A 57671-nucleotide genomic window follows, 5' to 3' on the forward strand; every position below is an offset into this window, starting at 1 on the left:
GTTCAGCGGGCGGGTTCAGCGGGTGGGTTGCGTGGTCGCGGCGGTTCGGGGTTCGTTCTCCCGGGCCGGTTTGTACGCCCGCCCCGCGGCCTCGATGTGGGCTTTGGCCGCACTCCCGGCCGCCGCCGGATCCCCGGCGCGGATCCCGGCGACGATGGCCCGGTGTTGTTCGGTGATCGCGCCGGCCCAGTGCGGGTCGTCGAGGTTGGCCACGGTCGTGACCGCGATGCGGTCCCACACCCGGTGCAGGGTGTCCTCGAGGAACGGGTTGCCGGCCGCCGCCCCGATGGCGCGGTGCAGGGCCAGGTTGGCCTGGGCGGAGGCGTGGGCGTCGTGGGTCTGCACGGCCGCCTCGACCGCGTCGACGGCCCGGTCGAGCGCGTCGATGTCGGCGGGGGGCAGTTGTCCCCGCGCCTGCCGGGTGGCGGCCAGCTCGGCGGCCAGCGCTTCGAGTGTGGCGCGCAGGACGAACAGGTGCTTCGCCTCGGCGGCGGTCAGCGCCGCGACGGCGACGCCGCGGGCGGCCGGGATGACCAGCCCTTCGGCCAGTAACCTGCCGATGGCCTCGCGTACGGGAGTGCGGCTGACGCCCAGGTCGGCGGCCACGGCCGCCTCCGTCAGCCGCTGGCCGGGGGCGTATCGCCCCTCCGCGAACCGATGGCGCAGCGCCACGTAGACCGCATGGGCGCTGCCCGGCTGGGATTCGGAAGAGACCGCCATGCGGCGAGTATACATTGCATGCAATCGCCCTTCGAACACTCTTGACATGCATTGCATGCAATGAATACGTTGCCTCACACGTGAGCCGGAAGCCGGAGGGAGGACGACATGCTCGACCCGCTGCAGCTGCTCGTTCTCGCCGGTGCCGGCTTCCTGGCCGGCGCCGTGAACGGTGTCGCGGGGGGCGGTTCGCTGATCTCGTTCCCCGCGCTCATGGCGATGGGATATTCGCCCATCGCCGCCAACGTCACGAGCGCGCTGGCCACCCTGCCCGGCTACGTCGGCGGGCTGGCCGGCTACCGCGACGAGTTGCCCGCCGTGCGCCCGAGGGTCCCGCGGCTCGCCGTGGTCAGCGCCTGCGGCGCCGCGTGCGGGTCGGCGATCCTGCTCGCCGCGCCCCCCGACCAGTTCGAGTCGGTCGTCCCGTTCCTCGTCCTCGTCTCCGTCGTCGCCCTGGCCCTGCAGGAGAGCCTGGCACGGCGCATCGGCAGGGACACGGCGGCGGGCGGCGGTCACGCGCTGCTGGCCGGCCAGTTCGTGGTCGCGATGTACGGCGGCTACTTCGCCGCCGGGCTCGGTGTCATGATGCTCGCCGTCCTGGGCACGTTCCTGGCGGACGACCTGCACAGGCTCAACGCGCTCAAGAGCGCGCTGTCCCTGGTCGTCGGCCTGGTCTCGGCCCTGTGCTTCTCCGTCTTCGGCCCCGTCGAGTGGATCCCGGTCGCCGTCATGTCGCTCACCGGGCTGGCGGGCGGCCGGAGCGGAGTGGTGCTCGCCCGGCGCGTGCCGCCCCACGTCTTACGGTGGCTCATCGTCGGCTTCGGTCTCATCCTGTCCGTCGCGCTCTTCGTGAGGTGACCATGCGCGAACGACCCGACCTTCTCATCACCGGCACGCACCTGATCTCCATGGACCCCGCGGTCGGCGACGTCGCGGGCGCCGACGTCCTGGTGCGTGACGGGCGGATCGCCGAAATCGGCCCGCACGCCGGCGCGCGCGACGCCGCGGACGCGGAAGTGATCGACGGCACGGGCACGATCACGTTGCCCGGCTTCGTCGACACTCACTGGCACCTGTGGAACTCCCTGCTCCGCGGCACGGTCGGCGACCGTCCCGGCACCGGCTACTTCACCGTCAAGCGGGCTCTCGCACCCCACTTCGAGCTGGGCGACTTCTACTGGGCGGCCCGGTTCGGGCTGGCCGAGGCGATCAGCGGCGGCATCACGACGGTGCACAACTTCGACCACAACGTCCGCGGCCCCCAGGACGCCGACGCCAACATCCAGGCGCACCTGGACTCCGGCCTGCGCGGGCGCTTCTCGTACGGCCCGCCGGACTCGGCGCCGCCCGAGGCCACCAACGACCTCGACGACCTTCGCAAGTTGCGGGCGCGCTGGCCCGACGAGCAGCTCGACGGCAGGCTGGACTTCGGCGTCGCGCTGCGCGGGCCGTACCGGACGCCTCCCGAGGTGTACGAGCGCGAGTGGGCCGAGGCCCGCGCGCTCGGGCTGCCCATCACCATGCACTGCGACCGGTGCCTGCGCGAGGAGGGCTGCCGCGCCTGCGGCCTCGTCCGCCTGGAGGAGCTGGGCCTGCTGGGCGAGGACGTGCAGGTCGTCCACGCCGTGCACGCCGACGCCCGCGACGTCGAGGCGCTGGCCCGCACCGGCACCAGGGTGTCGCTGAGCCCGATGACCGAGCTGCGCACCATGGGCTTCCCGCTGCTCACGGAGCTGCTGGAGGCGGGCGTGCCGGTCTCGCTCTCCCTCGACACGCTCGCCATGCCGACCAGCGCCGACATCCTCGGCCACCTGCGCATGATCGTCTCAGTGGAGGCGGCGCGTACGGGGTCCGGCACGGTCACCCCGCGCCGGCTGCTCCAGCTGGCCACCATCGACGGGGCCAGGGATCTCGGCCTCCACGACACCATCGGTTCTGTCACCCCCGGCAAGCGCGCCGACCTCGTGATCCTGCGGGCGTCCGACATCAACCTGGTCCCCTCGGGCGACCCGGTCGAGGCGCTCGTCTACACCGGCCAGGTCGACAACATCGACACCGTCATCGCCGACGGCCGCGTACTGAAGCGGCAGGGCGGGCTCGTGCTGGACGAAGGCGAGCCGGACCCTGTCGCCATGGCAGCGGTCCGCCGGGACGCCCTGCTCGGCAGGGCCGCGGCGGCAGGCGACTGGCCCCCTTCATCGACCACGCCGTCAACCACCGCAGGCGAAAGGAGTCTGCAATGACCGCCCCCCACCCCACGGCCGCGCGGAGCGCACTCGCGCCCAGAGTCGCGGTCGCCATGTTCGGCCTGCTGCTGCTGGCCTACACCGTCAACGCGATGGACCGGATGGTCTTCCCCATCCTGCTCGTCGAGGTCCGCGCCGAGTACGGCTTCAGCCTGGAGTCGGCGGGCCTGCAGGCCACCGTGTTCGCCATCGGCATGGGCCTGGCCGGACTGCCCGCCGGATACCTCCAGCGCAGGCTCGGGCGCAAGCGCACGATCGTCGTCGGCACGCTGGTGTTCTCTCTCGCGACCGCGCTCACCGTGGTCTCGATCGGATTCTTCGACATGCTGGTGTGGCGCGTGCTGTCCGGCGTCGGCGAGGCACTGCAGCTAGCGATGATCATCGCGGTCGCGTCGAGCGCCTTCCCCGCCCGCCGCGGCGTGGCGATCGGCAGCGTCAACATGGCCTTCGCGGCCGGCTCGATCATCGGCCCCTCGCTCGGCAGCGTCCTGCTGGAGGGGTACGGCACGTGGCGGGCCCCGATGATCGCCTACGCCCTCATCGGCGTCGCGCTGGCGCTGGCCATCGTGTTCCTGGTCTCGCCGCGGCTGACCGAGATCGACCCGGCCGAGACCACGTCCAGGCACGTCGGCGGCGCGCGCCGGCTCCTGTCGCGCAACCCGCTCGTGCTGGCCGTCATCACGGCCCTGTTCGGGCTGGCCGACTTCGCCTTCATCGGCCTGTACGCCAGCTACCTGCGCGACCAGCTCGACTACAGCCCCGGCGGCGCCGGGTTCGTCATCGGCCTGTCCGGCCTGGCGGCCTTCGCCTCCCCGGTCGGCGGCCACCTCGCCGACCGGTTCAGCCCGAGGGTCGTGCTGACGGTGCTCAACCTCGGCGTGGCCGCCAGCGGCTGCGCCCTCTTCCTCGGGTCCGCCTCCACCCCCTGGCAGGCGACCTTCTCGTTCCTGTTCGGGCTGTTCGCCAGCGCCGGCATGTACGTGGCAGCGGCCAGCTACCTCGTCAAGTCGGCCGGCAGCGAGATCGTCAGCCGGGCCGCCGGGCTCTTCGTCACCTGCATCTACGTGGCGGCCGGCGTCGCGGGCCTGCTCTTCAGCACCCTGGTCGAGGCCGCCGGCTGGGTCGGCGCGGGCATGGTGCAGATCGTCGGCTTCTCGGTGCTGGGCGCCGCGCTGGCGCTCGCGCTGCGCCCCGACCTGTTCAGCAAGACCACCACTCCCGAGGTTCACTGATGCTCTGGCAAGCCACCCAGGTCACGCTGCCCGTGAGCGGCAGCCCCGACCGTTTCCCCGTACGCCGCGTCTACTGCGTCGGCCGCAACTACCTCGACCACATCAGGGAGATGAAGGAGGGCGACGAGCGCGACGACCCCTTCTTCTTCCAGAAGCCGGCCGACGCGGTCGTGACCGACGGCGGCGAGGTGCCCTACCCGCCGCAGACCGGGGACCTGCACTACGAGGGCGAGCTGGTCGTCGCCATCGGCGCCGAGGGCGCGGATGTCGGCGTGCGGGACGCGTACGGGCTCGTCTTCGGTCACGCCGCCGGCATCGACCTGACCCGGCGCGACCGCCAGCGGGACTGCCGCGAGCGGGCCCACCCGTGGGAGGCCGGCAAGTCGTTCGACCACTCGGCCCCCTGCGGCCCGATCCTGCCCGGCTCGGAGCCACTGTCCGGAGAGCTGCTGCTGACCGTCGACGGCGAGCGGCGCCAGCACACCGGGCTGGAGCTGATGATTTGGAACGTCCCCGAGATCATCAGCCACCTGTCGCGCTCGTTCCGGCTGATGCCGGGCGACCTGATCTACACCGGCACCCCGGCGGGCGTCGGCCCCGTGCTGCCCGGCGACCGCGTCCGCGTCGAGATCACCGGCCTGCCCTCCCTGACCGTCACCATCGTCGAAGGAGACACCCATGCGTCCCAGCGAACGGCTTGAGTACGACCCCATCGAGGGCCGCCCCGCGCTCCGCCTGCCCGCCGGCGAGCGCATGGCGGTCTGGGTCATCGTCAACGTGGAGACCTGGTCCGACACCGACCCGATGCCGAGGACGGTGCTCACCCCGCCGGCCGGCGGCATCCCCGCCCCCGACGTGCCCAACTGGGCGTGGCACGAGTACGGCAACCGCGTCGGCGTGTGGCGCATGATCGAGGCCATGGACCGGCAGGAGGTGACCGGCACGCTGGCGATCAACGGCCAGGCCGTCACCCACTACCCGCAGATCGCGAGGGCCGCCCAGGACCGCGGGTGGGAGTTCGTCGGCCACGGCTTCACCCAGAAGAACATGCAGAAGGTCGAGGACGAGCGGGCCGACATCCAGGCCACCACCAAGGCGATCGAGACGGCGACGGGCCGCCGCCCGCGCGGATGGCTCGGCCCGGGGCTGACCGAGACCTGGGAGACGCCCGACATCCTGGTCGAGGAGGGGTACGAGTACGTCTGCGACTGGGTGCTCGACGACCAGCCCGTGGAGCTGGCCACCAGGACGTCGCCCATCGTGAACCTCCCCTACACCCAGGAGTGCAACGACGTCGCGATGATGCTGATCCAGCACCATCCGGCCCGCGAGTACTTCCAGCGCGCCGTCGACCAGTTCGACCAGATCTACAAGGACTCCGCGGACTCGGCCAGGGTGATGGCGCTGGTCGTGCACCCGTACATCATGGGTGTCCCGCACCGGCTGCGGTATTTCGAGCAGGCCCTGCAGCACATCAGGGCCCACAGGGACGTCGCGTTCATGACCGGCGAGCAGATCCTCGACTGGTACCGGGACGTCCACCGTCCCTGACGGGGCGCGGCCCGTACCCCCTATCGTCTGGTCGATGACCGGAGCGGAGAGGTGGGCGTGAGATGACGTGGTGGTCGGCGGTCCGGTTCCTGCACGTGTTGTCGGCGGCGCTGTGGGTCGGCGGGCAGCTCACCGTGTCGCTGGTGCTCCTGCCCGTCGTCCGCCGGTCGATGGACGCGCAGCGGCGGCGCGAGGTGCTGAACGCGGTCGGCCGCCGGTTCGGCCTCTTCACCGCGGCGGTGCTCCTGCCCGTCCAGGTCGTCACCGGGGTGGCCATCGCCGGGCACAAGGGCGTCACCTGGGCCTCGCTCGCCGACCCCGGTTACGGCCGGATCCTGGCGGCCAAGCTGCTGCTGTTCTGCGCGGTGATGGCCGCCGCCGCGCTGCACGGCGTGGCCAGTGCCAAGGGCCGGCCGGCGCCGGCCAGGGCCATGGCGATGGCCTCGCTGGCCGGGTCGCTCGGCGTCATCCTGCTGGCCACGGCCCTGCCCGTGACCTAGCGGGAGGGTTCCCAGCCGCGCCGGGTGGCCGGCCGCGCCTCGTCCCTGCTGCGGTAGACGATGTACGGGCGGGTGAGGTAGCCCACGGGAGCGGTCAGCATGTGCACCAGCCGGGTGAACGGCCAGATCGTGAACAACACCAGCGCGCTGAGCGCGTGCAGCTGGAACAGCAGGGGAGCGCCGGCCATCAGCGCCGGTTCCGGCCGGAAGTAGAAGATCGACCGGAACCACGGCGAGACGGTGTTGCGGTAGTCGTAGCCGCCGCCGACGAGGTTGGCCATGACCGTCGCGGCCAGGCCGAGGGCGATCGTGAGGGCCAGCACGGCGTACATCAGCTTGTCGTTGCGGGTGGTCGCCATGAAGACCGGGCCGACGGTGCGCCGCCGGTAGATCAGGATCGCCATGCCGCCCACCGTCGCCACGCCCACGATCGTGCCGAGGACGACGGCGAGCAGGTGGTAGAGCCCTTTGACGGGCACGTTGGAGCCCCACACCAGCAGGTACGAGGCGTCCCACCAATCGGCCGACTCGGGCACGTCGGTCTGGTCGCCGAACACCTGGGGCGAGGCCACCGGCAGGTCGGCGTACCAGTCGTAGAACGACAACATCGCGCCGCCGATCAGCGAGACGAACCGGGCGCCGGCCGCGTGCGAGGCCATCGACATGGCGGGGATCGGGGAGAAACCCGCCACGCGGTCGGGGCCGTACTCCTTGATCGTGTGCACGTGGGCCGCGGCGACGATCTCGACGGCCTCGTCCCAGCCGATCCTGACCAGCCCGCCCTTCCCCCGCGCGGACTGGTACCGCTCCCGCCTGGCCGGATCCGTGGTGATCTCCGCCCACGCCTCGACCGGGTCGCCGAGCCTGGCCCTCGCCTCGCGGTACATCTCCACCAGTACGCCGCGCGCGTAGGGGTAGCGCACCCGGGTGGGCGAGTACGTGTACCAGGAGAAGGCGGCGCCGCGCGGGCAGCCACGCGGCTCGTACTCGGGGCGGTCGCCGCCGACGCTCGGGTAGTCGGTCTCCTGCGCCTCCCAGGTGATGATCCCGTCCTTGACGTAGACCTTCCACGAGCACGAGCCCGTGCAGTTCACGCCGTGGGTCGAGCGCACCACCTTGTCGTGGCTCCAGCGGTCGCGGTAGAACGCGTCGGCCTGGCGCCCGCCCACCTGGTGCAGGGTGCGCAGATCCGGCGAGACCGTCCCGGACCGGAGATGCCGCCCCATCTTCAGCAACGCGTCGCTGACAGGCCCGTCCATCGCCGTCATGTCACTCGTCTTCCTGCCGTCACGAAGCCGACATGCCCGGCACTGCTGTCGTAGCCCGAGAAGGCGTGAGGAAACACGAGACAGCCGGGAGGACGGCCATATGACGAAAACTTCAGGGAACCTTGGACGCGATCGTGCGCGACGTCAGGAGGGGAAACCGACGGAGTGGGTGTCCATGAACTCGCGGATCCCCTCGATGCCCATCTCCCGGCCCATGCCGCTGTGGTTGAAGCCGCCGAACGGCGCCCGCTCGTCCAGGCTCCCGGCCCCGTGCGCGTTGACGAACGTGTAGCCGGTCCGCAACCGCGCCGCCAGGGCCGCGGCACGGCCGGGATCGTCCGTCCACACCGAGGAGCACAGCCCCGACCAGGTGTCGTTCGCGCGGGCCACGGCGTCGTCCTCGTCGTCGAACGGCAGGATCGGCAGCGTCGGGCCGAACTGCTCCTCCGTCACCACCCGCGTGTCGTCGGCCGGGTCCAGCACCAGCGACGGCCGCAGGAAGTTGCCCCTGGAGAGGTCGGCGCCCTCGGCGGGCGCGCCGAACTCCCGCACCTCGGCCCCCGAAGAGCGGGCCTGGCCGAGCAGCTCCTGCACGTACGCCAGCTGCCGCCGGCTGTGCAGGGGGCCCATGGTCACCCGCTCGTCCAGGCCGTGGCCCAGCCGGGTCGCGGCGAGCAGCCCGGACAGGCCCTCCACCACCTCGTCGTAGCGGGACCGGTGCACGTAAAGGCGCTTGATCGCCATGCAGATCTGCCCGGTCGAGTCGAACGTGCCCGCGAACAGGCGGTGCATCGCGTCAGGGCCGAGATCGGCGTCGTCCAGCACGATCGCCGGGTCGTTGCCGCCCAGCTCCAGCGCCACCCGGGTCAGGGAGTCCGCGGCCATGGACATGATGCGCTTGCCGCCGGCCGGGCTGCCGGTGAAGCAGACCTTCCTGACCCGGTCGTCCTGGATCAGCGCCGCGCCGATCTGCGCGTCCGTCCCGGTGACGACGTTGAGCACGCCCGGCGGCAGCGCGCGCGCCACCAGCTCCACGGTGCGCACGGTCGCCAGCGGGGTCGTGGGCGGAGGCTTCACCACGACGGTGTTGCCGGCTATCAGCGCCTGCGGCAGCGAGGCGGCCAGGATCGCCAGCGGCCAGTTGAACGGCACGATGATCGTCACCACGCCCAGCGGCACGTGGGAGATCTCCGTGCGGTACGGCGGCGCCGGCAGGACGGTCAGCTGCCCGACCTCGCCGGCCAGCCCCGCGGCCAGCTGGAAACGGTGCTCGAAGACGACGGAGTCGATGTGGGACTCCAACCGGATCTTGCCGTTCTCGCGGGTGAGGATCTCGGCCGTCGCCGCCCGTTCCGCCTCCAGCGGCGCCAGCGCGGCGACCAGCGCCGCCGCGCGCTCCTCCGGCGTACGGGCCGACCAGGCGGGGAACGCCCGGTGGGCGGCGGCGACCGCCGACGTGGCCTGCTTGGCGTCGGCGGCCGCCGCGTAGCCGACGACTGACGTGCCGTCGGCCGGGTCGATCACCTGCAGCGAGTCGCCCGCGCCGTGGCTCTCGCCGTCGATGTACAGCTCGGTGCGGATCTCGGGTAGCTGGTCCAGCGGCGTCATCGACTGTCACCTCAGCGTCGTCCCAGGCCCCGTATCACCGGACCCGTCGTGTTTGGCGTCATGCTACAGCGGGTCCGCCGGGGGCTCTCGTGGTCATATGACCCGTTCCAACCGGTGCGATCCGGCCGGGTCGACCGCGACAGACGACGTAGACGGCGACCGCGTGCGCCCGGGCCGTCACGCGGCGTCTGCTAGGTCCGGCCGTTGAGGGTGTCGAGGAAACGCCGCTCGAAGGCGGCGGTGTCGGCGGTGACGCCGTACCTGAGCATGCGCCCCGAGGGCGACAGGACCGTACGGCCGGCGGACGGGCCGTCCGGCACCACGTCCACGCGTCCTCTGGTGAACTCGACGTGCCCGGGACGGACGGCGCTCATCGCCGCCAGCGGGTCCCACCAGTAGAGCAGGCCGTCGGCGATCAGCGGCTGGACCTCGGGATGGGTGACGATCTCCAGCACGGTGTCGGCGGCCGGAGTGCGGTGGTCGGCGCCGAGCCGGTCGAGGAACGCGGCGGTGATGGGCACCTCGTTGGCGGCGTCCAGCGACACCATGCGTACGTCGCCCCGGCTGCGGGTCAGCGCCGCGCGTGCGCCCGCGGGGTCGAGCCAGTAGTTGAACTCCTGGGTGCCGTCGAACTCCGGCGGGGTGCCGCAGCACAGGTTGCCCGGCACCTTGACGGCTCCGCCCATCGAGGTCAGCCGGGAGGCGGAGGAGGGCAGGGCGGCGGCCACGTTGCTGAGCGGGCCGGTGGCGATGATCTGGGTGGACGGGTCGGCGCGCAGCACTTTCGCGATCAGCTTCGGGGCGCGCAGCCGCGACGGCGTCTCGTCACCGGCGCATCCGGGTGTCGCCGCTTCGAGCACCCGGTCGAAGAGCAGGCGAAGGTCGGCGGGGAACGCGTTGGGCCCGGTCTCCGACCCGTCGGCGATCATGACGTCGCGCAGCCCGAGGCGCTCGGCCAGGCACCGCGCGTGCCGGATCGCCCGGCCGGGTAAGCCGGCGCCGTTGTTCGTCACGGTGATGGCGCGCAGGTCGATGCGGCCGGCCTGGTCTTCCTGGGCGAGGTAGGCGAGCGTGGCCGCGTCGTCGAAGTCCATGTCGGTGTCGAAGATGACCGCCGGTGGCCGGGCATGCGCCGGCGGCGGGACGACCAGGGCGGGGACGAGAGCCAGGGCGAGGGCGAGCAGGACTCTTCTCATACGTTGTCCTCGGGTTCGAGGCGATGGTCAGAGATCCAGTTAAACCCGGGAGCGGCGGCATGACGAGGTCTCCGGCATCCGTGATCGGCCTGCGCTGCCTCACTCCTTCCGTGTGGCGGCCTCGCCGTCGTCGCCGAGCAACCGCCAGGCGGCCTGCGCGCCGAGACTGGTGTCGATGTGCCGGCGCATGACGGCGGCGGCGCCCTCGGCGTCACCCGCGATCACCAGCTCGACCAGCGCCTCGTGCTCGGCGGTCTTGCGGTCGCGGGCGTCCTGGCCGCGTTCGGCCTCCAGCGCCAGCCGGCGGTAGCGGTCTGCCTTGTCCCACAGGCTGTCGAGCGTCTGGATGAGCAGGTCGTTGTGCGAGGCCGAGTAGAGGGCCCTGTGGAACGTGCGGTGGGCGACGAGGTGCTCGTAGGCGGGGTTGCCGGGCAGCGGCTCGAGCCCTTGCGCGGCGGCGCGCATCGCGGCGATGTCGGCCTTGGTGCGGCGCTCCGCGGCGAGCGCGACCGCGAGGGGGTCGAGGGAACGCCGCAGCTCCAGCAGGTCGCGCGCCTCTTCCGCGGCGAGCGGGGCGACGCGGGCGTCGCGGTGGGCGTCCAGCTCGACCAGCCCTTCGCTCTTGAGGCGGCGCAGGGCCTCGCGCAGGGGAGTGGTGCTGATGCCGATGTCGCGGGCCAGCCGTGCCTGCGCGATGACGGAGGCGGGCGGCAGCTCACCGGAGAGGATGAGCTCCTTGACCCGCAGGTAGGCGTGGTCGGCCTTGGTGGGGTGGGGCTCGGCAGCTGGTCCGGTCATCGTCGTCCTGTCTCGTCGATCCCTGTCATGACCAGAACAGCCGTACGTGCTTGCCGTCATCGCCTGCGCCGAGCTCCAGGGCAACCTTTCCCTTCGATACGCCATTGCGGTGGCTTGCGGCGGTGCATCCAGGAAAGAGGCTTGACGTCATAGGTTATAACGAACGAACGGCCCGCCGGCTTCACCGGACGTGCCGATCAGCGGGAGGCGGCGTCACGGAGCCGGGAGTGAGCAGGCCCGTCTCGTACGCCAGGACGACGAGCTGGGAACGGTCACGTGCGCCGAGCTTGGTCAGCAGCCGGCCCACGTGGGTGCGGGCGGTCGCCGCGCTGATGAACAGCCGCTCGCCGATCTCGGCATTGCTCCGGCCCGCGCCGACCTCCGCCAGCACCTCCCGCTCGCGTTCCGTCAGGCGGTCGAGCCGCTCCGGCGACGACGGGCGCGGACCCGCCGCGGCGGCCCGCATGACGCGCCGGGTGACGGCGGGCGACAGCAGCGCGTCACCACTTGCCACGATCCGCACCGCCTCCCGCATCCGCTCGGGGCTGGTGTCCTTGAGCAGGAACCCCGCGGCCCCGGCCCGGATCGCCTCCTGGATGTTCTCGTCGGTGTCGAAGGTGGTGAGCACGATCACGTGGACGTCGCGGAGCGCCGGATCGGCCATGATCCGGCGGGTGGCGTCCAGCCCGTCAGGGCCGGGCATGCGGATGTCCATGAGCACCACGTCAGGGCGAACCCTGGCCACCAGCTCGACACCCGCGTCGGCGCCGCCCGCGTCACCGGCCACGGCGATGTCGTCGGCGCGTTCGAGCAGCAGCCGCAGCCCCTCTCTGACGAGATGCTGGTCATCGACGATCACGACCCGGATCATGTGCGGTCCTCCAGCGGGACACTCGCCTCCACCACGAATCCTCCCTCAGCGGGCGACGACGTCCGCAGGTCGCCGCCGAGCAGCGCCAGCCGCTCGCGCATCCCGGTCAGCCCCCAACCCGGCGGCCCCGCGGCGCCGCCGGCCCCGCGGCCGTCGTCGCTCACGCGCAGCAGCAACGTGTCCGTGCCGTAGTCCAGGTCGATGCGGACCGTACGGGCGCCGGCGTGCCGCAGGACGTTGCTCAGCGACTCCTGCACCACCCGGTACGCCGTCGCGTCCGAGATCGCGGGCAGCCGCTCGGGCCGGCCCGAGGCCCGCACGTCGACGCCGAGCCCCGCCGCGGTGGCGGTCGCCACGAGCGCGTCCAGCAGGTCCAGCCCTGGTGCCGGCCCGTCGTCGGGGTCGCCCGCGCGCAACGCTCCCAGGGTCAGCCGTAGCTCGCGGCCCACGTCGCTGCACGCCGACCGGGCCGCGGCCAGCGAACGCTCGGCCACGTCGGGGGCGTCGCGCAGCGACTCGCGCGCCACGTCCGCGTGCAACGAGATCACCGACACCGTGTGCGCCATCAGATCGTGCAGGTCCCTGGCGATGCGCAGGCGCTCCTGCTCCACCCGCCGCGCCGCCTCCCGCTCGCGTTCCAGGCGGGCGGCGTGCTCCTGCCGGGCCAGTTCCGCGCGCCAGGCACGGCGGGCCCGCACGCCGTCGCCCAGCGCGATCGCGGCGGCCATGAGGCCCGCGGAGGTGGTGGTCTCGAAGCCGAGGAGGTAGGCCAGATCGTCGCCCTCCAGGATGCGCTGTGCGGTCGAGACGACGAGCAGGGCGACGGCCGTACCGATGGACCAGCGCGGCCTGCCCTGCTCCGCCGCGGAGTACAGGGCCGCGGCCAGCGGCGCGGCCAGCCCGATCGGCGGGTAGGACAGCATGTAGTAGACGATCAGGGCCGCTGCCGTGATCAGGAGCGTCGCCACCGGCCAGCGCCGGCGGGCGAACATCAGGACGGCGAACGACGCCCCGAACGTGTACGCGGCCAGGCCCGGCCCGGCCGACGCGCTGCCGACGTCGGCCGTGATGGCGGTGCCGACCACGACGAGCACCAGCATGGCCAGGCAGATGTCGGCCGCCGACTCGCGGCGGGCTGGTGATTCGCCCCGCACGCTTCCTCCGTCATCGTCGTGGGCGGGGCCGGAAACCCGGCACGATCCTGCTGATCAGCCAGGCCGCCGCGCCGACGGCCGCGCCGACCGCGAGCCCGGTCACCAGGCTGCTGCCCAGCGAGAAGGCCCGGAGCACCAGCCCTTCCACAGCGGGGGAGAGCGCGCCGGCGAGGTTGCCGCCCAGGTGGGGAGGGTCGCCGCCGAAGGCTCGTGCCCAAAATAGCTGATGGGTCACACCCAGCAGGACACCGTGGGCGGCCCCTACGGCGAGCAGCGTCATGAACGGGTTGGGCACCCGCTTCCAGAGCACCACGGCCGCCCATACGGCGATCGGGACGAACACCAGCAACGCGTTCACCACCGGGCCGACGAGCCTCAGATCGTGGGCGACCACGCGCGGCACGCCGAGCAGCGCGAGCCCCCACACGGCCCAGACCGTGATGCCGAGCCGGGCCGTCACGACGCGCCTCCCGCTTGCGCGACGGCGGCCAGGGCGCGGCCGCGGTGCAGACGCCACAGGCCGGTGAAGGCCAGGGTGGCGGTCACCGCGCTCATCGCCAGCCGCCCCCAGTGACCGGTCTCGAACTCCAGTGCCGTCTGCCGCAACACCTCCGCCGAATGGACCGCGGCGCCCTCCTCGAACATGATGTCGTTACGCGGCCAGAAGTAGAGAGCCGAGAACAGGAACTCGCCCAGCAGCAGCGACAGCAGGCTCCCACCGGTCCACAGCCGGGTTTCGCGCACCGGCCACGCCAGCACCAGGGCGGCCACCGAGGCGACCACGGTCACCGCGCCCATCGGCGGGAAGAAGTCCGCGGGGCCGGTCACGACGAAGAACTCCATCGACTCGGCCAGCGAGGCGGGCACGTCGTGGAAGACGTTCGGATAGATGACGACCGTCTCCACGGCGATGCCGCCGAACGCCACCATGGCGATCCAGACGTACACGGTGAGGACGGCGGGGGATAGGCGTTGTCGCATCGGGCTCACTTCGGCGCTCGGAGGCTCGGACCCGGCCGGGTCCCGGACTCGGCCGGGTCCCGGACGGTCAGGCTTCGGACCCGGTCAGGTCGTGGACCCGGTCAGGTTACGAACCGGGCCTCCCGCCCGTCGTCCGCCTCCAAGCCCTCCCGACGTACGCGTTTCGACGTATCAGCCGGGGCGGCGGGCCGCCGTCACCCGGGGGTGAGGCGCAGGACGGCGCGGTCGCCGGAGAGGTGGGTGAGGTCGAGCCGCATGTCGTTGATGCGGCCGGTCTCGCCAGGGGCGAGCACCAGTTCGCCCTCGTCGCGGCAGCGGCCGTTGACGCAGTTGCTGCTGATGCCGCCCTTCATCCCCTGGACGCTCAGCTTCCCGGCGGATCCTCTGAGCGTGATCCGCGCTCCGTCCGGCTCCAGGGCGCCGATGGTCAGTCGCCGCACCCCGAACCGCTTGTCAATGGTGAGCTCGTCGCCGGCCCGGATCTCGATCTCGCAGTCGGCGTCCTCGCACGACGACAGCTCGCGCCCGTCGGCGGCCCGCGGCCCGGCGGGCGTCTCTTGCGGGCCAGCGGCGGGCGCGCTGGGTGAGGCGGGGAGGCGCGCGGCCGGCGTGGTGGGCGTGGTGGCGCAGCCGGTGAGCACGATCAGCAGGAAGGCGGTGGCGGCGGGCCGGGCGAGGATCGGCATGGGGCTCCTAGTCGGGTGGTGCGCTCATCAGGCATGCGGTCGTTCCACATGGAGAAGATAACCCTCCGGCACGATCCCAATCCGGACGGCGACGGATCGGCGTGCCCCTTCGGCGCGTACAACCATTCGGTCGGCGCCGGACGCCCACGCCGCCGGGAAACCCGCTGTTGGCTGGAATGTCGGCTGATTTCCGGCCGATCGTTCGGCTCACATGGCGATCCCGTGCCAAAGGGCCGACTCTTGCCACGGTAACCAGCCATCCGGAAGGGGCAGCACATGCCGGGATTCCAGCACGAGCACGTCGTCGTCCGCTCCGGCGGCCGGTCCGGCCTGCCGGTGATCATCGCGGTGCACTCGACGAAGCTCGGCCAGGCGGTCGGCGGATGCCGCGTCTGGCGCTACGCCGACTGGCGTGACGGGCTCGCCGACGCGCTGCGGCTGTCGGCCGCCATGACCGCCAAGTGTGCCGTGGCCGGGCTGGCGAACGGCGGCGGCAAGACGGTCGTCGCCCTGCCCGCGGACGCCGAACTGGACGCGGCCACGCGCCGCATGGTCCTGCACGACGTCGCGGACGCGATCACGTCCCTGTCCGGCACGTACGCGACCGGCCCCGACGTCGGGACGACCCCCGAGGACATGGCCGTCATCGGGGAACGGACCCCGCACGTGTTCTGCAGACCGGAACGGCACGGCGGTGGCGGCTCCTCGGCGGCCACCGCGCTCGGCACGCTGGCGGCCCTGCGCGCCGTACGCCGGCGGCTGCACGGCACGGCGGCGTTCAGGGGCGCGCGGCTGGCGGTCGTGGGGCTGGGCAGCGTCGGCATGCGGCTGGCCCGCCTGCTCGCCGCCGAGGGGGCCGAGCTCGTGGTCGCCGACATCGACCCGGCGAAGCGGCATGAGAGCGACACGCTCGGCGCCACCTGGGTCTCGCCGGAGGAGGCCCTCACCGCGGACGTCGACATCGTCGTCCCCGCGGCGCTCGGCGGCGTGCTCACCGCGGACGTCGTGCCCGATCTGCGCTGCGCCGCCATCGCGGGACCGGCCAACAACCAGCTCGCCGCGGAGGACGTGGCGGGCCTGCTGCACCGGCGCGGCATCGCGTGGGTGCCCGACCACGTCGTCAGCGCGGGCGGCGTGATCAACACGCTCGCCGTGGAGCTGCACCACGAGAGCGCCGACGAGGCTCGGAAGCGGGTCGAGGCGATCGAGCACACCGTCTCCGACCTCCTGCACACGGCCGAACTCCAGCGGGTGACCCCCGCCCAGGCCGCGACGGAGCTGGCCCGGCTCCGGCTGGCGTCCGCCTGAGGCGTCACGGCCGCGGGGCCCCGCGGATGAGCCGGGCGACGCGCAATCCCGCCCAGAGCAGCAGGGCCAGCACGCCGGCCAGCGCGTACTCGATGGCCGGGATCCTGATCGTCTCGCCGGCGCCGCCGAGGAGGTCGCCGCGCAGGGCGTACACGACCATGAGGGAGCCCGCGTAGCCGGCGGCCAGCAGCAGGCGCGCGGCGCGCGAGAGCCCCAGCCCGTGCATCTGCGTGATCACGAAGACGCCGAGGAAGCCGAACAGGAACATCGGCCACATCCCGTCGGGGCCGGAGGTCATGACGGCCACCAGGGTGCCGTGCACCACGACGGTCAGCTCCAGCGTCAGCGTCCACCAGCGGTTGGTGTGGGCGCGGGTGAGGAACAGGCTGCCCTGCAGCAGCAGGAGGAACATGTAGAAGAAGCCGATGAGGTGGCCGCTGGTGGCCTCCGCCGGGTGGTACCAGAAGGTGTACACCCCCGCCCAGCTGAACAGGTAGCCGTGATAGCGGCGGGCGAAGTCGACGATCTCCCGGCCGAGGGGCGCCGGCCTGCCGAGGAACAGGCCGCGGCGGCGGTTCTCCATGAGCAGGACGACGACCAGGAGGAGCACCACAGAGCCCTGGGAGCTGTAGATCGACACGTCCTGGGCCAGGCCGTCGTAGAAAAGGTGTGTCTGCAGCGTGTGCAGGGCGACGAAGCCGGTGTTGACGGCCAGGGCCACGACGTTGATCGGGTGCAGGCCGGCGGCGTGGCGGCGCACCCTGGTCTGCGCGTAGTAGATCATCCACCAGAACGCGATCTGGTGGGCGGCGTATCCCGCCCAGGCCGACAGCCTGGTCCACACGGTGGGCTCGGGCAGCTTCCAGTAGTACCAGGAGGCGCCCTGGTCGGGCAGCAGCGCGATGCCGTGCAGCCGCTGGCCGAGCAGCCAGATCAGGCCGGTCAGCACGGCGCTGGCCGCCACCCCGGCCGCCAGCGCCGTGCCCGGCCTCACCGTGCTCAGCGCGTGCTTCTTGCCGTAGGGTACTTCCACCATCGAAATATATAGGGAGGGTTGTGACCCCGTACGAGGTGATGGTGCTCATTCGCCGGCTCAACGTGGAGAGCGACCGGTTCGTCGAGGGCTTCGCCGTGGCCCACCGGCTGCACCGCACCGACCTGAACGCCCTGGTGGAGATCCTCGACGCGCACCACGCCGGCCACGCGCTCTCGCCAGGCGAGCTGGGCGCGAAGCTCAACCTCAGCGCGCCCGCCACGACGGCCCTCATCGACCGGCTGGAGCAGGCCGGCCACGCCGGACGCCGGCGCAGCACCACCGACGGCCGCAAGATCGAAGTCGTCATCACCGAGCGCGCGGTCGAGCTGGCGCGCGCGTTCTTCGCCCCGCTGGGGCGCCACCTCACCGCCGTGGTCGAGGAGTTCGGCCCGGAGGAGCGGGAGACCATCGGCAGGTTCCTCACCCGTGGCATCGAGGCCACCGTGGCGGCCCGGGGGGACCACGGGGCATGAAGAAGATCGTGATCACCGGGGGCACCCGCGGCCTGGGGCGCGGCCTGGCCCGTGCGCTGCTGGAGCAGGGACACCAGGTGATGGTGTGCGGGACCGGCCAGGCCGGCGTCGCCGCGGTCACGAATGAGGTCGGCGTGCCCGCCCTCGTGGCGGACGCCACCGACCGCGCCCAGGTCCAGGCGCTCTGGGACGAGGCCGTACGCCGCTTCGGCCGCGTGGACATCTGGATCAACAACGCCGGGGTGTCACACCATCGCGTCCCGCTGTGGCGGCTGCCCGAGCCCGAGGCGCGCACGGTGGCGGAGGTCAACCTGCTCGGCGTGCTGAACGGGTGCGCCGTCGCGGCGGCGGGGATGGCGGCGCGGGGCGGCGGCCACATCTGGAACATGGAGGGCCTGGGCAGCGACGGCCGCGTCGTGCCCGGCCTCGGCGTCTACGGCGCCACCAAGCGCGCCGTCACCTACCTGACCAGGGCCCTGGCCAAGGAGGCTCCCGACGGGGTGACGGCGGGCCTGCTCAGCCCGGGCATGGTGGTCACCGACCTGCTGACGTATGGCGACTCGGAGGCGGCGCGGGGGCGCGCCTCTGAGATCTTCGCCATCCTGGCCGATCCGGTCGACACCGTGGCGCCGTGGCTGGCGCGGCGCGTCGTCACCCGGGCGAAGAACGGCGCCCGTACCGGGCGACTCGTTAGGCTGCCTCCCAAGGAGGCGGCGAGGGTCGGTGGCGAGGTGACGGTTGGCTGGTGAGGCGGCGCGGCTGCTCGAGAGCTTCGGCCGCCGGTACGCGGCCGCGGTGCGCCTGGCCACGCTTGCGCCGATCGTCGCGATAGCGCTGTTCCGCGCCCCGCCCGAGAATTTCGCGGGCACCGCGGCGACGGCCGCCGCCGCGGCGGTGTGGACCTGCGGCTACGCGTGGTGGCTGCGCGCGGGCCGCGGGCACGCGGCGGTCGCCCTCGACGTGGTCGTCCTGCTGGGCCTGTACACGAGCATCTTCCTGACCGACGCCGTCGAGGACCGCAACACCGGGTGGCTGCGGCTCCTGATCACGTTCGCCTGCGTGACGTGCCAGTGGCACGCCCCGCCGCTCGCGGGAGGCCTCGCGGCGGTGGCGACAGTGGGCGGGGCGGTGGGCTTCCTCACGGCGGCGGGAGCGGCGCAGGTGGACAACAGCCTGGTCACGGGGACGGTGTGGGCGTTACCGGCCGCCGGGCTGTCCAGAGCGGCCTGGGTGCTCGTCCACCGCGCCGCGGAACGCGCTGACCGGATGGCGGCCGAGGCCGTACGGGCACGCGCCGAGTCGCAGGTGGCCGAGGCGGTCAGAGCCGAGGAACGCGAGCTCGGCAACTCGTTGCACGACACGGCGGCCACGACCCTGCTGATGGTCGGCATCGGGCAGGTGCGCTCGGACGCGGAGTGGCTGGCCCCGCAGGCGGGCCGCGACCTCGACAGGCTCCGCTCCGACAGCGGGCGCGCACCCCTGCACGCCGACCTCGTCGAGCTGTTACGCGCCGACCTCGATTCCGTGCAGCTGACCGTGGAGTTCGACGCCCCGGCTGAGCTGCGGCTGCCGTTCGAGGCGGCCAGGGCGATCGCCGACGCGGCCAGGGAGTCCCTCACCAACGTACGCCGCCACGCGGGCACGACCCGGGCCGCCGTCCGGCTGGCCGGGGACGCGCGGTCGCTGCGGCTCGACATCGCCGACCAGGGGAAGGGATTCTCGCCCGCGGACGTGTCCGTCACCCGGCGGGGCCTGCGCGAGTCCGTACGGGGCAGGATGAGCCGCATCGGCGGTACGGTCACGATCACCTCCGCCGAGGGCGAGGGCACCCTCGTCCGGATGGAATGGCGTGCCGATGGGTGACGCCGCCGAGGAGATGACGCGGGCGCAGTTACGGCGCGGCCTGCGGGTCGCGACGCTGCTCGTCGCCCTGGTGACGGTGTGCGGGCAGGGGCTGTCCAACATTCTGCGCCACCTGGACGCGTACCCGTCGCCGCTCGCGCAGCTGGCCGCTTTCGCGGTGCTCGCCGCCGTGCTCGCCGGCGAGGCCGTCCTGCTCCTCCGGCGGCGATCGTGGGGACGGCTCCGCCGGGCCGCCGTCGCCGTCGTGCTCGCCGCGTCCGTCCTGTCGTACGTGACCCTCCCGGAGGGGCGCACCTCGACCAACACCGACTGGCTCTTCGGCGCCGCCGCCTGGGTGGGCCTCGTCGTGCTGCTCGACCGCCCGCTGCGGGTCGCCGTCGCGTTCCTGCTCGCCCACGACCTGACCGCCCTGGCGCACCTGCTCATGGTGGACCCCAACCGGGGAGACCTGGCCCGGTTCGCCACCGGCTCGGTGACCGTGATCGGCCTCCCCCTGTGCGTGGCCGTGGTGGCGACCGTCCTCAACTCGCTGAGCGCGGCCTCGGCGGCCTCCCAGCGGGAGATCGAGCGGGTACGCGTCGCCGAGGCGGTCGCGGCGGAGTCCCACCGCCGCAGGCAGCAGCGGCTCGCCGAGCTGTCGGCGACCACGATCCCGCTGCTGGAAGGGCTCGCCGACGGCTCGCTCCGCCCCGAGGACCCGGCGATCCAGCGGCGCTGCGCGATCGAGGCCGGCCGGATGCGCAGGCTGTTCGCCGAGACCGACACCGTGGCCAACCCCCTCGTGCACGAGCTGCGCCACTGCGCCGATGTCGCGGACCGCAAGGGCGTCGTCGTGGAGCTGGACGCTCGCGGCCACTGGCCGACGCCGCCCGTGGCCGTCCGGCGCGACCTCACCGAGCCGGTCCTGAGCGTGCTCGCCACCGCCGCCTCCCGGGCCCGGATCGCGGTCGTCGGCGGCGCGGACCTGGTGTCGGTGAGCGTCGTCGCGGACAGCGGTGAGGTGGATCTGCCGGATCCGGTGACGCCGGGAGTGCACGTCGAGACGTTGAACAACGACGACACGATATGGATGGAGGTCCGATGGCAGCCGAGCCCGCAGCCGGCGAGCTGATCACGGTGGTGATCGTCGACGATCACGCGGCCATCGCCGCAGGCGTCCGCTCCTGGTGTTCCCAGGCCGTGCCGCCGATCGAGCTCGTCGACGCCGGCGACCGGCTCGCCGACGTGTGGACCGGCCCCGGAGCCGCCGCCGACGTGGTGATCTTCGATCTGGAGCTGGTGCCGCGCAGACCGGACTTCGGCGAGCTGCGCCGGCTGGTCGACAACGGCCGCCGCGTGATCGTGTACTCCCAGCACACCGACGACGCGACCGCGATCAAGTGCGTCGACCTCGGCGCGCTCGCCTACCTGACCAAGCGCGAGGGCCCCGACCACCTGGTGCCCGCCATCCGGGCGGCCGCGCGGGGCGAGCCCTACACCGCGCCGTCGCTGTCCGGGGCGCTCATCGCCGACGACGCCCCCGGCCGGCCGCGCCTGTCCCAGCGCGAGACCGAGGTGCTGCGGGCGTGGTTCGTGGCCTCGTCCAAGGAGCTCGTCGCCGCGAAGCTCAACATCACCGTCAAGACCGTCGACACCTACATCGCCCGCGTCCGGGTGAAGTACGCCAACGTTGGGCGGGCCGCCCGCACCAAGAGCGAACTGGTCGGCCGTGCCCTCGACGACGGGCTCATCACGCTCGCCGAGCTCAACGAGACGGCGACCTAGTTGTAGGGCGTTCACCGGACACCAGTGCGGCCCCCGCCTTCCTAGACTTGCCGGCAGCAGCGGCCATGCCGCGCGGCACCCTCCGCGAAGGGGCGGCGGGTGTCCGCACCACTCGGGTACGGAAGGCCACAGGAAGGTTCCTGTTTTGCCGTTGATGCTCAGGACGGGCGCGTTCACGATGTCCCGCGGACCCTGCGGCAACTCGTGGGGGAGTGATCGACCGGCGCCGGCCGACGCCGACGGCTCCGGGGAGCCTGCGGGCGGGCGGGGACCCGTTCGTGTCCGAGCAGACCGTGCGTGAGGCCGCGTTCCCCGTGATCGGCTGAGGAGTTCCGCCGGGCAGGACGGCTGCGGGCGCGGACCGTCCGTCCTGCTCTTCCCGGCGCATGCCTCCTTCTCGTCCGCGGCACCACGGAGTCTCGCGTCGGTCATCCACTGTGACAGGGGGAGCTCAAATGGGACTGCAGATCAAGTTTCTCGGGCCATGGGAGGTCACGGCGAACGGCGAGCCGGTGAGGCTGGCCGGGCTGCGGCGGGTGGGGGTGCTGGCCCGGCTGGCGCTCAGCGCCGGCCGGGCGGTCCCGGCCGAGCGGATCCTCGCCGACGTGTGGGATCAGACCACGGTGACGACGGCGGGCAAGCAGCTGCACATCGTGGTGTCCAAGCTGCGCGCCCTCCTCGCGCCGTACCAGGACGACGAGATCATCACCACCGTCACCGGTGGCTACCAGCTCAACCTCGCCCGTGAGAGCGTCGACGCCCACCTGTTCACCCGCATGGCCGGCCAGGCGCGGGCCGCCCGGGCCCAGGGCGAGATCGCGACGGCGGACGAGCTGTTCCGGCGGGCTCTGGCGTTGTGGCGGGGCAACGCGCTGGAGGGCATGACCGGCGCGTGGGCGCAGGCGGCGTGCGCCTGCCTGGAGGAGGAGCGCCTGACCACGCTGGAGGACCACATCGACCTGCGGCTGGAGTCCGGCGACCATCACGCGGTGGTGCCGGTGCTCACCGCTCACGCCGAGGCGTACCCGCTGCGCGAGCGGCCGCGCGCCCAGCTGATGCTGGCGATGTACCGGGCCTCCCGGCCGTGCGAAGCCCTCGAGGTGTACCAGGAGACGCGCCGCGTCATGGTCGACGAGCTCGGCATCGAACCAGGGGCGGCGCTGCGCCGCATGCAGCAGGCGGTGCTCAGGCGCGACCCCGCGCTCGACCTGGCCTCCCCGGCGCGGCGCGCCACCCTCACGCGGGCCGCCCTCCCCAACGAGCTCCCCGCCGACACCCGGGCGTTCACCGCCCGCGCCACGGAGATCGCCTGGCTGCGCGGGACGCTCGCCGACGCCGTGCCGGGACTGCCGTCCGTCGCGGCGATCCACGGGGCCGGCGGGACCGGCAAGTCCGCGCTGGCCGTGCACGCCGCGCACGGCGTCGCCGAGCGGTTCGCCGACGGCGTCCTCTACGTCGACCTGCGTGCCGCCACCGACGGGCGCACGCCGCTGACGCCGTACGACGCCCTGAGCCGGCTGCTGCGCTCCCTCGGGGTGGACGGCGCCGCCGTACCGTCCACCCTGGACGAGGCCGCCGCCCGCTACCGCTCCCTGACCTCGACGCGCGAGCTGCTCGTCGTCCTCGACGACGCGCTCGACGCCGGCCAGGTCGGTCAGCTCATCCCCGCGGGGCCCAAGTGCGCGGCCGTCATCACCAGCCGGCAGGCCATGGCCTCGCTCGGCATCACGAGCCGGCTGAACCTGACCGGGCTGGCCGACGCCGACGCCACCGCCTTGCTCTCCCGCATCGTGGACCCCGCGAGAATCGCCGCCGAGCCGGAGGCGGCTCAGCGGATCGTCCGGCTCTGCGGCGGGCTGCCCCTCGCGCTCCGCATCTCCGCGGCGCGCCTGGCCGCCCGGCCCGACCGGCGGTTGTCCTCGCTGGCCGAGCAGCTCGCCGACGACACCCGCCGCCTCGACGTCCTCGAACACGCCGACCTGGCGATCCGCACCAGCATCGCGGCCGGCCTCCAGCACCTGCGGGGAGAGCCCGACGCCGGCCACGCCTTCCACCTGCTGGGGCTCATGGGCACCGGCACCCACACGGCGGCCGCCACGTCCGCTGTCATCGGCTGGCCCGAGCCGCGCGCGGAAGCCGCGCTCAACCGGCTCCTGGACGCCCGCCTGCTCGAACGCGCCGGGTTCCGGCGCTACCGGATGCCCGACCTGATCCGCCTTTACGCGCGCGAGCAGGCCGCCCGCCACATGCCGGAGCCCGTACGCGTCACCGCCGCCCGCCAGGCGTTCCACCACCACCTGACCAGAACGCTCGACCCGATAGCGCACCGCCGCGGCCCGGCCGAGCGGACCATGGGCCGGCAGGCGGCCACCCTCCCACGCCGCCTCGCCGTCCACTGACCCCATGACGAGCACGCGGGCTCTCGCGCCCGGCGTGTCCAGTGAGGTGAGCGTTCGTGACCTGCGTGAACATGGTGGGCAAGGCGGCTGTTCCCGCGCCAGGGGAACGGGACGCCCTTCACATGTGAGCGTGAGGAGCTTGGGGTGCAAGACCTTCTGTCCGCGATCTCGGACTTCGTCTGGGGGCCGTTCCTGCTGATCCCCCTGCTCCTGCTGACGGGCCTCTACCTCACGATCGTCCTGCGCGGCCTGCAGTTCCACAAACTCTTCTACGCCCTCTGGCTCGCGCTCATCCGGCGCAAGGAAGCCGAGGGCGTGGGCGACATCTCCCACTACCAGGCCCTGTCGACGGCCCTGGCGGCCACCGTGGGCGTCGGCAACATCGCGGGCGTCGCCACGGCCATCCACCTCGGCGGCCCCGGCGCCCTCTTCTGGATGTGGGTGACCGGGCTGGTCGGCATGGCGACGAAATACTCGGAGGCGTTCCTCGGCGTGCGCTTCCGCCGTACCGACGCCAAGGGCGAGCAGAGCGGCGGCCCGATGTTCTACCTGACCTACGGGGTGGGCGGGAAGTTCGGCGCGGCCCTGGGCGTGCTGTTCGCCGTCTTCGGCGCGCTCGCGGCGTTCGGCATCGGCAACATGGTGCAGTCCAACAGCGTGGCCGACGCGGTCAACTCGCAGTGGGGTGTTCCCATGTGGCTGACCGGCGCGATCATCACCGTGCTTGCCGCCGTCGTCATCCTGGGCGGCATCAAGAGCATCGGCGCGGTCACCAGCGCCTTCGTCCCCGTGATGATCGTCTTCTACATCATCGGCGCCCTGTGGATCATCGTCGCCAACGTCGGCAACCTGCCCGATGCGCTGGCCCTCGTCTTCGCCGACGCGTTCACCGGCACCGCGGCCACCGGCGGGTTCGCCGGCGCGGGCATCATGCTGGCCATCCGGTACGGCGTGGCCCGCGGCATCTTCTCCAACGAGTCGGGCCTCGGCACCGGCGGCATCGCCGCGGCGGCGGCCAAGACGAACGAGCCGGTGCGGCAGGCGCTCGTGTCGATGACCCAGACGTTCATCGACACGCTGGTCGTGGTCAGCATGACCGGCCTGGCCATCGTCGTCACCGGCGCCTGGCGCAGCGGCGAGAACGGCGCGCCACTCACCACCATGGCCTTCAGCCACGGCCTGCCCGGCCAGTGGGGCGGCATCGTCGTGACGATCGGCCTGGTCTTCTTCGCCTTCTCCACGCTGCTCGGCTGGGCGTACTACGGCGAGCGCTGCATGGACCGGCTCTTCGGCAGGGGAGCGGTGGTGCCGTACCGGTTGCTGTTCATCGTGCTGATCTTCGTCGGCACGGTGCTGGAGCTGCAGACCGTGTGGACATTCTCCGACATCATGAACGGTCTCATGGCGCTGCCCAACCTCATCGGCCTCCTCCTGCTCTCCGGGCTCGTCGTCAGGGAGACCCGCGCCTACTTCAACCGTCCCGACTGGGCCGAGGTGCCCGCCGTCGAGCCGCGCTGAATACGAGTGCGCGTTGCCGGGGGCGCCTGCCAGGATGCACGCATGACTGATCTCGAACTGAAGTCGGATCTGCGCTTCTACCTGCAGCGCGCACGCGAGGCCCTGCTGTGGAAGCTCGACGGCCTGTCCGACTACGACGTCCGCCGCCCACTGACGCCCACCGGCACCAACCTGCTGGGGGTGGTCAAGCACGTCGCTGGCACGGAGGCGGAATATCTCGGCGACGTCTTCGCCCGGCCGTTCCCCGAGCCGCTGCCGTGGATGGCGGAGGACGCCGAGCCCAACGCCGACATGTGGGCGACCGCTGACGAGTCGCGCGAGGACATCGTGGGCCTCTATCACCGGGTGTGGGCCCACTCCGACGCGACGATCGACGCGCTGGCGCTCGACGCGCCCGGCGAGGTGCCGTGGTGGTCGGAGGAGCGTCGCAAGGTGACGCTGCACCGGATCATCACGCACATGATCGTCGAGACCAACCGGCACGCCGGCCACGCCGACATCGTCCGCGAGCTCATCGACGGGGCCGCCGGCATGCAGCGGGGCAACGACAACCTGCCGCAGGGCGACCAGGCGTGGTGGGAGGCCTACCGCGACAGGGTGGAGCAGGTGGCGCGGGAGGCGGGTCAGCGGTCCGCCAGGTGAGGTGAAGCGGCTCAGCGGTCCTGGGGGAGGTGATCGGCGAGCCCGATCGCCGGCAGGATCGCCTGGTCGACGATGTCGGCCAGGTCGGCGTCCGTGGGAGGCGCCCCGTCGATCAGCCGTTTGGTGACGAGCGCCTCGCCGATGTCGGCCACCACCGGGGTGATCCGCGCGGCGGGGAAGTGGCCGCGCTCGGCGTAGTGCCGGAGCACCGTGCTGGTGAACGTGCCGCCCCGCCGGGCGAAGACCCTCTCGAACAGGGCGTCGGAGATCTTCGCGGCGCCCTTGGGGTCGGTGAGGATGGCGGCGACCGCGCGGCCGGCCGGGCTCAGCGTCCACGTGACCATGAGCTGGAGCGACCGGATCAGGTCGCCGCGAAGGTCGTCGGCGGCGAGGGTCGGCTCCTCGACCGGATGTGAGTGATAGAGGGCGTCGAGGAGCACCTCGATCGGATCCGGCCAGCGGCGGTAGAGCGTGGTGCGGGCGGTCGCCGCGCGCCTGCCGATGCCCTCCATGGTCAGCCGTCCGACGCCGACCTCCACCACCTCTTCCAGCACCGCGGCGTGGATGGCGTCGATCAGCTCCTGGCCGCGCCGCCGCGTCCGGCGGTTGCTTGCACCCATGCTCTTCCCTCATTTGGCTACAGGGCTGTATCTTACTCACGCAGTTAAGCTACAGTCGTGTATCTAAAGCTGGGGGAAGTCCATGTCCATCTCCGCTCCGGCCCTCGCCCAGGGCGCCGTCCCGCTCGCCCGGCGATCCCTCGCTCCCGACCTCGCGCGCGGGGTCATGCTGCTGCTCATCGCCGTGGCGCACGCGCACATGTACCTGTCCGGGCACCCCTCGGGCTTCCGCGGCTACACCCTGGACGGAGGCACCCTCGACCGGGTGGTGGCCGGGGCGCAGATCCTCCTGGTGGACGGCCGCGCGCTGCCCATGTTCGCCGCCCTGTTCGGCTACGGCCTGGTCCAGTTGTCGGACCGGCGGCTCGGCGCCGGGCAGAGCTGGCCGGAGGTGCGGCGGGTGCTGCGCCGCCGGAGCCTGTGGCTGCTGGCGTTCGGGTTCTGCCACGCGCTCCTGCTGTTCTTCGGCGACATCCTCGGCGCGTACGGGCTGGTCGGGCTGGTGCTCGTCGGCTTCGTCCGGCGCAGCGACCGTGCCCTCTTCTGGGCCGCCGGCGTGGCGGCCGTCCTGCACGTCATCGTGCTCGCCCTGTTCGGGCTGCTCACCGCGACCGCCGAGAAGGGCGACACGCCGGCCGCCATGGCCGACCCGCTCCAGGCGGCCCTGACGCGGATCGTCGGCTGGATCGGGATGACCCCCACCTACTTCGCCGTGAGCGTCGTGCCCGCCTTCCTGCTCGGGATCTGGGCGGCCCGCCGCCGGCTGCTTGACGAGCCGGCGCTGCACCGGGCGCTGCTCTCGCGGGTCGCCGCCACCGGCACGCTGATCGCGGTCGCCGGCGCCCTGCCGCTGACGCTGGTCGACACGCGGCTCTGGAGCCCCACGGACGCGGTCGCCATCTCCGTGTACGCCCTGCACAGCGTCACCGGCATCGCCGGCGGGCTAGCGTACGCCGCGCTGGTCGGGCGCGTCGCGGCCCAGGGCAGGCGGCGCGCCACCGGAACCGTGACCAGGGCGCTCGCCGCCTGCGGCCAGTGGTCGCTCACCTGCTACCTGCTCCAGTCGGTGGTCTTCGTCGCGATCTTCACGCCGTACCTGGGCGGGCTCGCCACCCGCGTCGGCGACGCGGCCGCGTCCGGCATCGCCGTGCTCACGTGGCTCGGGACCGTGGTCCTGGCCGCCGCGCTGTCGCGTACGGGGCGGCGCGGGCCGGCGGAGACGGCGTTGCGGCGGCTCACATACCGCCGCGCCCGCTGACCCGGCGGCCGTTATAGTGGACACGTGCAATACCTGTTCTTCCTCTGAGGACGACGACGCCGGCCGCCGTTGCCGACCCGGTTCTGCCCTGATCGACGGGCCCGGGCGCGGCCGGATCCCTCCGTCGTCAGCTCTCGTCTCTCACCGGGCGCCCGCCTGCGCGCGAGCCCGGTCCTTGGAGGAAGCGTGTCCACCGCCATGTCCCTACCGGCTCGTGCGCGGGCCCATCTCAGCGCCACCGACGTGCGTCTCGCCCGCGGTGGCAGGCCGGTCCTGACCGGCGTCAACCTCACCGTCTCCCCCGGTGACCGCCTGGGCGTGGTCGGCGAGAACGGCCGCGGCAAGACCACACTGCTGCACGTCCTCGCCGGCGCCCTGACTCCCGACTCCGGCTCGGTCAGCCGGGTCGGCACCGTCGGCGTCGCCGACCAGGAGCTGCCCATCGGCGACGACCGCACGGTCGGCGACCTGATCGACGTCGAACTCGCGCAGGTGCGGGCCGTGCTCCGCGCGTTCGACGCGGCGACGCGGGCCCTCGAGGAGGAACGTCCGGGCGCCGAGCAGGACTACGCCGAGGCGCTCGCCGCCGCGGAGTCCCTCGGGGCGTGGGACGCCGACCGCCGCGTCGACGTCTCGCTCGCCGCGCTCGGCGCCGTCGGCGACCGGGATCGGCCCCTGGCGGGCCTGTCCGTCGGCCAGCGGTACCGGATCAGGCTCGCCGGCCTGCTGGGCGCCGGGCACGACCTGCTGCTGCTGGACGAGCCGACCAACCACCTCGACGCGAGCGGCCTCGACCACCTGACCGCCCGGCTGCGGGCGCATCCGGGCGGGGTCGTGCTGGTCAGCCACGACCGCGCGCTGCTGGCCGACGTCGTCACCACCGTGCTCGACCTCGACCCGACCAGCGACGGGCTGCCCCGTACGTACGGTGGCGGCTACGACGGCTACCGCGAGGGCCACCGCGCGGAACGTGAACGCTGGGAGCTCGCCTTCCGCGACCAGGAGAACGAGCGGCAGCGGCTCGCGCAGGACCTGTCCGCCGCCCAGAACCGCCTGTCCACCGGATGGCGACCCGACAAGGGCACCGGCAAGCACACGCGCGCCACCCGGGCGCCCGCGCTGGTGCGGGCCGTGCACCGGCGGCGGGAGGCGCTGGAGTCGCAGGTGCTCGACGTGCCCAAGCCGCCGCTGCGCTTCCAGATGCCGCGGCTGGAGGCGACGCCGGGAGCCACGCTGCTGCGGGCCGACGACGTCACGGTGGCCGGAAGGCTGCAAGCGCCCCGGTCGGTGCATCTGCGCGCCGGTGACCGTCTCGTGGTGACCGGGCCCAACGGCTCGGGCAAGTCGACCCTGCTCGCCGTGCTCGCCCAGACGCTGGCGCCCGCTTCCGGGACCGTGCAGCGCAAGCGCGGCGCCCGCGTCGGCCTGCTCGCCCAGGAGTCACCGCCGCCGTCGCGGCGGCGGGCCTTCGAGGTCTACGAGGCCGCGGTCGGCCGGCTCGTCAGCTCCGGCGCGCTGCGCGAGGGTGACCAGGTCGGGCTCACGCAGCTGGGGTTGCTGCCCTCCGAGGCCGCGCACCGGCCGGTGCACGAGCTGTCGATCGGCCAGCAACGCCGGCTCGACCTGGCCATCCTGCTGGCCGGGCGGCCCCAGGTCGTCCTGCTCGACGAGCCGACCAACCACCTGTCCATGGCGCTGGTCGACGAGCTGACCGAGGCGCTGTCCGTGACGGCCGCGGCGGTGGTCCTGGCCACCCACGACCGCAGGCTGCTCCGCGACACCGCCACCTGGCCGCGGCTGCGCATCTGAGACCCCGCGGGCGGAGCCACCGCCACAGGGCCTGCCCGCCACGGCCGCGGCTCTGAGAGCCCGCGGGCGGTCGGAGCCACAGACACAGGCGAGCGCGACGGCGGCGACTCATGGAGCCCGCGGGCGGTCAGGGCCACAGCCACAGGGCGAGCGCGCCGGCGGCGGCGACGAGGACGATCGAGGCGCCGGCGAGGGCCTTCCCGAGCGTGGAAGCCGGTGCCAGCCGGCCCAGGCCGGCGCGTCGGCGGTATCGCGCCATCCGGCCGTCGCCGCCGCCGTCCCGCGCGAGCATCCGGTCGAGGCCGGCCTTGACGGTGTCGGCGACGGGGGTCCCGGTCATGCTCAGCTCGCGCATCGTGCCGCCGGCCATGGTGTGGAGCAGGGCCGGGGCCGTTCCCGGCGCGCCGAGGGTCATGATCGCGAGCAGGAACGTCCGGGGAGGGCTGTCCAGGTCCGCCAGGATCTCCTTGATGTCGGCCGACGTCAGGTAGCGGCGGTGGCCCACCCAGAGCACGTCCTGGTAGCGGACCACGCTCTCCTCGGCCGCGCAGATGGAGCTGATCGCCTCGATGAGGTAGCGGTGGCGCGCGAGCGCGTACCTGACGGCCTCCATGCCCCGGGGATCGGTGGGCAGCGCGCGGCGGTCCGCCTCGGTGATCACTATTTCCAGCACCTTGCGGTTGCGGGAGCGGACGGCGACGTGGCACAGCTCGTCCTCCGACATGACGGCGAGCACCTTGTGCAGGTGCTCGGGGCCTTGGAGGTAGGCGATGAGCAACCTGCCCGACGGAGCGCTCGCGGGCAGGAGCTTGCTCATCGCGGCGAGCAGCGCCGGGGAGAGGCCGTGCTCCAGGCGGCGCTGGCCGCCCAGATCGACCAGCATCTCCTCGACGTCGGCCGCGTGCATCGGCGCCGCGTACAGCAGCCGCAGCAGGATCTCGAAGAAGTCGCGCACGACGGCGGAACCGCTCAGCCTTTCCGGCGGGCGGATCGGGTTCGCCCTGATGAACACGCGGTAGGTCTTGCGGTCCTGGTCGGTCACCCGGTCGCGAGCCCGCTCCGCCAGCTGCGCGGTGAGCGCGCCGAGCCGCTGCTCCTCGGCGTGCGCGATGCTCTCACGGCACTGGTGCAGCAGCTGCTCCACCGAGGGCTTCGGCGGGCGTACGACGGACTGCCCGCCGTACGCCGTGCCCCGGTCGGAGGCACGGCCGCGGAGCAGCCTGGACGCCGCCGCGCGGTGGGAGACGTCGTCGAAGTCGCGCGGCTCCACCAGGGTGCCGAGCCACCCCACCAGGTCGCAGAGGTCGTCACCCTGGTAACGCTCGAGTTCCTTCTCGTAGAGCAGCGCCTGGGGCGGGAACGACGCCGGCCGGTCATCCGCCTCCCAGGGCAGCTCCCACGCGCCGTGGGTGGGCGGCACCTCGGCGAAGGAGAGCCGGATCCGGTGCCGGGAGGCGCTGTTGGTCCAGGTGGAGACCGCCAGCGTGTGGCGGAACCCGTACGGGAGCAGTGCGGCCACGGCGTCGAGGAAGTCCAGCCGCCGGTCCGGCGGGAGGTGGCCGGCCCGCACCACGCAGACGGGCCGCCCGGTCAGCAGGAGCGCCGCCGCCCGCCGCGCCGTGCCGTTCACCTGATCGGCTAGGTGGCGCTCGTCGTAGGCGGCGAGGGAGAGCCCGAAGGGCGCGTCGCCGGAGAAGTCCTCCTCGGCCAGCGCTTCGTACAGGGCACGGTACGACACCGTGCTCGGCCCCGCGACGACGTCCGCCCAGCGGACGCAGACGTAGTACGTCATCGCGTACGGGCGGTGGAAGCCGTCCTGGGAGTCGGGCTCCCTCTGCAGGGACAGCCCCAGCCACGGCTCGCCGTCCGCGGCGAAGTAGCTGGTCGCCACGCGCGGCAGGGCCTTGGGCTCCATGGTGCCGGAGGTGAACGCCTTGAGCCACATGCCGAACTCCGCGTTGGAGATCGCCCCCGAACTGCAGCGGATCACGCTGTAGTCGTCCAGGCTCTCCGGCGTCTTGCCGAGGATCGCCCAGTGGGCGGTCAGCCGTTCCATCGTCCGCTCCCGATCGCGCCGGGCCGGAGCATCTGGCCGAGCCAGAGCACGGGCTCCATGACGTTCATGGGGCGGATGGCGCCCCGGATCGTCAGCCCGCCGCCGGCGTTGTCGATGACGTTGAGGTAGTCGTCGGGGTCGAAGCGGCCGAGATCCTCGTCGATGAACAGGCCGACGGACGACGTCACGAAGTATTTGATGCGGTCCTTGTGGAAGAACGCCTCGATCAGGTCGAGGATCATCTCCGTGTTGTGGTCGTGGGCCTCCTGGCACAGCAGCCGGAAGAAGTCGCGGACGCGGTCCGGGGGCACGTGGGGGATGCGCAGCTCGTCGGTGGGGTCCCGCTCCGTGAACCCTCCCTCCATCGCGATCCGCAGCACCCGCGGGTCGTCGTACTTGGTGATGCAGACCGCGATGTGGTGGGGCAGCTTGCCGTCCTCGTACTCGTCGCCGACGAGCATCCGGCCGGCGACCTCGTGCAGCGCGGCGTCCAGGTGCTTGAACGCGTCGCCGACCCTGGCCTCCCGGTCGGGGTCGAACATGTAGATCAGCCCGCGGCTCTTGACGAGGCTGTCGACCAGGGCCTTCTTGTCGATGTTCGACTCCGACTCGGCGTACAGGTCACCTCGGAGGTCGAGGAAGTCGAGCTTGATCTTCGGTGCCCTCGCCGCACGCGCCGTCCACGGCCACCACCATCGCCGGCGCGTCTCCGCCGGGCCGATGATCATCCAGCTGTAGTGGGTGAGGGCCTCGGTCGGGGCGGGGAACGTACGTGCCTGCAGCAGCGTGTTGCGCAGTTTCGCCAGTTCAGTCCGTGACACCGCGTTTTCGCCGATGAGCCTCCAGCCGGCGTCACGGGACTTGTTCAGTGCGATGCTCAGCGCCGCCAGGAAGGCGGTCTTGCCGCTGCCCGAGGCTCCCCACATCGCGATGTCGGGCTCCCGGCCGCGCTCGGGATCGCCAGGGGCGGAGTCAGTGTCGGCCACCGCTGTCCTCACTCTGGGAGACGAAGGGAAGGGAGAGCACCCCTGCGGGCTCGGGCACCAGGCCGAGCCGGACCGCGAGCTCTTCCGCGTTGACCGCGTCCACCTGGAACAACGCGGTCGAGCCGAGCCGGCGCCAGGGGGACGTGGAGCTGGCCGGCGGGCTGTCGCAGATGACCGCGCTCCTCAGGCCGCGCTGCTGCTCCATCTCGCGCAGCAGCGCAAGCCAGTCGTGCCGCGCGGGACAGGCCGGCACCCGGTCGAGGCCGGACCGGGGCGGGTGCGGGGGCCGCGCCCCGATGGTGAGCAGCGCCGTGCGCGGGCTCGCCGGCTGCTGCAGCAGCCTGGTGCGCACCTCGGCGAGCATGTCCTCGATCTGGGCGGCGTTGGGGTAGGTCGGCGTGGTGGGCCGCAGGGACTCGAGGGCGGCGCGTGCCTGCGCCGTGGACGCCGACCAGGCGGCGAGGGACGGCCGGCTCCGGTCCGCGCGCCTGGTGTCGTACACGTGGGTGCCGTATCCCACGACGGACACCTTCAGCTGCTGGAGGTCGGGGCAGCGTTCGGCGAGGAGGTCGATGACGTAGCCGGCCCAGTGGCAGCGGGCCTCGAACTCCTCCCTCGTGCCCGCCGTCTCGACGGCGCACACCAGATGCGCGGGCCGGGGCGCGCGCGGGAGCCGCTCCGGCAGCGTGGCCACGACCTCCTCCCACGAACGCGTGTCCGGCCGGAGCCCGGGGACCTCCGGGAAGCGGACCAGGCCGGGGCGCTCCAGCACCGCCCGCAGCACGTGCCGCCCCGGCGGGAGCGGCGCGTGGTCGGCCGACACCAGCCCCGACGGCTGGAGCGGGCCCGACCAGGCGGAGACCGCGAGCACCATGCCGCCCGCGTCGGTGCACGTGACGGCCACGCGGGCCTCGTCGCCGGGCTGCGCGCCGGCGCCGAAAAGCCGCCGGCCCACGAGTTCGAGCCTGCCGTCCTCCGCGCGTTCCCTGGCCACGACCAGGTCGTACGTCTGGCGCAGGGGCGCGCCGGCGGTCAGCTCGCCGAGCAGCTCCCCGACCTTCACCCCCGACTCCTCGATGAGCCGGGCCGACGGGCGCCACTGCCGCAGCGCGCGCACCGCCGCCTCCTGCTCGTGCCCGCCGGCGGAGCGCGTGATCACCACGGGATCGGCCTCGTCGGCGGAGATCAGATCGCGGGCTACCCGGAGCACCGCGTCGAAGACCTCGTCGCCCGAGGCGGTCAGGGTGGACCACTTGGCGGAGGCTCTGCGCGCGTGGCGGGCCGTGCCGACCTCGTCGGCGCGAACCTCGAAGACACGTATGCCGGCGGCGTCGATCTCCACGACGGCCAGCCGTTCCCTGAATGAGACGATCAGATCGGCGAGCTCGCCCCGCAACCCGCCCTCTGCGAAATGGTGCAAGAATCTCCCCGCCCGTTCACGACCCTGTCCGGTGATTAACCTTGTTCAACACCACTGGCGAAATATGTAGTTGATCATCGTTTGTCCGTTTCATGGTGACTCGAGGCGGACTGGTGAAGGAGGCCTTGGTGAGCCGACATTTATCCTCTTGTTATAAGTCATGATTGCCGGTTGTTTATGGTAGTCAGCGGATTACTCACGGGATAGGTTGTGCGGCATCCTGTCCCTTTCCCCCGGGGTGGCGTGTGGTCGGTAGATGGTTGATCGTCTTGTCGGGTGCGCGTCCGGAGGTGCTGGACAGGTGCAAGGGAGAGCGCGCCAGATTCCACGGCATGGGTGGCGCCATCCTGACCACGGCCTGCGTCGCCGCCATCTCCATGACCTTCGCCCTCGCCTCGGCGCTCAAGGTGTTCCCGCCGCTCGCCGTCCTCATCGGCCTCGTCTGGGGCGTGGCGATCCTGAGCCTCGACCGGTGGCTCGTCACGTCCCTGCCGGCCCAGGGCGGACGGCGCTTCTGGCTCGCCCTGCCCCGCGTGCTCCTCGCGCTGCTGCTCGGCGCCGTCATCTCCACGCCGCTGGTCCTGCAGATCTTCAAGCCCGAGATCGACGCCGAGATCGTCGACATCCAGCAGGAGCGGACCGACGCGTTCACCCGCACGCAGCAGGCGGGCGAGACCGGCCGGCGCATCGCCGAGCTGGAGAAGTCGGCCACGGCGCTGGAAGCCGTGATCGTCTCCCGTGGTGATAGCCCGCTCGACCCCGCCGCCGACCCCCGGGTCCAGGAGCTGACCAAGTCGCGGGCCCAGGCCGTGAAGCAGCGCGACAAGGCCTACCAGGAATGGCAGTGCCAGCTGTACGTCGGGCCGCCCAAGTGCGCGAAGAAGGGCCGGGGTCCCCTCGCCAAGGCGGCGGAGGAGGCGTACATCGCGGCCCGTAACCGGGCGAAGGACCTCGACGGGCAGATCGAGCAGCGCAGACGGCAGCTCAGCGACACCCAGAAGGCAGGAAAGGCCAGCAGGCTGACCCAGGCGGAGCAGGACCTGCGCGCCGTGCAGGCCGAGCTGGACAAACTGACCGAGCAGCAGGCCGGGCTGAGAGACGGCTTCGCCGACGAGATCAAGGGGTCCGACGGCCTGATGTTGCGGCTGGAGGCGCTCAGCAGGGTCTCGCGGGACAACGCCACCCTCAGCACGGCGAGGCTCCTGCTGTTCCTGTTCATCCTGCTCATCGAGTGCCTGCCGATCCTCGTCAAGCTCATGCAGCGGCCCGGCAGCTACGACACGATCGTGGCGGCGCTGGAGAAGCAGGAGGTCAACGACGCCATCGACCAGATCAACGAGGCTGACAGGCGGCTCGCGCGCGGCACCCGGCGGGACGGCGCGACCCGCCCGTACACCGCGGAGGAGCCGCGCACGGACGCCTTCCACGACGCCGGCACCCCGTTCCCGCCGCCACGGCAGGAACACAACGAGACCAGGAGCTTCGAGGACGAGGCGCTGCGCGACCTGCGCGACGACCGGGCCGCGCGGACGGCCGCGACCGGCGGGCGGGCCGAGTACGCCGGGCTGAACGATGATTGGTGAGCGCGTCGCCGGCCGGTTCGTCATCGAGGCGCAGTTGGGCAGCGGCGGCATGGGATGGGTCTGGCGCGGCCGTGACAGCAAGCTCGATCGGGTGGTGGCGCTCAAGCAGGTGCGTGCGGACGTCGGGCGCCTGCCGGAGCTGAAGGCGCGGGCCGAACGCGAGGCGCAGGCGCTGGCCCGGATCGACCACCCCGGCATCGTCCGCGTTCACGACGTGCTCGACGCCCCCGACGGCCCGTGGATCGTGATGGACTACGTCCAGGGCACCGTGCTCGGCGCGCTCATCGAAAGGGCGCCGCTGTCCGAGCCCGCCGTGGTGCGCATCGGCGCCCAGGCGCTCGACGCGCTCGCCGCCGCACATGCGGTGGGTGTGCTCCACCGCGACGTGAAGCCGGACAACATCCTGATCACCGCTGCCGGCTCGGTCGTCCTGGTCGACTTCGGGATCGCCGCCATCGAGGGCCACGAGCGCATCACCATGCTCGGCCACATCATCGGCACCCCCGACTTCCTCGCCCCCGAGCGCATACGCGGCACGCCGGTGGGCCCGGCGGCCGACCTGTGGTCGCTCGGGGCCACCCTCTACACGGCCCTGGAAGGACGCCCGCCGTTCCGCAAGAGCACCGAGGAGGCCACCAGGTTCGCGATCCTCACCTCGCCCCCCGACCCCATGATCAGGGCTGTCCGGCTCAAGCCGACGCTCAACCGGTTGCTCGCCAAGAGCCCGGCCAACCGGATGACCGCCGGTGAGCTGGCGCGGCAGCTGGAAAGGGCCGCCGGGGGCGATCGCGGCGCCGGACCGCGGCCGCCGTCGCGTGCTGCTACGGCAACGCAACCCCGGCCGCCCAGGGAGGACGAGGTCGCACGGGCGAACGGCGGCCCCGGCAGCAGAGGCGCCTCCGGAGGCAGGGGCGCTTCGGCAGGCGGCGGGGGAGCGGGTGCCGGCGTGGCGGCGCGACGCGTACGCCGGACGCTGGCGGACGTCGGCGACGCGGAACGGGGTTCGATGATCCTCACCCTGCCCCCCGACGAGGCGGCGGTGCTGCTCGCCGAGCGGTGGAAGCTGTTCACGACCGCCGCGGTGGAGGAGATGTGCCGCCAGGCGGCGAAGAGCGCGACCATCCTCCAGATGTTGCTGCCGGCCCGCGCGGGCTGGCTGCTGAACCAGGTGCGCGACCCGCGCCTGGTGGCCAGGGTGGTCCTGGCGATGAGCGCCCACCACCGCGGGCTCGTGCTGGGCCAGATGCACGATCGGCATTCGGCGGCGGCCATCGAGGCGATGGCCGACATCGACGCCCGGCAGACCGGCCTCGCCGTCGCGGCGATGCAGAAGGATCCGGCAGCTCAGGCGCTGAGCCGCCTTCCGCCTGCCACGATCGCCGGGCTGCTGGCGCAGGCCCCGCCGTCCTGCCGTGGCGGCCTGGTGCCCCTGTTGCCGTCGGGGATTCGCGAGGACGTGGCGCGCAGGCTCGCCCACTGAGGCGGTCGAGGCGCTGACGTTCATGGTGACCGGAGGCCGAGGCCGTGGAGGCAGCGGCCTCCGGCCGGCGGGCTCAGCCGGGCAGGTGGTTGGTGGCGGAGGCGCCGTCAGGTGGGGCCAGGTGTTCCAGGAGCGCGTCTATGGACGCGACGGCGACGTCCTCGCTGGGACGCGAGAGGAAGACGTTGACGTGGTACTCACCGTCCGCTTCCTTGCCCGTGGGGTCGAGGCCCTGCTCGGCCAGCGACCGCAGGGCGAACTCCCGCTCCAGGTCGTCGGCGAAGCGCCGCTGCGGGAAGGTGGCGTTGTCCAGTTGCTCCGTGACCAGCCCGTGGCGGGCGAGCGTGTCGGCCACGGGGGTGAAGTCGACCGTCCGCAGGCACAGGGCGGCGAACCATGGGCGGCGATCGGGGGACGTGCAGTCGAGCAGGCGGTCGATCGACCGGTCGGTGATGTAGCCGATGCCGCCGGTGACCGTGATGAGGTCGGCTTCGCCGACGATCTGCGCCAGTTCGGGCGACGGGTCGTTCTGCTCCAGGTTGTCGGACGCTCCCGCGTCCAGCAGGCCCACGTGTACGGCGTATTCGACGGCTGACGAGGCGGTGTCCAGCCCGATCACCCGGGGAGCGGCCTGCCGTCGGTGGCTCCGGTAGAAGCTGCGGTCTTCGTCGGCGAGCTCTTCTGGGGCCAGGTGGGCCACCTGGTCGTCGGCGTAGTGGTCGTAGAGGTGGTCGAGCGTGAGCTCGCATTTCATCAGCGCCGCGTTCACGCCGTACGAACAGCACAGGTCCACGACGGTCGGTGAGTCCACGTCGAGCGCGTCGAGCACTTTGAGGAAGACGCGCTGCCCATGGTGGGGGACGGTGTAATCCAAGCTGCCTAGGCGGTCGAAGTACGCCCGGGGGTCTGGACGATCGTAGATGTCGTTGAAGTCGGCCTTTTCTAGCTTCCGGTCAGTGATCTGATCGTCGGCTCGCACACTCTGCCTTTCTGCGTGGCTGCATCACTACAGGGACAAACGACCCGTTTAACGTATCACGTGTGATAAATCACGATTTAGTGGGATTTCCGCAGAACGGAAGTCCGGCGCGGCACTCCGCCGCATGGGCGGCGCGGCGCTCCCGCCGCCCATGCGGCGGGGAGCCTTACGCCGTCGCGGGGCCGGGACGGTCCAGGCCGGCGGCGAGCTCGGCGATGGCCGCGTCGCACTGCTGACCCAGCAGGGCCGTGGCGGACGCGTGGTCCAGGCCCACGGCCTGATCGAGCCACCGGTCCAGGACGACGTGGAGCGCCGCCAGCACGGCGGCCGCGCACACCGCCGGATAGAAGCCGTCGCGGCCCGGAGGATCGACGCGTTCGGCGATCGCCTCGGCGAAGGTCTTCTCCTGGGCGGCGAGCACGGCCAGTTGCTGGGGCATCAACGATGGCTCGCGCCGGATGAGCCGCAACGCCTCGAGGTGGTCATGGCTGACGGCGTCGCTCTCGTTGAGGACGATGAGCACCGCCTCGCGGAACGCCCGCAGCACCGACTCCGTGCGCGGCCGGGCCCTGAACTGGGCGATGAGCTGCTCCGCGGCGGACGACACGGGCGCCACCATGGCCTCTTCCTTGCTGGAGAAGTAGTTGAAGAAGGTCCGCAGCGCGATGTCGGCCTCGTCGGCGATCTGCTCGACCGTGACGTTGTCGACGCCGTGGCGCAGGGCCAGGCGCAGGGCGGCGTCGCGGAGCGCGGCCCTGGTGGCCTGCTTCTTGCGTTCGCGGCGGCCGAGAGCCGGCGTCGCCGCGCCGGTGCGCGCGCTCACGTCATCACGGCGCGCTTGACGCTCTCGCGGAGCAGGGCGCGACGCTGCTCGTGCACGTCGGAGGGCTCGTCGGCGGTCGCGGCGTAGACGTTGCTGACCGGCGACCACGCCATGGACATCGCGATGACCAGGGCCAGCACGTCGAACGGATCGCCCGGTCGCACGACCCCCGAGGCCTGCGCCTCGGCGATGGCGCGCAGCTTGTGCTCGTCGAGGCGGTCGGTGTCTTCGACGAGGTGACCGGCGGGGCGCCGCTCCAGGCGGGCCCAGGTGGCCAGCCGGATGAGGTCGGGGCGGCGGAGATATTCGTCGTAGAGGCGCACGGCCCAGTCGGCGAGGTCGGTGGCGTCGATCGGGACGACGTTGGTGATCCGCTCCAGCGAGCCGAAGAAGATGGCGTCGAACAGCCCTTCCTTGCTGCCGAAATAGGCGTAGAGCTGCGCCTTGTTGGTGCGCGCGGCCGCCACGATCCGCTCGATGCGCGCCCCGGCGATGCCGTGCTCGGCGAACTCCCTGGTCGCCGCGTCGAGGATGCGACCGCGGGTCGCGGCGCCGCGGGAGGTCAGGGGCTGGTCGGCCATGGCGCGAGCCTACCAAACAGAACAGTCGGTTTGCTGTCTGGGCATCCCATGTGTCAAGGTGAAATAAACCGAACAGTCTGTTTATAGGAGTCCGGATGAGGACCACAGTGGGATGGCGCGCGGACGGCCCCGTGACGACGCTGCGGCGGGCGTCTTTCGAACGGCGCGACCTGCGCCCTGACGACATCGCGGTACGTGTGGACTACTGCGGTGTCTGCCACACGGACCTGCAGGCCGTCCGCGCCCACCGCGAGACCGGCGTGTCCGTCGTGCCCGGCCACGAGTTCACGGGCGTGGTGACCGGGACCGGGTCCGCGGTCACCCGGTTCGCCGCCGGTGACCCCGTAGCGGTCGGCAACATCGTCGACGCGTGCGGGGCGTGCGCGATGTGCCGCGCCGGCCAGGAGAACTTCTGCCACGAGTTCCCGACCCTGACCTACGGCGGCGCCGACCGCCACGACGGGTCGACCACCCTGGGGGCCTACTCCCGCGAGTACGTCGTCCGCGACCGGTTCGCCTACCGGCTCCCCGCCGGCCTCGACCCCGCCGCCGCGGCTCCGCTGCTCTGCGCCGGGATCACCGTCTGGGAGCCGCTGAGCACACTCGGCGTGGGCCCGGGCAGCCGCGTCGCCGTGGCGGGGCTGGGCGGCCTCGGCCACCTCGCGGTCAAGCTCGCCGTGGCGCTCGGCGCCGACACCACGGTCATCAGCCGGTCGGCGGGCAAGGCCGGGGACGCCCGCCGGCTCGGCGCCCACGACGTCGTCGTCTCCACGGATCCGGACCGGATGGCCGCGGCGCGCGACCGGTTCGACGTCGTCATCGACACCATCCCCGCCCCGCACGACCTCGGCCCCTACCTGCGGCTCGTGGCCATGGACGGGACCCTCGGCCTCGTCGGGCACCTGGGGCAGGTCACCCTGCAGGCCATGGATTTGCTCGTCGGGCGCAAGAAGCTCAGCTCCGCGGGCAGCGGCGGCCGGCCCGCGACCGCCGCCCTGCTGGACTTCTGCGCCGAGCACGGCGTCGCCGCCGACATCGAGCTGCTCCCCTCGGCGCGCGTGAACGAAGCCCTCGACCGCCTCGAACGCAACGACGTGCGCTACCGCTTCGTCCTCGACCTGTCCGACCTGTCCTGAACGCCGGGTGTCACACGGCGGCGACCTCCGCGTAGTGGCAGGCGGCCGGGTGGCCGTGGCCGCGGTCGACCAGCTCGGGTGCCCGCTCGACGCAGGCGCTCCGCTCGTCCGCGGTGAGGTGCGCGAACTTCGGGCAGCGCGTACGGAACCGGCAGCCGCTCGGCGGGCTGACGGGGTTGGGGATGTCCCCTTCGAGCACGATCCGCTCGCGAGCCCTGACCCGTTCGCGCCGTGGGTCGGGCACCGGGATGGCCGAGATCAGCGCCTGGGTGTACGGGTGGGCGGGCCGGTCGAACAGCTCGTCCCTGTCGCCGATCTCGACGATGCGGCCCAGGTACATCACCGCGACCCGGTGCGCGATGTGCCGCACCACGGAGAGGTCGTGGGCGACGAAGAGGAAGGCGAGGCCGAGCTGCTGCTGGAGGTCCTCCAGCAGGTTCACCACGCCCGCCTGGATCGACACGTCGAGCGCCGACACGGGTTCGTCGAGGACGATCAGCTCGGGCCGCATCGCCAGCGCCCGGGCGATGCCGACGCGCTGCCGCTGGCCGCCGGAGAACTCGTGCGGGTACCGGTTGCCGTGTTCGGGGTTGAGCCCGACGTCGCCGAGCAGTTCCCGCACCCGGTCCGGCCCGTCCTGGCGGTAGGTGCCATGGATGCGCAGCGGCTCCGCGATCGCGTCGTTGACCGTCATGCGGGGGTCGAGGGACGCGTACGGGTCCTGGAACACGATCTGCATGCGCTGCCGCAGCCGGCGCATGGCGGCGGCCGTGACGGCGCCGAGCTCCTGGCCGTCGAGCAGCACCTGCCCGGAGGTCGGCGGCTGCAGGTTGAGCACGGCCCGCCCGGTGGTGGACTTGCCGCAGCCCGACTCCCCGACCAGGCCGAGGGTTTCGCCGCGTTGCAGGTCGAACGACACCCCGCACACGGCGTGCACGTCCCCGGTCGTCCGCCGCAGCAGGCCCTTGCCGCGCACCGGATAGTGTTTGACCAGGTCCCGCACGCTCAACAGCGGCTGCCCGCTCATGCGGCACCTCCAGCGACATCGTCGGCCGACGTCACGGTGAAGACGTCCTCGGGTCGCCGCCCTTCGAGGTCGGCGGAGAAGTGGCAGGCGGCCAGGTGGTCGGGGCCGGACGCGGCGGCCAGCTCAGGCTCGGCCGTCTCGCAGGTCTCCCGGCGCATCGGGCAGCGCGGCGCGAACGGGCATCCCGGCGGCAGGTCGAGCAGGGACGGAGGCGACCCCGCGATCGGCGTCAACCGGTCAGCCCTGCGGGCGTCGTCGAGCCGGGGAAGGCTGCCGATCAGACCGAGCGTGTACGGCATCCGCGGCGTGTAGTAGATGTCGTCGACGCCGCCCAGTTCCACCGGACGACCGGCGTACATGACGAGCACCCGGTCCGCGGCCCCGGCGACGACGCCGAGGTCGTGGGTGATCAGCACCATGGCGGCGTCGGTCGCGGCCCGCGCCGTCTCCAGCGCCCTGAGCACCTGAGCCTGCACGGTGACGTCGAGCGCGGTGGTCGGCTCGTCGGCGATGATGACGTCCGGCGAGTTGGCCATGGCGGTGGCGATGACGACGCGCTGGCGCATGCCGCCGGAGAACTGGTGCGGATAGTCGCGGGCGCGTTCGCGGGGCCGCGGGATCTGCATCATGGCCAGGAGCTCGACGGCGCGTTCGCGGGCCTGCGCGGCGCTGACGTCGTTGTGCGCCCTGACCGCCTCGGCGATCTGGTCGCCCACCGCGTAGACCGGGTTGAGCGAGGTCATCGGATCCTGGAAGACCATCGCGATCCGGCCGCCGCGCAGGGTCCGCATCTGCCTGTCCGGCGCGCCGATCAGCTCCTGGCCGCGGAACCGGACCGAGCCGCCGATCCGCGCCGAGGCCGGCAGCAGGCCCATCACCGCCATCGAGGTGACCGACTTGCCCGAGCCGGACTCGCCGACGATGCCGAGCACCTCGCCCCGCCGCAGCTCGTAGCTGACCCCGCGGACGGCGCGGACCAGGCCGTCCTCGGTGGGGAACGACACGGTGAGGCCCTCGACCTCGAGCACCGCCTCACGTTCGCTCATGCGCGCACCTTCCGCTGGGTCGGGTCGAAGGCGTCGCGCAGCCCGTCGCCGATGAAGTTGATGGACAGGGCGATCACCACGATGAACGCGCCGGGGAAGTAGAACAACCAGGGCCGGGTGCTGACCGCGGTGTCGGCCTCGCTGACGAGGAGGCCGAGGGAGGTGTCGGGGGGCTGGACGCCCAGGCCGAGGAACGACAGCGCCGTCTCCACGAGGATGGCGGCGGCCACGAGGATGGTGACGTTGACGATGATGGGCCCGAGCGCGTTGGGGATCAGGTGCCGGAAGATGATCCAGCGGTCGGTGGCGCCGAGCGCGCGGCTCGCCTCGACGTACTCCTTCTCCCGCAGCGACAGCACGACGCCGCGCACCACGCGGGAGACGTACGCCCACTGGAGGGCGGCGATGACGAGCGCGACGAACCACCAGGAGCCGGAGGTGGCGCGGGTCAGCACGGCGGCGACCGCCAGCAGCGGCAGCGTGAGGACGAGGTCGGCGATCCGCATCATCACGCTGTCGGTGATGCCGCGGTAGTAGCCGGAGAACGCGCCCCACAGGGTGCCCACCAGCCCGGCCAGGAAGGCGATGAGCAGGGCGATCTCGATCGACCGTTGCGTGCCGCGCAGCACCTGGGCGAACGTGTCGTGGCCGAGGTTGTCGGTGCCGAACGGGTGGTCGAGCGAGGGCGGGACGGACACCGCCGAGGTGATGTCGGCGTAGTCGTAGCGCCAGAGCGCGCCGCCGACGAAGGCCAGCAGGACGACGGCGGCGAACAGCGCCAGGCTGATCACGGCCGCCTTGTGCCGGAGGAAGCGGCGGAGCACCAGCTCGCCCTGGCTGCGCTGGCGCACCGCGACGGCCGCCTGCGCGCTCGATGGGGGGCGGGGTGCCGCCCCGGTGTGGTCACTCATGGCGAATCCGGGGGTCGAGGAGGGCGTACAGCAGGTCGGCGATCAGGTTGAAGACGATGACCGCGACCGCGACCACCAGCAGCCAGGCGAGCACCGCGTAGGCGTCGCGCTGGCTGACGGAGGTGACGAGGAACTCACCGAGTCCGCGCCACTGGAAGACCGTCTCGGTGATCACCGCGCCGGAGATCAGCGTCGCGAAGTCGAGCGCGGTGACGGTGGTCATGGGGATGAGCGCCGTGCGCAGGGCGTGGCGTACGATGACGCGCCGCCTGGACAGTCCCTTGGCGCGGGCGAACAGGACGTAGTCGCTGTTGAGCACGTCGAGCATGGACGCCCGCTGGAACCGGCTCCACGCGCCGAACGAGAGCAGCGCCAGCGAGATCGTCGGCAGCACCATGTGGCCGGCGGCGTCGGCCAGCTGGGCCCAGGCGCCGCCCTCGACGATGACGGACTTCTCCCCGATCGTGTACACGACCTGGTCGCCGATGAGGTTGTTGAGGGAGATCCCGCCCTGCTTGAGCAGCACGGCGAACCAGAACGACGGCATCGACAGGAACAGGAACGCGGCGAACGTGAACCCGTAGTCGATGCCCGAATACTGCTTGACCGCGCTGATCACGCCCACCACCACGGCGAGCACGAGGGCGAGGAGCACCGCCACGGCTATCAGCCGCACGGTGACCCCGAACCTGACGGCGATCTCGTGGCCGATGTCCACGTTGGTCCGCACGGAGGGGCCGAAGTCGCCCTGCGCGACGCCGGTGATCCAGGTCCAGTACCGCTGCAGCGGCGGCTCGTCCAGGTGCAGGCGCTGCTCCTCGACCGCGATCACCTGCGGCGAGGGGGGCGGGTTGCGGCCCTTGAGGTTGGCGAGCGGGTCCCCTGCCATGGTCACGAGCAGGAAGACGGTGAAGGTCGACGCCACGATCACCGGGATGGCGATCAGGAGCCGGCGGAGTGTGTAAGCGACCACGAGGCACTACCAGATCTCTCGCACGGCGTCGAACACCTTGGGCGCGCTCCGGTCGATTGCGGGATAGGTGGTCTGGTCGTTGCTCAGCAGGATGACGGAGATGTCCTGGTCCGGGAACAGGGCGTGCATGGTGCGAAACCCGCCCATGCCGCCGTTGTGCCAGATGTACGGCTTGCCGTCGTGTGTCTGGATCACCCAGCCGCACGCGTAACCGCCGAGCTCCGGGGTGAACATCATCCGCAACGTCTCCCGGCGGAACAGGCCGGGCCGCGACAGCGCCGCGTCCCACACGGCGAGGTCGCGCGCGCTGCCGGTCAGCCCGCCGGCGCCCGTCATCCACGGCAGGCTCCACTGGTACGCGCGGTGCACCCCGTCGGTCTCGGCGTAGTAGCCGAGGGCGACGTCCCGGCTGCCGCGAGCCGGATATCCCTGGGTCGTGTCGCGCATCCGCAGCGGGTCGAAGAAGTGGCGCTGCAGGAAACGGCCGAGGGGCATCCCGGCCACCTTCTGCACCACCAGCGCGAGCAGCAGGAAGTTGCTGTTGCTGTAGGCGTACTTCGATCCGGGAGGGAACTGGAGCGGCAGCGACTCCAGTTTCGCGACGACGGCCGAGTGGTCGGACTCCCCGGAGGCGACGAAGGCATCGTACGCCGACTGGAACAGCGGAAAGTCGTTGTAGTCGGGAATGCCGGTCACCTGGTGCATCAGCTGGAGCAAGGTGACGTCGGCGGCGCGCCGGTAGTCGGGCAGGAAGGTGCCGAGCCGGTCGTGGACCGACAATCTGCCCCGCTCGTGGAGCAGCAGGACCGCGGCCGCCGTGAATCCCTTGCTGATGGAACCGAGGTTGTAGACGGTGTCGAAGGTGCTGCGGCGCCGGCCCCGCGGCAGGTCCAGCACCTCGTCGAGCTGCTCGACCTGGAAATAGTCCTCGCCGGTGAAGCGCTCGGGCAGGCCGCGGTCGCGCAGGCCGTAGCCCTTCGCGAACACCGTACGGCCCTCCTTGCTCACGGCCACGGTGATGCCGGTGCCGTCCGGCCCGATGGCGGCGACGATCTCGTCGATGCGACGGTGCCAGTCCGGGCGAAGCCGGCCGGACGCGGCGGCCCGCGCGTCCGGGATGACGCCGGCGCTGACCACCGCCCCGCCCACGCCGGCGAGAGCCGCCTTCAACAGCGTCCGCCTCGTGGCTGTGCTCTCCATGCTCGACCTCCGTGTCGTCGTACCGCACACGCCTAGGAGCCCAGTGCAGTCCACCGGCCCGGCAGGCTCTTCGTGGAGAGGGACGTAAAGTGGCCGCCGAGTTCGTCCGATCGGATGAACTCCTGCGCGGTCCCGGCGTCGCAGGATGCTCGCATGTCGACGACCCTGGTGATTCGCGGTGGCACAGTCCATGACGGCAGCGGCGGGCCCGGCCGCGTGGCCGACGTCCTCGTCGAGGGCGACAGGATCCTCGCCGTCGGCCCGGGCGTGGGCGACTCCGACGCGCCGGTGCTCGACGCCACCGGCCTGGTGGTCGCGCCGGGCTTCGTGAACGTGCTGAGCCACGCGTACTTCACGCTGGAGCGGGACGGCCGCGGCCTGTCCGACCTCTACCAGGGCGTCACCACCCAGGTCTTCGGCGAAGGGATCTCGATCGGCCCTCTCACCGCCGAGATCAGGGCCGAGCTGGAGCCGGGCATGGCGCCCGACGACCCGCAGCTGACCTGGGAGCGCCTGTCGGAGTTCCTCTCCCACCTCGAGACCAAGGGAGTCGCCCAGAACGTCGCGAGCTTCGTCGGCGCGCACAACATGCGCATGATCGGGGCGGGTGCGGACGACCGGCCGATGACCGCGGCCGAGCTCTCCCGCGTCCGCGGCATCCTCGACGAGGAGATGGCCGACGGCGCCCTGGGGCTGGGATCGGCGCTCATCTACCCGCCGGGGTGCTTCGCCTCGACCGACGAGCTGGTGGCGCTGTGCGAGGTCGTCGCGCGGCACGGCGGCATGTACATCTCGCACATGCGCAGCGAGGGCGACCACTTCCTCGACGCCGTCGACGAGCTGATCGAGATCGGCCGCCGGGCCGAGCTGCACGCGGAGATCTACCACCTCAAGGCCGCGGGACGGCGGAACTGGCCGAAGATGGCGCGGGCCATCGAGCGCATCGAGGCCGCCAGGGCCGCGGGCCGGCCGGTGACCGCCGACGTCTACCCCTATCTCGCCGGGCAGACCCAGCTCGCCGCCTCGATCCCGCCGGAGTTCCACGACGGCGGTTACGAGGCGCTCACGGCCAGGCTCGCCGACCCGGGCGAACGGGCCCGCATCCGTGCGGCCGTCGTCACCCCGTCGGAGCGCTGGGAGAACCTCTACCTAGCCGCGAGCGGCGCGAGCGGCGTCATGCTGCTCCCCGACCCGAACGGGCCGGTGGCGAAGTACCGTGGCCTCAGCCTCGCGCAGGCGGCGGACGCGGACGGCACCGACCCCGTGGAGATGCTGCTCCAGCTGGTCGAGCAGGAGCCGGCGCTGCACGCCATGTACTTCATGATGGACGAGGAGGCGCTGCGCACCGCCCTGCGCAAGCCGTGGGTCTCGGTCTGCTCCGACGCCCCCACGTTCGCCGCCGAACCCCCCGACTCCGGCGTGCCCACCCACCCGCGCGCCTACGGCAGCTTCGCCCGGATCCTCGGCACGTACGTCCGCGAGCAGTCGCTGCTCACCCTCGGCGAGGCCGTGCGCCGGATGTCGAGCCTGCCGGCGGGCAACCTCGGCCTGCGCGACCGCGGCGTGCTCGCCCCGGGAAACTTCGCCGACATCGTCGTGTTCGACCCGGACACGGTCGGGGACGTCGCGACGTACGAGGAGCCCCACCAGTACGCGACCGGTGTCCGGCACGTGGTGGTCAACGGAGAGACCGCGCTCGCCGACGGCGTTCCCACCGGGCGCCTGCCCGGCCGGGCACTGCGCCGCCGGCGCTGAGACGACAGGAGAAACGCGTGAAAGAGCAGGTGGAGCAGGCCCTCGGCGAGGTCGGCGCGCGGGCCTGGGCGCACGCCGTCGATCTCGACAGCGGCGAGGAGATCGGGTACGGCGAGGACGGGCTCGTGGTGCTGGCGAGCGTCTTCAAGATCCCGGTGCTGGTGGAGTTGTTCCGGCGGTTCGGCGACGGGCGGCTCGACCCCGCGGACCGGATGGACGTCCCCGTCGAAGGGCGCTCGGCGGGACCGACCGGGCTGTCCGTGATGGCCGACCCGATCGAGCTCTCGCTGCGCGACCTCGCCTACTGGATGATGAGCGTCAGCGACAACGCCGCCACGGACATCCTCGTCGACCTTCTCGGCACCGAGGCGATCAACGCCACCCTGCGCGAGCTCGGCCTGACCACGACCCGGGTCGACGGCACCTGCGACGACATCTACCAGAGCATCTACGAGGACGTGCCGGACGAGCAGGCCGGCCCCGAGGTGTGGCGCGCCGCCCGCGCGGTGGACCCGGAGCGGTCCCTGCAGGCAGGCACCCCCCGCGAGATCACCCGGCTGCTGGCCGCCATCTGGAACGACGAGGCGGCGCCTCCCGAGCAGTGCGCCGAGATGCGCCGCATCCTCGGCCTGCAGGCCTGGCCGCACCGCCTGCGCTCCGGGTTCACCGAGCCGGACGCGCAGGTGAGCGCCAAGACGGGCACCCTGCGCTTCTGGCGCAACGAGGTCGGCGTCGTCGAGCTCGGCGGCCGCCGGTACGCCGTCGCGGTCTTCGTACGGACCGACGACTACGAATACCGCATCCCCGCCGCGGACGCCTGCGTCGGCACGGTGGGCAGGCTGGCCGTCGACCACCTGCGCGGGGCCGAGACCCGCCGGAGGCCGCGGAGCGCCGCCAGCGCGGCGACCCCCGGCCAGATCCGCGACCACGCGCGCGAGCTCGGCACCGACATCTGGCTGCACGCGCGGGACCTGGCGAGCGGGAAGTCGGTGGGCGTCGGGGAGACCACCCCGGTGGTCACCGCCTCGGTGCTCAAGGTGCCGGTCGCCCTCGAACTGGCCCGCCAGTCCGTGGCCGGCGAGATCGACCTCTCCGAGCGGGTCACTGTGCCGCCGGGCGGTGTGCCGTCGCCGTACGGGCTGTCGGTGCAGCGCGACCACACCGTCGTCTCGTACCGGGACCTCGCCCAGCTGATGATCGTGATCAGCGACAACGTGGCCACCGACCTCGTCATCGACCGGGTCGGCAAGGGCCGGGTGGCGGCGCTGCTCGCCGAGCTCGGACTCACCGCGACGGCCGTGCCGCAGAACTGCGCGGAGATCCTGGCCTCCCTGGAGGAGGACCTCGGCATCAACTACCGCGACGACGAGCGGGAACTGGCCGAGGTGCCGCTGGAGAGCCTTCAGGCGCTGCGGGCGCTGGTGCCCGAGGAGACCTGCCGGACGACGCCCGAGGAGATCACCCGGCTGCTGGCCGGGATCTGGCGCGACGAGGCGGCCGCGCCCGAGGCCTGCGCGCTGGTCCGCGGCTGGATGGGCGACCAGATCTGGCCGCACCGGCTGACCAGCGGGTTCCCCGGAGACGACATCGTGATCAGCGGCAAGACGGGCACCCTCCCGCTGGTCCGCAACGAGGTCGGTGTGGTCGAGTTCGCCGACGGCGGCAGGTACGCCGTCGGCGTCTTCACCCGTACCGACGACCCATCACCCAACGCTCCCCACCTCGACGCGCTGATCGGCTGGGCGGCGGCCAACGCCGTCGCGCAGCTGCGCGGCGAGCGTCCCTGACCCTTCTCTGCATCTGGAGCAGACCATGGCTTTCCGCAGGAAGCACTCCCTGGCCCTGACGACGAGCGCCGTGGCACTGCTGCTCGCTGCCTGCGCGGGCGGAGGCGGCACGGCGTCCGGCGACGGTCGCGTCACCGGCGACGTGAACACGGCGAACACCGCGAAGGTCGCCAAGGGCGGGACGGCGACCTACACCATCACCTATCCGATCTCGAACTGGAACGTGCTGAACTCCGCCGGCGCGACCTACTCGGTGCTCGACATCTCGAGCGTGCTGCTGCCCGGCGCGTTCATGATCAAGCCGGACGGTACGCCGGTCCGCAACGAGACGCTCGTGACGAGCGCGGAGAAGGTCGGCGACTCACCGCAGACGATCAAGTACACGATCGACCCCAAGGCGGTCTGGTCCGACGGCCGGCCGATCTCGGCGGACGACTTCATCTACACCTGGCGTGCCCTCGACCCGCGCGAGTGCCCCAAGTGCCAGGCGTCCAACACGGCCGGGTACGACCGGATCAAGTCGGTGAAGGGATCGGACGGCGGGCGGACCGTCACCGTCGTGTTCGACAAGCCGTACGTCGACTGGCAGGCGCTGTTCTCGCCGTTCCTGCCGGCCCACGTCGCCGAGACGTACGGGCCGACCGACACCGCCGCGGGCCTGGAGAAGAGCTTCAACGAGGGCTTCGCCAAGTCCGTCCCGAAGTTCTCGGCGGGCCCGTTCAGGATCCAGGAGTACACGTCCGACGGTTCCGTGGTGCTGGTCCGCAACGAGAAGTGGTTCGGCACGCCGCCGAACCTGGAGAAGCTGGTCTTCCGGCTCATCACGGACGTCGCGCAGCAGCCGACCTCGCTGGCGAACGGGGAGGTCGACGTCATCTACCCGAACCCGCAGGTCGACATCGTGCAGCAGGTCGAGGAACTGCCCGCGGTCCGCTACCAGGTGACGCCGGGCGCGTCGGTCCACAAGCTGTGGCTGAACCTCAACGCCCGCGCCCTGCAGGACGTCGCCCTGCGCAAGGCGATCTTCCAGGCGGTCCGGGTCCAGGACGTGATCGACAAGACGATCGGGCAGTTCGACGACACCGCGGAACCCCTGCTGAGCCACATGTTCATCGGCGGCGCGCCCGGCTACTCCGACGTGGTCAGCGAGCTCGACTACGGCATCGGCGACGTCGGGAAGGCGAAGAAGACCCTGACCGACGCGGGGTACACCGGCGTCGGGTCGAAGCTCGCCGATCCGGACGGCAAGGCCGTGCCCCCGCTGCGCATCGTGGTCCAGGCGGGCGACCAGCTGCGCGCCAGCGAGGCCCAGCTGGTCAAGGCGGCTCTCGCGCCGCTGGGGCTGGACGTGCAGGTCGCCACCGTCGCCAACACGATCGAGGCCGTGCAGGAAGGGAACTGGGCGATGACGGTCGCCACCGTGTCGCAGTCGCCGTTCGCGACGACCAGCAACATCCCGTACTACCTGAGCTGTCCCGAGGGCTCGACGTTCTGCCGGTTCAACCTCAACAACTACGGCAACCCCAAGGTCGACCGGCTGCTGAACGAGGCGCTCTCGGCCACCAGCGCGGCGGCGGCGACGAAGAAGCTGCAGGAAGCCGACAGGATCGTCTCGTCGGACTACGCGATCCTGCCGCTCTACCAGAACAGGTCGTTCCTCGCCTACAGCGCGAAGCTCGGCAACGTCCGCGACAACAGCCTGGGATTCCCCACCTACAACACCGAGCAGTGGGGCCTGCTGGGCGAGTCGTGACGGCGCGCCGCGGCGCCGGGCACCCGGGGTCGCCGGGCCGGGGGTCACCATCGGGACCGGGGGGATCCCGTCTCCTTGACCACGCCCCGGTCCCTGGCGACGCGGTACAGGCGCAGTTGCAGCGTCGCGGCGAGCCGCGCGTCGGCGTCGGTGAGGTCGAGGCCGGTGATCTCGCAGACCCGGCGCAGCCTGTACCGGAACGAGTTGGGGTGCAGGTGCATCGCGGCGGCCGCCTCCCCGACGTTGCCGAAGGCGTCGAGGTAGGCCGACAGGGTGTCGACGAAGCCGCTCTCGTGCTCGGCGTCGTAGTCCACCAGCGCTCCGAGCGAGCCGAGGTGGAGCTCACCGTCCTCGGCGACGAGATCGGCCAGGCGCAGCAGCAGGGACTCCACCTGGACGTCGCTGTACCGGGCGATCCGCCTGCCGCGGCGGTCGGTCTGCAACACCCGCAGCGCCCGGTCGGCCTCGCGGCGGGAGTGGGTCACCTCGGCGAGTGACATGGTGGCCCGCCCGACCCCGATGACGGCGTCCGTACGCGCCCCCACCCGGGCGAGGAAGTCCACCGCCAGCCGGACCACGGACGACGTGCCGTCGCGGTCGCCGCTGGTGCTGACGGGCAGCACGACGTAGGTGGTCCCGCCGAGCAGCGCCGCGGCCGAGCGCGGGTGCACCGCCGCGAAGTGCAGGGCGAGGGCGTCGCGCAGCCGTTGCATGGCCGCCTCGGTGTCCGCGGCGTCGCCCGTGACGACCTGCGCGGCCATCACGCAGAGCCGGCCGTCGGTGAGCCCGAGGCGGTTGGCCGCCTCGGGAGCTCCAGGCCCGCCCTCCAGCACCATGGCCACCAGGTCGGCGCTGAGCCGGCGCCCGACGTCGGCGCCGGCCCTGGCCCGCAGCATGTGCAGCGCCACGATCTTGGCCGAGTCGGCGAAGGCCGCCGCACGGACCTCGGACAGCGGTTCCCCGACCACGGCCCACATCGAGCCGAGTACCTCGTCACCGGCCCTGACGACGATGGCGACCCGCGGCAGCATGTCCTCGGCGAGGGGCTCGATGTAGACCGGGGTCCCCTTGGAGAGCTCGCGGAACGCCCCGCGCTGTTCGAGCAGTTGCGTGTAGCGGTCGGGGACCTGCCGGCCGAGGATGGTCTCGACCCGGCCCTGGTCGGCGCAGTGCTGGTGCCCGGAGAAGGCCAGCACGCGTGACGCGCGGTCCTCGATCGTCACCGGCGCGTCGAGCAGCGCCCCCACCGCGTTCGCGAGGGCGAACAGGTCGCCGGCCGGCGCGCCGGCGAGCAGGTCCGCCCCGCCGGTGATGTCGGTCGTGGCCAGCGGCAGCGCTCTGAGCATGGCGGCCACGTGCGACCACGAGGCGGCGCGGTTGAGCCCGAGCAGTGCCACGCCGCTGTCCCGCACCGCCGCGACTACGGACGCGTCGGCGGTCACCGGGTGCTTGACGACGAGCCCCACGGCGCGCCGCTCGCCGAGGCGGCGCAGGAGCTCGGCGATCGTGTCGTTGTCGTGCAGACCCACGCCGAGCACCAGCTCGCCCGGTTCGACGGTGAGTTCGTCGCCCGGGCCGTGGATCGCGACGCCCGTCAGTTCGCCGTCCAGATCCCCGGGAGACGCGATGAGGTCGAGCAACATGCGTCCGAGGTCGTCGAGCAACCGTGAGAGCCGCGCTCTTGGTGCAACCATCGGTGACCGATCCTAAGCCCCACATCGGACATAAGGCCAGCTCCCGGGCATGCATCCTCTGCGCGATGCCGGTCAGTCCCAGCGGAAGAACGCGGCCGAGACGGCGCCGCCGACGAGGACCGTCACGGACAGTACGGGCGGTGCAGGAGATCGTCACCAACACGATCAGGCATGCCGGGGCCCGCGAGCTGTGGATCGAGGTCGTGCCCGACGGCGACGCGGTGCGGCTGACCGCCGTCGACGACGGCCGTGGCGCGGCCGATCCGGTGCTCGGCAACGGGCTGCGCGGGCTGGTCGAGCGGTTCGAGGCGCTCGGCGGCGAGGTCAGCGTCGACGGCCCGGGCGGGTTCCGGGTCACGGCTCAGGTGCCGGCGTCGTGACCCGGGTCGTGGTGGTCGACGACCAGACGCTCGTCCGTCAGGGGATCCGCAGCCTGCTGGAGGTCGCCGGTGTCGAGGTGGCCGGCGAGGCCGACGGCGGGCGGGCGGCGATCGAGGTGATCGCCGCGGCCCGGCCGGACGTCGTGCTGCTGGATCTGAGGATGCCGCGGTACGACGGGATCTGGACGCTCGAACGCCTCCGCGAGCGCGGCATCGAGACGCCGGTCCTCGTGCTGACGACCTTCAACGACGACACGCTCGTGTTGCAGGCGCTCCGGGCTGGCGCGCGCGGCTACCTGCTCAAGGACGTGACCTTGGAGCAGCTGACCAGGGCGGTGCGCACCCTGGCCGACGGCGGCACGCTCGTCGCGCCGTCGATCACCGACCGGCTGCTGCGCGCGATCCGCTCCGGCCCCCCACCGGCGGGCGGCGGCGCGGCGCCGGCGCAGGAGCTCACCGGGCGCGAGCTCGAAGTGCTGCGGCTCGTGGCCGAGGGTTACGCCAACCGCGAGATCGCCCGGGCGTTGTTCCTGGCCGAAGGCACGGTGAAGAACCACGTGTCGACGATCCTGCTCAAGCTCGACGCCCGCGATCGCACCAACGCCGTGCTGCGCGCCCTGCACGAAGGGATCCTGCGCTGACGGTCAGTCGGTGACCGATCACGGTAAATGAGCTCAGGGTCTTGACCTGTGCGTGCACCGTCTCGTACTTTCCTTGTACCTCAAATATATCGAAGGTATACGGATGACCTTGACCGGACGGACAAAGACTGAGCAGGCGTACCACGTCCTGCGAAGGGCGATCGTCACGGGCGACCTCGTCGAGGACCTGCCCCTGGACGACGCGATGCTCTCGACCCGCTACGGGTTCGGGCGCACCCCCATCAGGGAGGCGCTCAAAAAGCTGGCCGACGAGCAGTTCATTAACTACCCGCCGCACCGCACCCCTTACGTGCGCGGGATCCGGGTCAGGGATCTGTCCAGGCTGTACGAGTCGCGCCACCTCCTGGAGGAGCCGGTGGCGCGGCTGGCGGCCAGGCGCGCCACCCCCGCGCAACTCGACGAGCTGGAACGGATCTGCGATCGCATCGACGACGAGATCGCGGCCGGCCAGCCGTACGGGGCCATCGAGTACGACCACCAGTTCCACCTCGAGATCGCGAAGTCGACCGACAACCCGTTCCTGGCCGAAGCGGTGAACCGGCTCAACTGCGGATCTCTGCGGATCTGGTATCTGGCCCACAGCACGCTCGGCATGGAGAACACCAACGAGGACCACCGGGCGATCCAGGCCGCGCTCAAGGAGAAGGATCCGGACAAGTCAGAGACGCTGGTGCGGCAGCACATCGACAAGTCGTACGCACGGCAGATGGCGCTGCAGCAGCTCGACCCCGTGGTCCCTCCACCGGCGGCCCGGTCGTCACAAGGAGAACCACCATGAAGTTGAAGCCGCTGGCCGGCGGGCTGCTCGCCATCGCGCTGGCCACGGTGGCGGGCTGTTCCGGTAGCTCCAGCACCCCCACCAACGACGCGCCCGACGCAGGAACCATCACCGTCAAGGGATACTCGGGAATCTTCGAGGACGTCTTCAAGAAGTCCGTCATCGAGCCGTTCCAGAAGAAATACCCGAAGATCAAGGTCAACTTCGTAGGCTCGGCCAACTCCGCCGAGAACCTGGCGTCACTGCGCGCCGCGAAGAACAGTCCGGACACCGACGTCTCCATCATGGACATCTCCACCTCCGGCACCGGCAACAAGTCCGAGGTGTTCCAGCCGCTCGACCCGGCCAAGGTGCCGAACATGAAGGACATCGACCCCCGGGGCAAGGTCGAGGGCAACTTCGGCCCCGCGCTGACGTTCGACAGCCTCGTCCTGCTCTACAACGACTCCGTCACCCCCGCCCCCACCACGTGGGACGCCCTGTGGGACCCCAAGTACAAGGGCAAGGTCGTGGTGCCGGCCCAACCCGACATCCAGGGCGCCGGCCTCATGCTCATCGAGAACGCCAAGGCGGGCGGCGACTACACCAAGTCCGTCGACCAGGGCATCGCCCGACTCAAGCAGCTGGCGCCGAACGTGCAGACCTGGTCGCCGCAGCCCGACTCGTACACGCTCGTGCAGTCGGGGACCGCGGCGCTGGCCGTCGGCTGGAACGCCCGCGGCCAGTACTACGCCGACGAGAGCAAGGGCAAGCTGAAGGTGGCCATCGTGGACGAGCAGACCATCTTCCAGATCAACACCATCAACCTGGTGAAGGACTCGCCGTCCCCGGCCGCCGCGCAGACGTTCATCAACTACACGCTGAGCCCCGAGTCGCAGGAGGCCTTCACCGAGGCCATGTTCTACGCGCCCACCAACACCAAGGCGAAGCCGAGCGCGAAGGCGCTGAAGCGCACCGCGCTCGACCCGGCGAAGACCGCCGAGATCCTTCAGGTCGACTGGACACAGGTGGCCGCCAACCGCGAGAAGTGGACGCAGTTGTGGCGCCGCGAGATCCTGGCGAACTGAGGCGGCGCGATGTCCTTCCTCCAGCTCGACGACATCGTCAAGGAATATCCGGGGACGGAGCGCCCCAGCGTCGCGGACTTCACGCTCGGCATCGACCAGGGCGAGTTCGTCTCCCTGCTGGGCCCTTCCGGGTGCGGTAAGACGACGACCCTGCGGATGATCGCCGGTCTCATCGAGGCGACCTCGGGCCGCATCCACCTGGACGGCAAGGAGCTGACCAGGACCCCCGTCCACCAGCGCGGCATGGGCCTGGTCTTCCAGAACTACGCGCTCTTCCCCCACCTGAACGTCGCGCGCAACGTCGCCTTCGGCCTGGAGATGCGCCGCACCTCCAAGGCGGAGGCCAGGCGGCGGGTCGAGGAGGCGCTCGACCTGGTCCGGCTGGGTCACCTGAGCGGCCGCCGCATCAAGCAGCTCTCCGGCGGCCAGCAGCAGCGGGTCGCGCTCGCCCGCGCCCTGGTGATCGAGCCTTCGGTGCTGCTGCTCGACGAGCCGCTGTCCAACCTGGACGCCAAACTGCGCGACACCATGCGCGAGGAAATCCGGTCGATCCAGCGCAAGCTGGGCATCACCACCGTCTTCGTCACCCACGACCAGGACGAGGCGCTGGCCGTGTCCGACCGCATCGTCGTCATGTCGGAGGGCGTCATCGAGCAGGTCGGTACGCCCGAGCAGATCTACGAGCATCCCGCCAACCGGTTCGTCGCCAACTTCATCGGCCGCGCCAACCTCTTCGACGCCGAGATCACGCACACCGCGAACGGCGTCGCGGAGCTCGACGTGGCCGGGCTGGGGCAACTGCGGGCCGTCGACGACCACGGCGCGAAGGGGCCCGCGACGGTGCTGGTCCGCCCGCACCGCATGCAGCTGAGCAAGGCGGCGGCCGGCGACGCCCACGGCACGGTCGAGACGGTCGTCTACGTGGGCGACTCCATCGAGTACGGCGTGCGGGTCGGGGACGCCACCGTGTCCGTCCAGTCGGTGGCCGGCGCGGCGGAGCGTCTCGAACGCGGCGCGAGCGTGCGGCTGTCCTGGCAGGCCGAGGACGCCCTGGTACTGACATGAGTGCGAAGACCCGCTCCGCCCGGCTGACCGTGCTGGGCCTGACGGTGCCCGGGCTGCTCGGCCTGGCCGTCTCCTTCGTCCTGCCGCTGGCCTGGCTCCTGCGGATGAGCTTCAACCGCGGGGACTCCACCGGCCTGATCGAGGAGACGTTCACCCTCGACTCGTACGCGCAGTTCGTCGGGGACTCCTACTACTGGGACATGGCGTGGGAGACCACGCTGCTGGGCCTCGGCGTCACGGTGCTGACGATCGTGGTGTCGTACCCGATCGCGCTGTTCCTGGTCAGGACCGAGTCCAGGTTCAAGGGCATCCTGGTCGCGCTGGCCGTGGCGCCGCTGCTGACGAGCTCGGTCGTCCGTACGTACGGCTGGCTCGTCCTGCTCGGCAACCAGGGTGTGGTGAACCAGGCGCTCATGGGCGCGGGCCTGGTTGACCAGCCGCTCGCGCTGATCAACAACCGGCTCGGCGTGTACATCGCGCTCGTCGAGATCATGATGCCGTACATGATCCTCTGCCTGCTCGCGGGCTTCGGCCGGTTCAACCCCGAGCTCGAGCACGCGGCGCGGAGCCTCGGAGCCAACCGCTGGCGCACCTTCTGGCGGATCGTGTGGCCGCTCAGCATGCCGGGCGTGCTGACCGGTGCGCTGCTGGTGTTCGTGCTGACGATCAGCTCGTTCGTCACTCCGCGGCTGGTGGGCGGCGGGAAGGTCTTCTACCTGGCGACCGAGATCTACGACCAGGCGACGGCGACGCTCAACTGGCCGTTCGCCGCGGCGATCGCGTTCATCCTGCTCGCGCTCTTCGCCGTCGTCATCGTCATCTACCAGCGGGCGCTGCGGCGCATCGAGGCCCAGTAGGGGGGCGGCGTGACATCCAAGCTCAAGGGCTGGCCGACCAGGGTGGTCGTGACCCTGCTGTACCTGTTCCTCCTGGCGCCCATTCTCATGGTGGTGGTCATCTCGTTCGACACGCAGTCGACGATGTCCTTCCCGCCGCAGGGCTTCACCTTCCAGTGGTACGAGCGCCTG

The 57671-nt window shown here is 71.8% G+C and carries 52 protein-coding genes and 2 pseudogenes (1 of these 54 running past the window's edge); 30 read left to right on the forward strand and 24 right to left on the reverse strand.

Translation table 11 applies throughout. The features are described 5' to 3' along the window. Positions 1–15 precede the first annotated feature (15 nt). Positions 16–720 carry a GntR family transcriptional regulator gene (locus tag E1292_RS03275; RefSeq protein ID WP_165974347.1) on the reverse strand — a complete coding sequence of 235 codons (705 nt, stop codon included), beginning with the start codon at positions 718–720 and terminating at the stop codon, positions 16–18. A gap of 108 nt (positions 721–828) precedes the next feature. Between E1292_RS03275 and E1292_RS03280 the strand changes: the two genes are divergently transcribed. From E1292_RS03280 to E1292_RS03305, 6 genes are all read left to right on the forward strand, one after another. Continuing rightward, positions 829–1578 carry a sulfite exporter TauE/SafE family protein gene (locus tag E1292_RS03280; RefSeq protein ID WP_132591830.1) on the forward strand — a complete coding sequence of 250 codons (750 nt, stop codon included), beginning with the start codon at positions 829–831 and terminating at the stop codon, positions 1576–1578. 2 nt (positions 1579–1580) lie between these two features. Then, positions 1581–2963, forward strand: a complete 1383-nt coding sequence (locus E1292_RS03285; RefSeq protein WP_132591832.1) for an amidohydrolase family protein — start codon at positions 1581–1583, stop codon at positions 2961–2963. After that, on the forward strand, positions 2960–4198 hold the full coding sequence (locus E1292_RS03290) for an MFS transporter (RefSeq protein ID WP_132591834.1): 1239 nt from the start codon (positions 2960–2962) through the stop codon (positions 4196–4198). The genes E1292_RS03285 and E1292_RS03290 overlap by 4 nt, the downstream gene beginning before the upstream one ends. Further along, positions 4198–4899 (forward strand): fumarylacetoacetate hydrolase family protein, encoded by a 702-nt coding sequence (locus E1292_RS03295; RefSeq protein ID WP_132591836.1) that lies wholly within the window; start codon positions 4198–4200, stop codon positions 4897–4899. The genes E1292_RS03290 and E1292_RS03295 overlap by 1 nt, the downstream gene beginning before the upstream one ends. After that, positions 4877–5749 (forward strand): polysaccharide deacetylase family protein, encoded by an 873-nt coding sequence (locus tag E1292_RS03300; RefSeq protein ID WP_132591838.1) that lies wholly within the window; start codon positions 4877–4879, stop codon positions 5747–5749. The genes E1292_RS03295 and E1292_RS03300 overlap by 23 nt, the downstream gene beginning before the upstream one ends. 62 nt (positions 5750–5811) lie before the next feature. Next, on the forward strand, positions 5812–6249 hold the full coding sequence (locus tag E1292_RS03305) for a hypothetical protein (RefSeq protein ID WP_132591840.1): 438 nt from the start codon (positions 5812–5814) through the stop codon (positions 6247–6249). Here the strand turns inward: E1292_RS03305 and narI are convergent. The 10 genes and pseudogenes from narI to E1292_RS03350 form a co-directional block, all read right to left on the reverse strand. Beyond that, positions 6246–6743 (reverse strand): respiratory nitrate reductase subunit gamma, encoded by a 498-nt coding sequence (gene narI / locus E1292_RS52500; protein ID WP_246089908.1) that lies wholly within the window; start codon positions 6741–6743, stop codon positions 6246–6248. The genes E1292_RS03305 and narI overlap by 4 nt on opposite strands. After that, a pseudogene (locus E1292_RS52505) lies at positions 6720–7517 on the reverse strand (molybdopterin-dependent oxidoreductase); the annotation flags it as partial. The gene narI and the pseudogene E1292_RS52505, both read right to left, overlap by 24 nt. A gap of 144 nt (positions 7518–7661) precedes the next feature. Next, a complete protein-coding gene (locus E1292_RS03315) occupies positions 7662–9125 on the reverse strand; it encodes an aldehyde dehydrogenase family protein (protein WP_132591844.1) in 1464 nt (487 codons plus the stop codon). 191 nt (positions 9126–9316) lie between these two features. Beyond that, entirely contained in the window at positions 9317–10321 is a 1005-nt protein-coding gene (locus E1292_RS03320; protein ID WP_132591846.1) for a nucleoside hydrolase, read from the reverse strand. Positions 10322–10420: 99 nt separating this feature from the next. Next, positions 10421–11119, reverse strand: coding sequence for a GntR family transcriptional regulator (locus E1292_RS03325; RefSeq protein ID WP_132591848.1), 699 nt, complete (start codon positions 11117–11119; stop codon positions 10421–10423). 181 nt (positions 11120–11300) lie between these two features. After that, positions 11301–11990 carry a response regulator gene (locus E1292_RS03330; protein ID WP_132591850.1) on the reverse strand — a complete coding sequence of 230 codons (690 nt, stop codon included), beginning with the start codon at positions 11988–11990 and terminating at the stop codon, positions 11301–11303. Beyond that, positions 11987–13144, reverse strand: coding sequence for a sensor histidine kinase (locus E1292_RS03335; RefSeq protein WP_220446641.1), 1158 nt, complete (start codon positions 13142–13144; stop codon positions 11987–11989). Before E1292_RS03335 ends, E1292_RS03330 begins: the two co-directional genes overlap by 4 nt. A gap of 10 nt (positions 13145–13154) precedes the next feature. After that, positions 13155–13604 carry a hypothetical protein gene (locus tag E1292_RS03340; RefSeq protein ID WP_132591852.1) on the reverse strand — a complete coding sequence of 150 codons (450 nt, stop codon included), beginning with the start codon at positions 13602–13604 and terminating at the stop codon, positions 13155–13157. Further along, a complete protein-coding gene (locus tag E1292_RS03345; protein WP_132591854.1) occupies positions 13601–14125 on the reverse strand; it encodes a DUF1772 domain-containing protein in 525 nt (174 codons plus the stop codon). The genes E1292_RS03340 and E1292_RS03345 overlap by 4 nt, the downstream gene beginning before the upstream one ends. A 194-nt stretch (positions 14126–14319) precedes the next feature. After that, positions 14320–14811 carry a hypothetical protein gene (locus E1292_RS03350; protein ID WP_132591856.1) on the reverse strand — a complete coding sequence of 164 codons (492 nt, stop codon included), beginning with the start codon at positions 14809–14811 and terminating at the stop codon, positions 14320–14322. A 276-nt stretch (positions 14812–15087) separates the two neighbouring features. Between E1292_RS03350 and E1292_RS03355 the strand changes: the two genes are divergently transcribed. Continuing rightward, the gene (locus tag E1292_RS03355; RefSeq protein WP_132591858.1) at positions 15088–16119 is read left to right on the forward strand and encodes a Glu/Leu/Phe/Val dehydrogenase dimerization domain-containing protein; all 1032 of its coding nucleotides are present in this window, start codon (positions 15088–15090) and stop codon (positions 16117–16119) included. 4 nt (positions 16120–16123) lie between these two features. Here E1292_RS03355 and E1292_RS03360 read toward each other — a convergent pair whose 3' ends face one another. Next, entirely contained in the window at positions 16124–17152 is a 1029-nt protein-coding gene (locus tag E1292_RS03360) for a hypothetical protein (protein WP_246089895.1), read from the reverse strand. 23 nt (positions 17153–17175) lie between these two features. Between E1292_RS03360 and E1292_RS03365 the strand changes: the two genes are divergently transcribed. The 8 genes from E1292_RS03365 to E1292_RS03400 all read left to right on the forward strand — a co-directional run bounded on the left by E1292_RS03365 (position 17176) and on the right by E1292_RS03400 (position 25814). After that, on the forward strand, positions 17176–17628 hold the full coding sequence (locus E1292_RS03365) for a MarR family winged helix-turn-helix transcriptional regulator (RefSeq protein WP_246089896.1): 453 nt from the start codon (positions 17176–17178) through the stop codon (positions 17626–17628). Then, positions 17625–18377: an SDR family oxidoreductase gene (locus E1292_RS03370; RefSeq protein WP_132591860.1), complete on the forward strand. Its 753-nt coding sequence runs from the start codon at positions 17625–17627 to the stop codon at positions 18375–18377. The genes E1292_RS03365 and E1292_RS03370 overlap by 4 nt, the downstream gene beginning before the upstream one ends. Further along, positions 18367–19491: a sensor histidine kinase gene (locus E1292_RS03375; protein WP_132591862.1), complete on the forward strand. Its 1125-nt coding sequence runs from the start codon at positions 18367–18369 to the stop codon at positions 19489–19491. The genes E1292_RS03370 and E1292_RS03375 overlap by 11 nt, the downstream gene beginning before the upstream one ends. Further along, positions 19478–20602, forward strand: a complete 1125-nt coding sequence (locus tag E1292_RS03380) for a hypothetical protein (protein WP_132591864.1) — start codon at positions 19478–19480, stop codon at positions 20600–20602. Before E1292_RS03375 ends, E1292_RS03380 begins: the two co-directional genes overlap by 14 nt. Beyond that, positions 20572–21255 (forward strand): response regulator, encoded by a 684-nt coding sequence (locus E1292_RS03385; protein ID WP_181958179.1) that lies wholly within the window; start codon positions 20572–20574, stop codon positions 21253–21255. Before E1292_RS03380 ends, E1292_RS03385 begins: the two co-directional genes overlap by 31 nt. 455 nt (positions 21256–21710) lie before the next feature. Beyond that, on the forward strand, positions 21711–23654 hold the full coding sequence (locus E1292_RS03390) for an AfsR/SARP family transcriptional regulator (RefSeq protein WP_165974348.1): 1944 nt from the start codon (positions 21711–21713) through the stop codon (positions 23652–23654). A 144-nt stretch (positions 23655–23798) separates the two neighbouring features. After that, positions 23799–25172 carry an alanine/glycine:cation symporter family protein gene (locus E1292_RS03395; RefSeq protein ID WP_132591868.1) on the forward strand — a complete coding sequence of 458 codons (1374 nt, stop codon included), beginning with the start codon at positions 23799–23801 and terminating at the stop codon, positions 25170–25172. Positions 25173–25214: 42 nt separating this feature from the next. Continuing rightward, entirely contained in the window at positions 25215–25814 is a 600-nt protein-coding gene (locus E1292_RS03400) for a DinB family protein (RefSeq protein WP_132591870.1), read from the forward strand. An 11-nt stretch (positions 25815–25825) separates the two neighbouring features. On the opposite strand, the gene E1292_RS03405 is transcribed toward E1292_RS03400, so the two are convergent. Further along, the gene (locus tag E1292_RS03405; RefSeq protein ID WP_132591872.1) at positions 25826–26434 is read right to left on the reverse strand and encodes a TetR-like C-terminal domain-containing protein; all 609 of its coding nucleotides are present in this window, start codon (positions 26432–26434) and stop codon (positions 25826–25828) included. Positions 26435–26516: 82 nt separating this feature from the next. On the opposite strand from E1292_RS03405, the gene E1292_RS03410 reads away from it, so the two are divergent. Then, a complete protein-coding gene (locus tag E1292_RS03410; RefSeq protein WP_132591874.1) occupies positions 26517–27692 on the forward strand; it encodes a DUF418 domain-containing protein in 1176 nt (391 codons plus the stop codon). Positions 27693–27890: 198 nt separating this feature from the next. Further along, complete coding sequence (locus tag E1292_RS03415) at positions 27891–29501, forward strand: ABC-F family ATP-binding cassette domain-containing protein (protein ID WP_132592028.1); 1611 nt, start codon at positions 27891–27893, stop codon at positions 29499–29501. 127 nt (positions 29502–29628) lie between these two features. Here the strand turns inward: E1292_RS03415 and E1292_RS03420 are convergent, their stop codons facing one another. From E1292_RS03420 to E1292_RS03430, 3 genes are read right to left on the reverse strand one after another with little or no spacing between them, the layout of a single operon-like run. Next, positions 29629–31557, reverse strand: a complete 1929-nt coding sequence (locus tag E1292_RS03420) for a hypothetical protein (protein ID WP_132591876.1) — start codon at positions 31555–31557, stop codon at positions 29629–29631. Further along, positions 31545–32543: a hypothetical protein gene (locus E1292_RS03425; RefSeq protein WP_132591878.1), complete on the reverse strand. Its 999-nt coding sequence runs from the start codon at positions 32541–32543 to the stop codon at positions 31545–31547. Before E1292_RS03425 ends, E1292_RS03420 begins: the two co-directional genes overlap by 13 nt. Further along, positions 32530–33963: a hypothetical protein gene (locus E1292_RS03430; RefSeq protein ID WP_132591880.1), complete on the reverse strand. Its 1434-nt coding sequence runs from the start codon at positions 33961–33963 to the stop codon at positions 32530–32532. The genes E1292_RS03425 and E1292_RS03430 overlap by 14 nt, the downstream gene beginning before the upstream one ends. A 290-nt stretch (positions 33964–34253) precedes the next feature. Between E1292_RS03430 and E1292_RS03435 the strand changes: the two genes are divergently transcribed. Together E1292_RS03435 and E1292_RS03440 are read left to right on the forward strand one after the other, a co-directional pair. Beyond that, positions 34254–35546: a DUF4407 domain-containing protein gene (locus E1292_RS03435; RefSeq protein ID WP_281284002.1), complete on the forward strand. Its 1293-nt coding sequence runs from the start codon at positions 34254–34256 to the stop codon at positions 35544–35546. Further along, entirely contained in the window at positions 35536–37026 is a 1491-nt protein-coding gene (locus E1292_RS03440; protein ID WP_132591884.1) for a serine/threonine-protein kinase, read from the forward strand. Before E1292_RS03435 ends, E1292_RS03440 begins: the two co-directional genes overlap by 11 nt. A gap of 73 nt (positions 37027–37099) precedes the next feature. Here the strand turns inward: E1292_RS03440 and E1292_RS03445 are convergent, their stop codons facing one another. The 3 genes from E1292_RS03445 to E1292_RS03455 form a co-directional block, all read right to left on the reverse strand. Continuing rightward, positions 37100–37900 carry a class I SAM-dependent methyltransferase gene (locus E1292_RS03445; protein WP_220446642.1) on the reverse strand — a complete coding sequence of 267 codons (801 nt, stop codon included), beginning with the start codon at positions 37898–37900 and terminating at the stop codon, positions 37100–37102. A 271-nt stretch (positions 37901–38171) separates the two neighbouring features. Then, positions 38172–38828, reverse strand: a complete 657-nt coding sequence (locus E1292_RS50830; protein ID WP_165974350.1) for a TetR/AcrR family transcriptional regulator — start codon at positions 38826–38828, stop codon at positions 38172–38174. Continuing rightward, a complete protein-coding gene (locus E1292_RS03455) occupies positions 38825–39409 on the reverse strand; it encodes a TetR/AcrR family transcriptional regulator (RefSeq protein ID WP_132591886.1) in 585 nt (194 codons plus the stop codon). The genes E1292_RS50830 and E1292_RS03455 overlap by 4 nt, the downstream gene beginning before the upstream one ends. Positions 39410–39504: 95 nt before the next feature. On the opposite strand from E1292_RS03455, the gene E1292_RS03460 reads away from it, so the two are divergent. Beyond that, a complete protein-coding gene (locus E1292_RS03460; protein ID WP_132591888.1) occupies positions 39505–40545 on the forward strand; it encodes an NAD(P)-dependent alcohol dehydrogenase in 1041 nt (346 codons plus the stop codon). Positions 40546–40555: 10 nt separating this feature from the next. Here the strand turns inward: E1292_RS03460 and E1292_RS52510 are convergent. The 4 genes and pseudogenes from E1292_RS52510 to E1292_RS03485 form a co-directional block, all read right to left on the reverse strand. Beyond that, positions 40556–42618: pseudogene (locus tag E1292_RS52510) on the reverse strand (ABC transporter ATP-binding protein). Continuing rightward, on the reverse strand, positions 42615–43529 hold the full coding sequence (locus E1292_RS03475) for an ABC transporter permease (protein ID WP_132591894.1): 915 nt from the start codon (positions 43527–43529) through the stop codon (positions 42615–42617). The pseudogene E1292_RS52510 and the gene E1292_RS03475 overlap by 4 nt, the downstream one beginning before the upstream one ends. Continuing rightward, a complete protein-coding gene (locus E1292_RS03480; protein ID WP_132591896.1) occupies positions 43522–44502 on the reverse strand; it encodes an ABC transporter permease in 981 nt (326 codons plus the stop codon). Before E1292_RS03480 ends, E1292_RS03475 begins: the two co-directional genes overlap by 8 nt. A 6-nt stretch (positions 44503–44508) precedes the next feature. Continuing rightward, on the reverse strand, positions 44509–45702 hold the full coding sequence (locus tag E1292_RS03485) for a serine hydrolase domain-containing protein (protein WP_165974351.1): 1194 nt from the start codon (positions 45700–45702) through the stop codon (positions 44509–44511). A 153-nt stretch (positions 45703–45855) separates the two neighbouring features. Here E1292_RS03485 and E1292_RS03490 point away from each other — a divergent pair, with 153 nt between their 5' ends. Genes E1292_RS03490 through E1292_RS03505 form a run of 3 tightly spaced genes read left to right on the forward strand, consistent with a single transcriptional unit; the run spans position 45856 to position 50997 of the window. Next, on the forward strand, positions 45856–47457 hold the full coding sequence (locus tag E1292_RS03490; protein ID WP_132591900.1) for an N-acyl-D-amino-acid deacylase family protein: 1602 nt from the start codon (positions 45856–45858) through the stop codon (positions 47455–47457). A 17-nt stretch (positions 47458–47474) separates the two neighbouring features. After that, complete coding sequence (locus tag E1292_RS53415; protein WP_246089898.1) at positions 47475–49244, forward strand: serine hydrolase; 1770 nt, start codon at positions 47475–47477, stop codon at positions 49242–49244. Positions 49245–49269: 25 nt separating this feature from the next. Further along, positions 49270–50997, forward strand: a complete 1728-nt coding sequence (locus tag E1292_RS03505) for an ABC transporter family substrate-binding protein (RefSeq protein ID WP_132591902.1) — start codon at positions 49270–49272, stop codon at positions 50995–50997. Positions 50998–51041: 44 nt separating this feature from the next. On the opposite strand, the gene E1292_RS03510 is transcribed toward E1292_RS03505, so the two are convergent. Next, positions 51042–52691, reverse strand: a complete 1650-nt coding sequence (locus E1292_RS03510) for a helix-turn-helix domain-containing protein (RefSeq protein WP_132591904.1) — start codon at positions 52689–52691, stop codon at positions 51042–51044. A gap of 140 nt (positions 52692–52831) precedes the next feature. Here E1292_RS03510 and E1292_RS53420 point away from each other — a divergent pair, with 140 nt between their 5' ends. From E1292_RS53420 to E1292_RS03545, 7 genes are all read left to right on the forward strand, one after another. Then, positions 52832–53071, forward strand: coding sequence for a sensor histidine kinase (locus E1292_RS53420; RefSeq protein WP_181958180.1), 240 nt, complete (start codon positions 52832–52834; stop codon positions 53069–53071). Continuing rightward, positions 53068–53712: a response regulator gene (locus E1292_RS03520; RefSeq protein ID WP_132591906.1), complete on the forward strand. Its 645-nt coding sequence runs from the start codon at positions 53068–53070 to the stop codon at positions 53710–53712. Before E1292_RS53420 ends, E1292_RS03520 begins: the two co-directional genes overlap by 4 nt. 109 nt (positions 53713–53821) lie before the next feature. After that, complete coding sequence (locus E1292_RS03525) at positions 53822–54511, forward strand: GntR family transcriptional regulator (protein WP_165974352.1); 690 nt, start codon at positions 53822–53824, stop codon at positions 54509–54511. Then, complete coding sequence (locus E1292_RS03530; RefSeq protein WP_132591910.1) at positions 54508–55578, forward strand: ABC transporter substrate-binding protein; 1071 nt, start codon at positions 54508–54510, stop codon at positions 55576–55578. The genes E1292_RS03525 and E1292_RS03530 overlap by 4 nt, the downstream gene beginning before the upstream one ends. 9 nt (positions 55579–55587) lie before the next feature. Continuing rightward, the gene (locus tag E1292_RS03535) at positions 55588–56643 is read left to right on the forward strand and encodes an ABC transporter ATP-binding protein (protein WP_132591912.1); all 1056 of its coding nucleotides are present in this window, start codon (positions 55588–55590) and stop codon (positions 56641–56643) included. Next, positions 56640–57500, forward strand: coding sequence for an ABC transporter permease (locus E1292_RS03540; protein ID WP_132591914.1), 861 nt, complete (start codon positions 56640–56642; stop codon positions 57498–57500). The genes E1292_RS03535 and E1292_RS03540 overlap by 4 nt, the downstream gene beginning before the upstream one ends. A gap of 9 nt (positions 57501–57509) precedes the next feature. Beyond that, positions 57510–57671: the 5' end (the start) of an ABC transporter permease gene (locus tag E1292_RS03545; RefSeq protein WP_220446645.1), read on the forward strand. The gene runs 630 nt beyond the window's last position; 162 of the gene's 792 nt are visible here — the first part of the coding sequence; its start codon is at positions 57510–57512; its stop codon lies off the right edge, out of view.

It is taken from the genome of Nonomuraea deserti (genome assembly GCF_004348685.1).
Taxonomy (GTDB): domain Bacteria; phylum Actinomycetota; class Actinomycetes; order Streptosporangiales; family Streptosporangiaceae; genus Nonomuraea; species Nonomuraea deserti.

Coding starts and splice junctions, on each gene's coding strand:
- E1292_RS03305 (WP_132591840.1), top strand. CDS start 5,812: ATGACGTGGTGGTCGGCGGTCCGGTTCCTGCACGTGTTGTCGGCGGCG.
- E1292_RS03485 (WP_165974351.1), bottom strand. CDS start 45,702: ATGGAGAGCACAGCCACGAGGCGGACGCTGTTGAAGGCGGCTCTCGCC.
- E1292_RS03405 (WP_132591872.1), bottom strand. CDS start 26,434: ATGGGTGCAAGCAACCGCCGGACGCGGCGGCGCGGCCAGGAGCTGATC.
- E1292_RS03275 (WP_165974347.1), bottom strand. CDS start 720: ATGGCGGTCTCTTCCGAATCCCAGCCGGGCAGCGCCCATGCGGTCTAC.
- E1292_RS03295 (WP_132591836.1), top strand. CDS start 4,198: ATGCTCTGGCAAGCCACCCAGGTCACGCTGCCCGTGAGCGGCAGCCCC.
- E1292_RS03440 (WP_132591884.1), top strand. CDS start 35,536: ATGATTGGTGAGCGCGTCGCCGGCCGGTTCGTCATCGAGGCGCAGTTG.
- E1292_RS03330 (WP_132591850.1), bottom strand. CDS start 11,990: ATGATCCGGGTCGTGATCGTCGATGACCAGCATCTCGTCAGAGAGGGG.
- E1292_RS03350 (WP_132591856.1), bottom strand. CDS start 14,811: ATGCCGATCCTCGCCCGGCCCGCCGCCACCGCCTTCCTGCTGATCGTG.
- E1292_RS03420 (WP_132591876.1), bottom strand. CDS start 31,557: ATGGAACGGCTGACCGCCCACTGGGCGATCCTCGGCAAGACGCCGGAG.
- E1292_RS03460 (WP_132591888.1), top strand. CDS start 39,505: ATGAGGACCACAGTGGGATGGCGCGCGGACGGCCCCGTGACGACGCTG.
- E1292_RS03300 (WP_132591838.1), top strand. CDS start 4,877: ATGCGTCCCAGCGAACGGCTTGAGTACGACCCCATCGAGGGCCGCCCC.
- E1292_RS03320 (WP_132591846.1), bottom strand. CDS start 10,321: ATGAGAAGAGTCCTGCTCGCCCTCGCCCTGGCTCTCGTCCCCGCCCTG.
- E1292_RS03415 (WP_132592028.1), top strand. CDS start 27,891: ATGTCCCTACCGGCTCGTGCGCGGGCCCATCTCAGCGCCACCGACGTG.
- E1292_RS03505 (WP_132591902.1), top strand. CDS start 49,270: ATGGCTTTCCGCAGGAAGCACTCCCTGGCCCTGACGACGAGCGCCGTG.
- E1292_RS03400 (WP_132591870.1), top strand. CDS start 25,215: ATGACTGATCTCGAACTGAAGTCGGATCTGCGCTTCTACCTGCAGCGC.
- E1292_RS03490 (WP_132591900.1), top strand. CDS start 45,856: ATGTCGACGACCCTGGTGATTCGCGGTGGCACAGTCCATGACGGCAGC.
- E1292_RS03390 (WP_165974348.1), top strand. CDS start 21,711: ATGGGACTGCAGATCAAGTTTCTCGGGCCATGGGAGGTCACGGCGAAC.
- E1292_RS03385 (WP_181958179.1), top strand. CDS start 20,572: ATGGCAGCCGAGCCCGCAGCCGGCGAGCTGATCACGGTGGTGATCGTC.
- E1292_RS03280 (WP_132591830.1), top strand. CDS start 829: ATGCTCGACCCGCTGCAGCTGCTCGTTCTCGCCGGTGCCGGCTTCCTG.
- E1292_RS03535 (WP_132591912.1), top strand. CDS start 55,588: ATGTCCTTCCTCCAGCTCGACGACATCGTCAAGGAATATCCGGGGACG.
- E1292_RS03510 (WP_132591904.1), bottom strand. CDS start 52,691: ATGGTTGCACCAAGAGCGCGGCTCTCACGGTTGCTCGACGACCTCGGA.
- E1292_RS03325 (WP_132591848.1), bottom strand. CDS start 11,119: ATGACCGGACCAGCTGCCGAGCCCCACCCCACCAAGGCCGACCACGCC.
- E1292_RS03530 (WP_132591910.1), top strand. CDS start 54,508: ATGAAGTTGAAGCCGCTGGCCGGCGGGCTGCTCGCCATCGCGCTGGCC.
- E1292_RS03345 (WP_132591854.1), bottom strand. CDS start 14,125: ATGCGACAACGCCTATCCCCCGCCGTCCTCACCGTGTACGTCTGGATC.
- E1292_RS03290 (WP_132591834.1), top strand. CDS start 2,960: ATGACCGCCCCCCACCCCACGGCCGCGCGGAGCGCACTCGCGCCCAGA.
- E1292_RS03455 (WP_132591886.1), bottom strand. CDS start 39,409: ATGGCCGACCAGCCCCTGACCTCCCGCGGCGCCGCGACCCGCGGTCGC.
- E1292_RS03285 (WP_132591832.1), top strand. CDS start 1,581: ATGCGCGAACGACCCGACCTTCTCATCACCGGCACGCACCTGATCTCC.
- E1292_RS03355 (WP_132591858.1), top strand. CDS start 15,088: ATGCCGGGATTCCAGCACGAGCACGTCGTCGTCCGCTCCGGCGGCCGG.
- E1292_RS03475 (WP_132591894.1), bottom strand. CDS start 43,529: ATGAGTGACCACACCGGGGCGGCACCCCGCCCCCCATCGAGCGCGCAG.
- E1292_RS03315 (WP_132591844.1), bottom strand. CDS start 9,125: ATGACGCCGCTGGACCAGCTACCCGAGATCCGCACCGAGCTGTACATC.
- E1292_RS03370 (WP_132591860.1), top strand. CDS start 17,625: ATGAAGAAGATCGTGATCACCGGGGGCACCCGCGGCCTGGGGCGCGGC.
- E1292_RS03540 (WP_132591914.1), top strand. CDS start 56,640: ATGAGTGCGAAGACCCGCTCCGCCCGGCTGACCGTGCTGGGCCTGACG.
- E1292_RS03410 (WP_132591874.1), top strand. CDS start 26,517: ATGTCCATCTCCGCTCCGGCCCTCGCCCAGGGCGCCGTCCCGCTCGCC.